This is a genomic window from Acinetobacter sp. CY73, from assembly GCF_059515865.1.
Window position 1 is genome coordinate 57672 of sequence record NZ_JCAKMZ010000006.1, and the last position, 57137, is coordinate 114808.

The window sequence follows — 57137 nt, forward strand, 5'->3', positions numbered from 1 at the left end:
TTGGTGTGTTCAACGATTATTGAAACAGGGATCGATGTACCGAATGCCAACACCATTATCATCGAGCGAGCAGATAAGCTGGGTCTAGCACAATTACATCAACTTCGAGGGCGTGTGGGACGTTCACATCATCAAGCCTATGCTTATTTGATGGTGCCTTCAATTAAAGGATTGAAAGGTGACGCTGAGAAACGTTTGGATGCGATTCAACGTGCTTCAAATCTAGGAGCTGGCTTCATGTTGGCGACAGAGGATTTAGAAATTCGAGGTGCGGGTGAATTGTTGGGTGAGCAACAAAGTGGTTCGATGAATGCGATTGGATATAGTCTGTATATGGAAATGCTTGAAAAAGCCACCAAAGCCATTCAACAAGGTAAAACACCAAATTTTGATGCACCTTTATCATTAACCTCTGAAATCAGCTTGCATATGCCTGCACTGATACCAGATGAATATTTGGGTGATGTACATCAACGCTTAATGTTCTATAAGCGAATCAGTAATACCGATTCACAAGAAAAATTAGATCATATTCGTATGGAGTTGATCGATCGTTTTGGTGTTCCACCTCAGCAAGTTAAATACTTATTTAGTGTGCATCAGCTTCGAATCAAAGCTGAACAATTGGGTATTACGAAGATTGATTTGGGTACACATGGCGGTAGTATTGAATTTTCACCCGATACACCTGTACAAGCGATGAGTATTATTCAGATGATCCAAAAACATCCAACTTTCTTCCGTATGGATGGGGGGCAACGTCTTAAAGTCATGGTCATGCTTGAAGAGTCTGATCAACGTATCCAGTTTGCCAATGATTTACTTGAGCAGTTACTTCAGACTTTGAATGCAACTTAACTTTTTCAAAGCTAAGTATAGTTAGAAAAGAAACGATGTTTTAAATCAGGTTTTAAGATGAGTATTGATCAAACTTTATAAGTACAAATACTGATTAAAGTGGTCTAAATCTTTAATGTTTCAACATTCGATCTAAGGTCATATAGTGAATCAATTATTTTGCAAATGTTTTTATATCAAAAGGGCATACTAATAATATTCAGCTCAAAACTGTTGTGTTAGTATTGGTTTATCAATTTAATTTTGCGTCATTTATAAATATATGTTTAGTTTGCACCCACAACTTGCTCAAGATACTTTTTTTGTTGGCGATTTTCCGCTTTCTACATGTCGTTTAATGAATGATATGCAATTTCCTTGGTTGATCCTTATTCCTCGTGTACCTGGTGTGACTGAGTTGTATGAACTCAGCCAAGCAGATCAAGAACAGTTTTTAAGAGAATCTAGTTGGTTGTCTAGTCAATTGTCACGCGTATTTCGTGCTGATAAAATGAATGTTGCTGCATTGGGCAATGTAGTTCCGCAATTACATTTCCATCATGTCGTTCGCTATCAAAATGATTTGGCTTGGCCAAAGCCAGTTTGGGGTGTTGCACCAGCAATTCCTTATAGCAATGATGTGCTTGCACATATGCGTCAAACATTAATGCTTGCGTTACGTGGTCAAGGTGATATGCCTTTTGATTGGCGTATGGATTAATTTTTAATCAATATTAAATAATATTATAAAAAACAGTGTGATTTGAGGTAATAGCCATTGCCAATGGAAAGAATGCTGGACAAAGAACCACAACAATTTGAAGTACTCCAAAGGATTATGGGGTACTTAATGGTGGCATTACTTGTTATTGTCTATTATTTCACGTCACCCAATACAAATTATCAGATTTTATTTCCTATATTTATTTGTATTCTGCTGTTATTCACGCCTAAGATTTCCCATTTAATTCAATATAAATATGGCAGTCGGGCACATCGTAATGGTTTTTTCCTGATTGATGTTGTGGTTGTCGCTTCTGCATTGGCAGCAGTACATTTGAGTCTATTGGTCACCTTTGTATTGTTATTTGGTCTGATTTATACTGCTTTTAACAATAAAATTGCGATGATGGTGAGCTCTATTTCTATTTTGCTCGGTATCATTGTCTTTTATTTTAATACAATTTTCATTTATGGCTTTGATGACTATTTCCAACAGACATCGATCGAACTTTCGGTTATTTCCTGTTTATGTACGATCATTTTTGTCAATTTTGCAAATTATTATCAAAATCGCCGTGTAAAAAAGCTTGATATGCAACGACAAAGTTATTTCAAGGAAATGAACCGTTATATTGAATTGTCAAATCAGCTAAGTCGTTATGCGCCGATTCAGCTTTGGCAATCGATCATGCGCGGTGAGTCAGAAGCAAAACTAGAATATAAACGTAAAAAAATCACCATCTTCTTTTCAGATATTCAAGGTTTTACGGAACTATCAGAAACCCTTATTCCTGATGATCTAGCATTTGTACTCAATGATTACTTGAGTCATATGACGGAGATCGCGAAGCAATATGGTGGAACGATTGATAAGTTCATGGGTGATGCTATTCTGATTTTCTTTGGTGATCCGGATTCTCAAGGCGTAGAACAGGATGCTAAAAACTGTATAGATATGGCAATGGCAATGCGTCAGCAAATGAAGTTTTTGCGTGAGCGTTGGGTGAAGATGGGTTATCCCGCTTTGCATGTTCGAATGGGTGTGAGTACGGGATATTGTCACGTTGGAAACTACGGTGCAGTACATCGGATGGCATACACCATCGTTGGGCGTGATGCGAACTTAGCCGCACGTTTACAAAGTGCAGCCGATATTGATGAAATATTGATTTCTGATGAAACTTACAAATTAGTGCGTAATCATTATCTGTGTGCGCCTCAAGCACCTGTTGAATTAAAGGGAATTCAAGGTGATGTCAAAAGCTGGCAAGTGATGGAAAAGTATAGTTCACGCGAAGACAATCAGCAGTGGTTTGATTATGAGTATAAAGGTTTTCAGCTTGTGTTGAATTTAGAGGAAATTCAGAATTATGAATATCCTGAGTTAGTTAATGTGCTCGAAAAAATGGTAGAGCGCCTAAAAGTTCAACAGCGTTTGACTACAGTTGCAGGAGTAGTGAAGCTCAATCCTGAAGATGAAGTCAGATAATCTTTAAAACTAGTATGGTTCAAGTTTACTTTTTTGAGTGGAAGATTAAAAAAGGTCGCATAAGCGACCTTTTTATTTGTTTCTGTTTTAGTGATTCTCAGATGCATGATTAATTGTATATTTGGGAATTTCAACTTCTAGGTCTTCATTCTCAATTTTAACTTGACATGATAAACGTGAATCTGGCTCTAAGCCCCAAGCACGATCTAACAAGTCAGCTTCAACGTCATTCATTTCATCTAAACCATCAAAGCCTTTACGAACCACAACGTGACAAGTCGTACATGCCGCAGACATATCACAAGCATGCTCAATTTTGATGCCATTTTTCAATAGGCTTTCACAGAGATTTGCATGAGGCTCAACTTCAAACTCAGCACCTTGTGGGCAAATTTGCGCATGTGGAAGAACTTTTATACGTGGCATAATTTTTACCTATTTAGTTTGAGTTTGACCAATCATCAAGCTTTGTACCTTTGAGGGCTTGATCAATGTGTTGATTCATACGTTTTGCTGCGAAAGCATCACTATGAACTTTGAGTGCTTCAACAGATTGCTCAATTGCTGTAATTTCATCTGATTGAAGCTGAGTTTGTAATTCATTTTTCGCAAGATTTAAAGCATTTAATTCAGCTTCATTTAAAAGCAGTGCATCCACTTTAAGCGCTTGTTCCAAAGCTTCAAGTTCGCGTTGTGCTTCTACTTTAGTTTCTTGCAAATGACGAGACGCTTTGTCTTCAGCAGCAAACTTAAAACCATCGACCAACAAACGCTCCATATCGGTATCAGATAAACCATAAGAGGGTTTGATATCAATCTGGGCTGAAACATTAGAAGTGGTTTCACGTGCTGAAACTGCAAGAAGACCATCAGCATCCACTTGATATGTAACTTCAATACGCGCTTGACCAGCAGTCATGGGTGGAATACCGCGCAGTACAAAACGACCTAAGCTACGACAGTGTTCAACTAAGTCTCGCTCACCTTGCACCACATGGATTAACATCGCAGTTTGACCATCTTGGTAAGTCGTGAATTCTTGGCGACGTGCAACAGGAATTGCAGTATTGCGTGAAATGAGACGCTCGACTAAACCACCCATGGTCTCGATGCCCAATGAAAGTGGGGTAACATCGAGGAGGAGAGAACCATCAGTAGAATTACCAATCAATTGATTTGCAGTGATCGATGCACCAATCGCAACCACTTCATCTGGGTTAATGGTACATAAAGGCTCTTGGTTAAACACGTCACGTACAGCTTTTTGCACCGCATATGAACGTGTAGAGCCGCCGACCAGTACGACATTTTGAATATCGGTCAGTTCAAGCTTTGCATCACGTAACACGCGTTTGCACACGCTAATAGTCTTATCGAGTGCGACTTGAATAATGGATTCAAATGTTAGTCGATCAAGCGTTAAATGTTGGTCGAGTAATTTTAATTCAACAGCTTCAACATCTGAAAGCGCTTCTTTCGCTTTACGTGCGTTGACAATGAAATGTGCATATTCTGTATCGTTTAAAGTCTCGATACTTAATTGTTTCTTTGCCCATTTTACGATTAATCGATCAAGATCATCACCACCCAATGCTGTATGTCCACCTGTGGCTAGAACTTCAAACACACCTTGTGAAAAACGTAAAATTGAAACATCAAAAGTACCACCGCCTAAGTCATAAATGACATAGTTTTGATCTGAGCTTAGATTGGTTTCTTGATCTAAACCATAAGCAACCGCAGCTGCTGTCGGTTCATTCAATAGACGAAGTACATTAAGACCAGCAAGTTCAGCGGCATCTCGAGTCGCTTGACGCTGTGCTTCATCAAAATAAGCGGGGACGGTAATGACTGCACCATTGATTGGATTTTGTAAACTTAATTCAGCACGGTCTTTAAGGTTTTTTAAAATTTCAGCAGAAATCTCAACAGGGGTTTTACGACCTTGATTCGTTTCAAATGCAGGCATTTGATTGTCTTCACCGACGAGTGCATAAGGGTGTTGAAACTTAATATCTGCTTTTGAACGACCCATAAAACGCTTAACAGAACTAATGGTATTGCGTGGATCTGTTGTTACAAAAGGAATTGCTTCATAGCCAAATTGAGTTTGGTCTTTTGCATAATGTACAACTGAAGGAAGAAGTACACGGCCTTGTTCATCATTGAGAACTTTAGCTTTGCCAGAAAGAACAGTTGCTACAAGGGAATGGGTTGTCCCAAGATCGATACCAATTGCGATACGATGTTCGTGTGGCGCACTTGATTGTCCAGGTTCTGCAATTTGCAAGAGTGCCATGTGTTAAATCCCTTGAGAATATGTCAAAAAATTAAAATTAAAATTCATCATCTAAATCAAAATCTTCATCATCTAAAATTCGATCTTCACCTTTTAGGATGTCATTCATGACTTTTTGAAAAAATCTGAGTTTACGAACCGTATCTCTCGACTCTGCCCAATCTGCAGCATCATAATCGATTTTGAATTCACGGACTAAACCATCCATCCATTGTTGGACTTCATTTTTAAGTGATTTAAGTTGATCGCTTTCCGTTGCTTCATCCAGTTGTTCACGGATTTCTAAAGCAGATTGTAGAAATTCGAAGTCACTAATGGATTGATCGAGATGATGATCCTGCTTTTTAAGTGCAAGTAAATATCCTGCACGACTATCGACCTGAGATAATATTTTGTAGGCATGATTAATCTCGCTTGATTTAATCAATGCCTTGTCTTTATCTTCAGCTTTGTCTGGGTGATATTGTTGCTGCAATTTTAAAAAGTGAGCTTTTAAAGTTGCTAAATCAATATCGAGTGCTTCAGGGAGATCGAACAACTCAAAATGATTCATTAGGAGAAAATTCCAAGATGATTATGGGAAAAGCATATCTTTAATAAAATTAAAACAGTGTTGGACACTGTTTTAATTGGAAAGGGTGCACGTGGAAAATTATACAGTGAAAGATTCACCACAACCACATTCGCCTTTCTTATTTGGGTTATTAAATTCGAAACCTTCATTCAAGCCATTTTTAACGTAATCCATCTCCATACCTTCAAGATAGACTAAGCTTTTAGGGTCAACAAAAACTTTAACACCGTGCTGTAAAAATACTTGGTCATGCGTATCAACTTCATCAACGAACTCGAGTACATAAGCCAAACCAGAACAGCCAGAAGTTTTCACACCAACGCGAATACCTTCGCCCTTACCGCGATTTGATAAATAATTGCTGATATGGGTTGCAGCATTTTCAGTTAAATTGATCATGAAAACTCCATTCAATCATCAATAAAGCAAGTCTTAAAGCAAATTAGGCTTTAGTTTTTTTGCTACGGTAATCTTCAACAGCTGCTTTGATTGCATCTTCTGCAAGAACAGAACAGTGAACTTTAACAGGAGGTAATGCCAGTTCAGTTGCGATATCAATATTTTTGATTGCTTGTGCTTGATCGAGAGTTTTACCTTTCAACCATTCTGTCACCAAAGAACTTGATGCAATTGCAGAACCACACCCATAAGTTTTGAAACGTGCTTCTTCAATCACACCGTTATCATCGACTTGAATTTGTAGACGCATAACGTCGCCACAAGCCGGCGCACCGACCATACCTGTACCCACATTTTCAGCATTTTTATCTAAAACGCCAACATTACGAGGGTTTTCGTAATGATCAATTACTTTTTCGCTATAAGCCATGATGCTTCTCCAAAACTCGGGGTCAGCTTGATAAGTTTAAATATGGAGGCATCTTAAAAGTTTTCAAGCTGAAATATGCTTAAGATGCCATGAGACTTGTTCGGTCTTAGTGCTCTGCCCATTCTACTTTAGACAGATCAATCCCTTCTTTGAACATGTCCCAAAGCGGTGAAAGATCGCGTAGCTTTTGAACAGCAGTCTTGGTCACTTCAAGGACATGGTCAATATCTTCTTCAGTGGTGTATTTACCGAAACTGAAACGAATTGAACTGTGTGCAAGTTCATCAGATAAACCTAGAGCACGAAGTACATAAGAAGGCTCTAATGTTGCAGATGTACATGCAGATCCAGAAGATACTGCAGCATCTTTCAATGCCATCATAAGTGATTCACCTTCAACAAAGTTGAAGCTGACGTTTAAATAGTTAGCAACATTTTGAGTAGGGTGACCATTCAGGAAAACTTGTTCAAGATCTTGAACACCATTCCATAATTTGTCACGCAGTACACGAATACGTGCTTGTTCAGATGCTAAGTTTTTACCTGCAAGTTCAAATGCTTCACCCATACCGACGATTTGATGCGTAGCAAGGGTGCCAGAGCGCATACCACGCTCATGACCGCCACCGTGCATTTGAGCTTTCAAACGTACACGTGGGGAACGGCGAACGAATAATGCACCAATACCTTTAGGACCATAAATTTTGTGGGCAGAGAAACTCATCAAATCAACTTTCATCACGCTTAAGTCAATTTCAACTTTACCTGCAGCTTGTGCAGCATCAACGTGGAAATAAGTTTTGTTTGCGCGAGTCAATTCGCCGATTGCAGCAACATCTGTCACAGTACCGATTTCATTATTGACCATCATCAAAGATACAAGGATCGTATCTGGACGAAGTGCAGCAGCAACCATTTCAGGAGTAATTAATCCTGTTTGAGCTTCTGGCTCTAAATAGGTGATTTCGAAACCATCTTCTTCCAGTTCACGACACGTATCTAAAATTGCTTTATGTTCAATTTTACTGGTGATGATATGTTTGCCTTTAGAACCGTAAAACTGAGCAATTCCTTTGAGTGCAAGATTGTCAGATTCAGTTGCACCAGAAGTCCACACGATTTCACGTGGATCAGCTTTAATGAGGTTAGCAACTTGTTCACGTGCATATTCTGCTTTTTCTTCAGCTTGCCAACCGTAGGCATGCGAGCGAGAAGCAGGGTTACCGAAAGTGCCATCGAAAGTTAGGCATTCCATCATACGTTCAGCAACTTGCGGATCAACAGGAGTTGTTGCTGCATAATCAAGATAAATTGGACGTTTCATGTCAAATACCTGTAACCGATAAAAGGGCTGAATCTAAAGGTGCTGTGTTTTGACGAATGGCAACAGTTTGAACGTTGTCACGAGCGACTAAGTCAGCAAGAGTGATTTTAGCTAAATAATCGGCAATATGAAGGGAGAGTTCTTGCCATAAGTCGTGAGTTAAGCACATTGCACCATTTTGACAATTGCCTTTATGGTCACAACGTGTTGCATCAACAGTTTCATTTACAGCTTCAATAATTTCTAACACGGTGATTTCTTCTGCGCGACGAGCCAAATGGTAACCACCATTTGCACCACGGACGCTTGATACCAAACCATGACGTTTTAATTTGGCAAAGAGTTGTTCTAAGTAAGCAACAGAAATTGTTTGGCGGGCAGCAATTTCAGCTAACGTAATCGTTTGCTCAGATGGCTGCAAAGCTAAATCAAGTAATGCAGTCACTGCGTAACGACCGCGAGTGGTAAGGCGCATGATTCGATACACGTGTTTAGAGTAGATGTATGAATTTTATGAATCCTGACTAAATTAGTCAAGTTTTATTTGTAAATTCCTACTAAAATAGTAGGAATTAAATCGAAAGGGGTTTAATTCCTGTTTTTATTGAAATTATTATTTATGTTATTGAAAATAATTCCAAATATTATACACGATTAGAGTACAGAAAAGAACAGCTGTAATAATAAAGGCGACATTAATACGTTTCTGATTCATCTGCATACGGCGTATACGATTTTTGTACTGTTTTACTTCAACTTCTAAGCCATTGATTTTAGAGCGTTGAAGGTCAATTTTTTCAAGCAATGGTGCAATCCGTTTCTTAGAGGCGATACTCAGACCATCGTCATCGTTATTGATCAACCATTGTTTCCAGTCTGAAACTATTTTAGGAATAGAAAGGTGCAAAGATAAATCTTTAAATTCATCTTTTAAGACAATATCACCTTCAATACGCATTTTTTTCAAGCTACGGCGGTTACCAAAGACAAAGATCTGAATCATGTCAATTAAGGAACTATTCACCGTTAAATCAACAGGCTTTTCTGGTGCTTTTAAATCAAACAGTAGGCCTTTGTCTGTAAATTGTATATAAAAGTCAAAAAATGGGATGTAGCTATTCATTTTTATAGTAATTTGTCGTTCAACAAATTTTTTAGCTTGAAGGCGAACAACACGGTCATGTTTGAGGATAAAAGAATAGAATGTCTCTAATATCACCATGGCAATGTTAAGCAACAAACGAGTTTGACCTTGTTGATGTTGCGATTCACTCATAAAAAAAATCCTATTTAAAGTTTTCAATTTCCAAAGAAGTTCAGCTAATATTTATATATGCCAAACTAAATAATAATTTAACCAATGCTTTGTAGAACAGTTTAGCCAAAGGTTCAAGTGCTGAATTTGATAATATTAAGGTAATTTATGCATAAAATGGTTAATGCGTCGATAAAATATACAGGAGTAACACGGTGAAACAAGATTCTGATAACAATAAAGAACATGGATCGTTAGAAAATCAAGTTGAATCTCGTCCCAAACGCCAACGTTTGAATCGCAAGGCTTCTTTAGATTTTAGGAAATATACCAAACAAATTTGGTTGGCTGGTCTAGGTGCTTTTTCACGTGCTGAAGAAGAAGGCAGTAAAATGTTTGATACTTTAGTCCAAGTTGGCGAGGAACTAGAGTCTAAAACAGTTGAGATTACTGACCAAACTGTGAATAAAGTCGCTGAGAAGACCAAAGAATCTGTCACAGATACAAAAGATAAAGTTGAGAAACTACTTGATCATGGTGTCAGTACATCGTTAAATAAGATTGGTCTAGTGACAACTAAGGATGTTCAGCAGTTAGAGGGACTCATTCTTGCTTTACATCAAAAGGTAGATGCGTTGGTTGAAGAAAACAAAAAATTACACGATTTTATACAGAAAAAATGATCTAAATCTTTATAAAACAGCTTTTTTATTAATTTTTGGTCGTTATTTTGCAGAAAACCAGTCGAGTAGTCTTGCGTTCCCCCCCAAAGCATTGCTATAAAGTCGTCATGGCCTTTTTTAACTATAGCCTTAGATTTTAAACAAACGATATAAGAGGACGTAATCTTCATGAATAAATCAGAATTGATCGACGCGATTGCAGAGAAAGGGGGATTGTCTAAGACTGATGCAGGTAAAGCATTGGACGCGACTATTGCTTCAATTGGTGAAGCGTTGAAAAAAGGTGATACAGTAACTTTAGTTGGTTTCGGTACTTTCAGTGTTAAAGACCGCGCAGCGCGTACTGGCCGTAATCCTAAAACTGGTGAAGAGCTTCAAATTAAAGCAAGCAAAGTACCAAGCTTCAAAGCAGGTAAAGGTTTAAAAGATTCTGTTGCATAATAGACTCTGCTCTTAAAACGCGCCTTAGAGGCGCGTTTTTTATTTATTCGAAAAATATCCTACAGTTGTGATTCATTCGGATTTGAATATCAGTTAGAATCGCTTTGAAATAAAATATTGGATTACTCATGGAATCGTTTCGTAAACTCATTAAGGGGTGGCTTGGCAAAGTACTACTTGTTTTATTTTTAGCACCTTTGGCACTTGTTGGTATCGACGGGTACTTTAGTGGTGGAAATAAAGACGGTGTTGCCAAAACTGTTAATGATTTAGAAATTTCAAACAAAGATTTGGAAGCTCAAACTAAAAATTATAAAGAACAATTTTTACAAATGGTTCAGGGTGATGAGTCATTATTAAATCAAGATTATATTAATAATGCAGCGCTCGATAGTTTAGTTGACCGAGCTTTACTGATTCAACAAGCGAAGAAGTTGGGTATTTCGCTCAGTGATGCACAAATTGAACAGATGATTGCGCAACAGCCGAGCTTGCAAATTGATGGTAAGTTTGATCAGAAGGCATATGAAAATTACCTACGTTCGATTGGTATGACCAGTCAGGCCTTAATTGAGAACTTACGTCAAGATCATGGTTTGAAAATGTTGACTTCAACGATCATTAATAATGCATTGGTCAGTGAACTTGATATCCAACAAATTTCAAATTTACAATCTGAACAACGTGAATTGTATTTGTCATCTGTTAAATTGGATGATTACAAAAAATCAGTGAAAGTGACCAATCAAGAAATTGCAGATTATTACGCTAAACATCCCAACAAGTTTAAGCAGATGGCCTCTGTGGATGTAGATTATGTTGTTGTTTCTCCATCTATGGTTGCCCCTGCAAATACAACGGCTACGGATGAAGAACTACAGCAAGCTTATAAGCAATTTGTTGAGCAGCAAAATAAAAATGCAGTAAAACAAGTTAAGCATGTCTTGATTACTACTGACGCTCGTACTGATGCAGAAGCAGCTAAACTTGCAAACGAAGTATATGCAAAAATTCAAGCAGGGACTTCATTTGCAGATGCGGCTAAACAATACTCTGAAGATCCGACTTCTAAGGCCAATGGTGGTTTGATTGAGGGTTATGCTGCAGGTGTATTTGGTAATGCATTTGATCAGGCAGTAGATGCATCTAAAGGCGTCGTTTCTAAACCTGTGAAAACTGATTATGGCTATCACATTGTGTCATCGACATCTGAGGGCAGTCCAGTACCAAGTTTCGAAGCTGAGAAAGAACGCCTTACTGCAGAAGTCATTAAAAATAAGTCAGCAAATGTATTCTCGGATACAGTGAATGGTCTTAATGAGCTTGTAGTAGACAGCGATGCTTTAGATGTGGTCACTCAAGAAGTGAAAACGGCTAAAGTTATTACGTCAAAAGGTGTGACTTTAGGCACTCAAGACCCTGTTCTTGCTGATCCAGCAGTAAAAGTAAAATTGTTTAATGAGGATGTTAAAAATGGTGATCGTAATGCATCATCAAGTCTTCAGTTGGCGAACGGTGATACGGTGTGGATTAAGGTGCGTGAATATAATGCGGCAGGTGTACAACCTTTAGCAAAAGTAACGCCTCGTGTGAAAACATTGCTCATTAACCAGAAGGCATATGAGGCCGCAAAAGCACAAATCGTGAATGTCTTAGCTGACTTTAAAGCATTGCCAGCTGAGCAAGCTTTAGCGAAAAATAAGCAGTCTTTTGAGCGCGCAGGTGTGTTTACTCGTTCTCAAGGTTTAAAACGTGAAATTGAACGTGCTGCGTTTAGTTTAGCTGCGCCTAAGGCGGGTATGTGGTCAGTAACAACGGCTGCTTTAGCTGACGAAATGGTGATTGTTGCTGTCGCGGATATTCAGAAACCTGATCCAAGTAGTTTAAGTGCTGAAGAAAAACAGCAATTGATTAAGTTGTATCAGGGTTACCGTGGCACTCAATTGTTAAAAGATTATACTGAGTATCTAAAATCGGTTGCTAAGATTAAGTAATTTCTATTGAGTTATAAAAAAAGCGCTACGGCGCTTTTTTTATTTGTTGGATTTAGACCCGTCTGCATAATGTTGTTTTTTGTATTGACTTGGACTCATCAAAAAATGTTTTTTAAAGGCTTGACTAAATGCTGTTTCAGAGCTGTAACCGACTTTATGTGCAATTTGCTGAATGGGCATTTGTCCATTTATGAGTTGTTGACAGGCAAGTCGAAGACGATGTTGTTTGAGATAGCTGAGTGGCGGTTCACCGACAATACGATGGAATAAATCTGCAAATTTTGATCGAGACATAAAACATAATTCTGCGAGGCTTTCTACTGTCCAATGATATTCGGGTTGTCCGTGGATTGCATTAAATGCATTTGTTAGCTCAGGATGAGTGAGTGCCATTAACCAATTTGTGTTTAAATTATGCTGATCGTCTATAATGAATGTTTGATTATTATTAGACTGATTTAAGCCGTTTTCAGAATATTCTGTTGAGTTATTCTTTTGTTGCAGAATAAAGCCTCTCACTGACTCGATGAGCATAATACTCACGACATGATCCATAATTTTATGACGCCCAGGATGATTGTTTTGAGTCTCATTGGCAACAAAATATAGACCGATGCGTAGCCATTCAGGTTCTTGAGCATTTAAGGCATTACGCATATGCAGATAGTTGGGGAGAGCATTAATCAGTGGTATTGCCATGACACTATCTAGATGCGAACGGATCGTAAAAATAAGGCTTTGTGACTTTGTAGATTGATCGCCGAGGTGAATGGCATCATCCCGTAGCCCTCGAAACTGCTGGTCAATTAAATAGTTTTCCACGAGCTTTTGATTTGCATGGCTATGTCCGACATGCTTCATCCCTGAAGGGATAATCACCATATCTCCCGTGTTTAAATGCAGTTCAATGCCATTTTCAAATTTTAAAAATAACTCGCCAAACAGTGCGATATGCGTAATGACACTTTCTTGTTGATTGGATTGAAATGACCAGGTTCCTTGCCCTTGTAAATATAAATATTCGGTTTTTTTAAAATGAATATCCTCGAAAACCTGACTTAAAGCATCCATAACGATTTAATTTCCATTATTAAATTTAATATTATTGTTTTATTGCTGAATTTAAATGTGTTTAAAGGACAATTTCCATTCTAAAAGTGTCAAGGACTGAAGCATAGTTAATTTGGACGATTGCAACTGTAATCCTATTCATCAATCTCTAATGATATGAATAACAAAAATAGAATAGGGAATGCAAATGAATGCGCCTCTAAAATTAGAACAGCATCAGATCAATACTACAGCATTAAAAGGTCTTTCACTGGATAAAAAAAGATACCTTTGGCTGATTAGTCCAGCTTTGCCTGTGATTGGTTTAGGAATATTAGCGGGTTATCATTTTGCGCCGAAACCATTGAAGATTGTTTTTGCATTAGGTGGACCATTGGTGCTTCATGTCATCATTCCAACGATTGATACCATCGTGGGTACCGACAATAACAATCCTAGTCCTGAAGATATTAAATTACTTGAAAAAGATCCGTACTACGCGCGCTTAGTGAAATCTTTTATTCCAATTCAGTACGCAGCCAATATTTACGCCTGTTATTTAACATCGCGTAAAGAAACATCATTATTGGATAAAGTGTTACTCGGCATGTCCATGGGTGCGATCAATGGTATTGCGATTAATACAGCACATGAGTTAAGTCATAAGTCAGGACGTTTAGATCATATTTTATCGCATTTGGCTTTAGTGCCATCAGGTTATAACCATTTTCGTATTGAGCATCCTTATGGGCATCATAAGCGCGCAGCAACGCCTGAAGATCCAGCATCATCTCAAATGGGGGAAACTTTCTATGAGTTCTTGCCTAGAACGGTGATTGGATCATTTAAATCTGCGATAGAAATCGAACGTACGCGTTTAAAGCGCAGAGGATTGTCATTTTGGTCTAAGGATAATGAATTGTTACAAGGCTGGTCGATGTCTCTTGCTTTTCATTCGAGCATGATCGGGATATTTGGAAAAAGGGTATTGCCTTATTTAGCTGTTCAATCGACCTATAGCATTACATTATTTGAAATTATTAACTATATTGAACATTATGGATTATTGCGTCAAAAGGATACGAATGGTAAATATGAGCGGGTTTTACCAGAGCATAGTTGGAATAACAATAATATTGTGACCAATTTATTTTTATATCAGTTACAACGTCATTCGGATCACCATGCATTTCCAACTCGACCATTTCAAGCGCTACGTCACTTTGATGAGGCACCAGAGTTACCGAATGGGTATGCCAGTATGCTATTGCCTGCCTTGATTCCAGCTTGGTGGTTTAAGATTATGGATCAGCGAGTATATGATCACTACAAGGGTGATTTAAACAAAGCCAATATTCATCCTAAAAAACGAAAGAAAATATTTGAAAAATTTGGTTTAAACTTTAATTAGAGTGATCCTTACTGCAATACAAGCCGCAATCAAAACAATAAGCCTATCTTTTAAATAAGCTTATTGTTTATTTGATATTTAGTTAAAAAAATCTATATGACATTGTCCAACTTGGATGGTACGACCATTATTTTGAATAATCCAGTGACCTTGTTTACGGAAAGACTTTGCAGATGCGTAAGTATCTTCCGTGAATTGTAGGAAGGTAATTTGACTATTGATGACTTTAGCTTTGATCGCGAAAGGGGATGTAAACGTATTTTCCAGCTCTACCGATGTGTATGTAAACGTCCGGTAAACCGCAACAGTTTCATCTTCAGAGAGGATATCTGTAATTTGAAAATCATCAACATTCCAGTAGGTTCCAATATTTGAGAAAGTATCAATATAAATTTGGCGTCCTTTGCGTGTACCAGCCCAAGGTTCAATCAAGCCAAGTTCAGGATTTTCAAAATTAAGCGAGGTGTAAATCGCATCTTCGTGTATCAGTGCTTCACTGACATTTTTTACGGTTTCTTTTCCTGAATTGGCTAAGAAGGCTAGAACAACATCTTTAGCTGTTTGGGTTTGGAGTGCTTTCGTAATGTGTCACCTACAGGACAATCATTGGATTGATTAGGGTGAATGTATGTAAATATGTCCAAGCTATAGATCTTTTTCCATTCTGATTTCACAGGCATGGCTATGTCCTGTATTTCCTTTGGGATGATCTAGGTGTTGAAAGCCTAATTTTTCATAAAGCTTTACCGCTTGCCATAATTGCTGAGTCGTTTCTAAATAGATTGAACTAAAACCATTCGATTTAGCAAAATCAACACACTGCTCAATGATTTGTTTGGCAAATCCCAACCCACGAATATCTTCTAAAAAATACATTTTTTGTAGCTCGAGTATTCCTCCAGCACCTTGTAGAGGCGATATACCACCACCACCCAAAATTGTACTCACTTCGTTTTCAATGACCCAGTATTGCGCATTGGGTTGTGAATACACTGAGTACAAGTCGTCTACGGCTGCATCTGCAACAGCAAATCCTGATTCGGCTGCAAGACCAAACTCTTTAGAAACTTCTCGGATGATATATGCAAGTTGAGTATTATCAGATGGTTGGATAGGGCGAAGTTGATACATATGAAAATAATGAAATTAAAGAAGAGATGAGTTTTATAATACCTTATGGTTTTAAAATCCATCTCTTTTCATGCTTTATGATTATTGATTGAGTGCTAGACAAACATTCTATTCAACCTCATTTTATTATTTGAGTTCGCTTGAAGATTTCCCTAATTCACGACGAGCAACAATCAATTGCTGAATTTGTTGAGTTCCTTCAAAGATATCCAAAATTTTAGAATCGCGTGCCCATTTTTCTAACAGTTCATCTTCGTTATAGCCCACACTTGCTGCTAACTCGACACATTTCAATGTAATTTCATTGCATATACGTCCAGCTTTTGCTTTAGCGATAGATGCTTCACGAGAGTTTGGTTTTTTGTTATCGGCCATCCAGGCTGCTTTCAACGTGAGTAAGCGTGCAGATTCCCATTCTCCTTCCATGCGGTAAATCTGTGCTGCAATGTTTGAAGTCTGTAAATAAGGTGTTGCATAGTTTGGATCTAGTGAATCTTTAAAAATTTCCTTAATCCGTTCGAGTGAGGCTTTAGAACAACCCACTGCCATTGCGGCAACAAGCGGTCGAGTATTATCGAAAGTCTCCATTACGCCTGCAAAGCCTTTTGCAACATCAATTTCTTCATTGCCGAGTAAGTTGGCTGCTGGAACACGACAATCAATAAAGCTGATCACAGCAGTATCAGATGCTTTAATGCCTAATTTGTGTTCTAGACGCTCGACTTTCATACCTGGTGTGCCTTTAGGAACGACAAAGGATTTGATTGCAGCACGTCCGAGCTTTTTGTCTAGAGTTGCCCACACTACGACGGAATCTGCACGTTCACCCGAGGTCACAAAGATTTTTTCTCCATTGAGAATGTAATCAGATCCATCTTTGGTTGCTGTGGTACGAATGGCAGCAGAATCTGAACCACAACCAGGCTCTGTAATTGCCATGGCTGCCCAAGTGCCTTTGAATCGTTCCAATTGTTCATCATTGGCTACAGCTGCAATGGCTGAATTACCTAAGCCTTGACGTGGCATAGAAAGCAATAGTCCAGTATCGCCGTAACACATTTCAATGACACCGAGTGCCGTTGACATATTCACGCCATTTTTATTACCTTGCTGAGTGTCTCCACGTTTATTGATAGCAGCACCGGCATTCATACCATCGCCACCATCATTCATGCCATCCAATAATGAAGCCAGCATGTTGAGCTCTTTAGGATAAGCGTGTTCAGCTTTATCATATTTACGCGAAATTGGGCGAAGTACGTTTAGTGCCGTCTCGTGAGCTTGATCGATAAGCAATTTAAATTTTTTTGGATTTTCTAAATTCATGATTATTTTCCTTTTTATTTATGAATTAAGCATGTAAGCCAGAATGTAAGATCGCAGTCGCACGTAAATCACGATACCAACGCTCAACAGGATGCTCTTTGGTAAATCCGTGACCACCTAAGAGTTGAACACCATCCGTTCCAATTTTCATCGATTTTTCAGCACATAGAATACGAGCTAAGTAAGCTTCACGATGAAATGGTTGACCTGCTTCAGCCAGACTCGCCGCATTGAGAATGAGCATCCGCATAGCTTCTATCTCTATGGCCATATCTGCAATCATGAAAGCGACACTTTGACGATGTGAAATAGGCTCATCAAATGCCGTACGCTCATTGGCATATTGAATGCAATATTTTTTGACTGCTTCGCATGTTCCAACAGCCATTGCACACCACATCAGATTGCCAAGATCTAGGAATTCGCTATAGTTGAGGTCATCATCACCTAAGCGCTCAGCAGGCGTATTTTCAAAGATTAAATTGACCGTTTCCGTTGCTTTTAATCCCATGGCAGGGCTCTTTTTAAAGCGAATGCTCGAATCACGCTTTACAATAAACAGATCAGGTTTTCCATTTAATTCTGCATTGACTAAAATCAGATCAGCTGTTTCACCAAGTATCACCAATGTTTTTTCACCATATAGCGTGAATTGACCATTTAACTGTGTAGCTTTGGTTTTTAACTGAAACGGGTTAAAAGCTGGAGTCGCTTCTTGAACTGCAAAGGTTGCTTGAATATCGGTGTCTTCTGAGATACTTGAGAGGTATTTATTTTGGATTGATTCAGAACCCCACTGTGTAATGGCATTAATCACGCTAAATGTAGACAATAAACCCGCTGTAAGGCTGAAATCACCTTGAGCAAGATGTTCAGCAATGAGAATATTACTGACAATATTTTTTTCATTGGCAACACCACCAAAGCTTTCAGGTAGCGCATAATAATTCAAACCTAAATCGTTACTATGTTTCCAAAGTTCAGCGGGGAACTTTTCATGATGATCCGCATCATGTGCAAGGGGGTATAGAACTTCTAACGCAAATTGATTCATCGCATCAGCAGTCATTTGTTGTTCTTCAGTCAAACTTAAATCAAATAAAGATTTCTCTTGATGGGGGAGTCGTTGTTTGGCATTGTTGGGATTCGATTTAAATGCTTTTTGTGTTGCTGTTAAAGTTTTGAAGCCAGCCTTCGAGCCTTGATACAGTGATTTTTCAATGAATCCGCGGAGTTTAAATTGATCCAGTAAATCACTACCTGCAAGTTTGGTGATAAAAGCGAGTCCTAAACCCTGTGCTTTATTTGCGATATTTGTCATTTTATTTCCCTTTTGTATCAATATTGCTCGATTCAGATCAATGAATGTAGAGGCTATTACTAGGGGAATTATGCTGACATGGGAGTTGAATTAAGACTATGTCTAATTTGACATGGAATTGACAATAGATACATATTTCGATAAGTGGTATTTAAAATAATAAGTATTTGAAAATAAAAGATTATGTATTTTTAATTATTTTATAATAAATATTTTTATTGACCAAGATGACAAATATATAATTATCATCTTGGTGGTGAATGGTTGCTTTAATTCAATCTTAGATAAAAGGTTGAATCATTTTACGGACATTGGTTTTGGCTTCAATCACAGTCATAAATGTATAAGCACCAATAAACTTACGGCTAATAAACATAAACTCTTTCGGTGGAACTGAGAAATAACGTGAAGCCATTGATTTTGAAGCGCGTTGCATCACACGACTATGCAACTGGCTTTTTTTCCAATCGTAGCGTTGCTGATCATCCATGACACCTTCAGGTAGATCTGGATTGTTGTCTTTAGAACTAAAAGCTTCAGTTGCGAGTAAAAATACTTTTGCCATATCAGGTTTGACACTGTAAGGCATGCCATCGAAGAACTCATAGCCTGTCATTGAATTCACCATGGCTTCGGCATCATGGTCATAGCCAGCTTTAATTAAATTACGTGCAACCTTGAGTAGCTGAGTATCAAACTGGCGAATTGCACCAAAATCTAATAATACAATTTTATCTTGAATATTTTCGCCATCACCGAGACGTACAAGATAATTACCGAAATTAGGATCGGTCTGCATTTCGCCCCATTCGAATATCTCGCGAACAGCAATTTCTAAGGAAGCTTCGCCGAGTTTATTGCGACGCTCTTGAGGAAGAGACAACATCACTGGACTATTAATTGGTACGCCACGTTCAAAAGTCATGCACAAAACTTGATCGGTACAGTAGTCATCAATGATTTGAGGCACACTATAGCGAGGATCTTCTTTTAAGCGTGATGCGAAGCGACGAGTCGTTTCTGCCTCAATTCGATAGTTAACTTCACGATGCATCATTTCACGAACTTCATCAAACCATTGATCAAATTCACGAGTTTGAGGAACAATACGGGTCAATTTGAGCATATTTTTAAATAAGCTCATATCTGAATCTATCGCACTTGCAACGCCAGGATATTGGATTTTGAGAACCAACTCTAAACCATCGGACTTACGTGTGGCACGATGTACTTGCGCTAAAGAGGCTGTTCCTAATGGCTCATGATCAATATTTAAATCATCAAGTTTAGAGCCGAGCTGTCGGACTAATTGGGTTTTTATAGCAGGCCAGTCTAAAGCGACAGTTTGATTGTTCAATGTATTTAGAGCTTGAGTGATCTCTTCTGGTAGGAAATGTTCACCATACAGCGCCATCATTTGACCAATCTTTACGATTGAGCCTTTAAGCTTGCCAATTTCAGCAACAAGATAGTCCGCTTGTTCCTTCATGGTTTGCTTACGTTTTTTTTCTTTATCTTCTTCACTTGAAAAGATAGAAGTCGCACTAGAGGCTGCCCAACGCGTACCAGCTAAAAAAGATGCCTTTGCAATCGAAAGACGTCGATCCATAGAGGATGTTTTTAACTGTTTGAGCTTTTCATTCTGATCTGACATGAAGATAAAATCCTGTAAGCGAATCGAGCTGATATCCTATTTTAATGAATATTACAGCCAAAGACCGTATTAAAATAGTTCAACTGGTTGAATATCTGATGTAAATAATGTCAATTCAGTCTTAAATTTAAAATAGCCTAAGCAATTTAGAGGTGTTTCTATAGTTTATACGTAATTTTTAATTCAGCACGAGAACTTAATAGTGATTTATTTGAAATCACAAATTGATCGATCAAGATTTTAATATTTTCATCGGAAAAACCTGAAGCATAGCCTTTAACAATGATGATGCTTGGAAGTGAAAAAAATAAATACTTTGCATCATCTAAAGTGGCAGATTGAAAGACTTGATGTTCATTCAAAATTTGCTGAAAAAAGCTTTTTTCCTTTTTGACAATATGAGAATCAGCGTCATTCCAGTAATTAACACGCATTGCCATTAAATTATTGTGTTTATAGCTCATCGGGTTATGCGTCTTAAAGTTGAATTATGATCTATATATAGTCAAAGCAACAGCAATTCAAGTTGTACTTAGATCTGTAATGATTGTTTTTTGAGATATTGCTGGAAGAGATAGTTTTGATAGAGGGAAGTGAGGGGGTGAATGTTAAGCTAAGCGCTAATAAATATTTTAATATTATATAGAGTTAATCATTTAAGCAGCTTGTTGAAAAGGATAGACACAAAAAAGCGAGGTAAAACCTCGCTTTTTAATCTATTGCTGAGACTTTAAGTCTTAAACAGCAACGATATCAACAGCATTAGGACCTTTAGGACCTTGAGTTACGCTGAATTCAACTTGTTGGCCTTCAGCCAAAGTTTTGAAACCAGAACCTTTGATTTCGCTGAAATGAGCAAAAACGTCAGGACCGTTTTCTTGTTGAATGAAACCAAAACCTTTAGTTTCGTTGAACCACTTTACAGTACCTTTAACAGTATTAGACATAATAAAACCCTATTGAAATTTGATGTTTTGAGTAATGAAACTCATTTGTAACTTTGAAAAAAAATGAAACTTAAAATCTGAAACCAAACGTAGGATTATGACTAACACTGCGAAATAAAAGATTTACCGAAACAACATAAATTTTCTAGTTAGCCAGAATTATACACGATAAAAAAATAAAGACGACTGTTAAATAACAAAGTTTGGTTATTTTTTCGTATATCGATATCAAAAAATGTAAAAAACAACCTTTTTGAGCATAAAACCTTTCGAAAGTGAAAGATTCTGTCTACAGAGTTTTATCATTATCACTAAAACGCGCTATTATAAGCCGCTTTAAAAATTTACCTATTGGAGATACCTTAAGTGGATCAACTGACGATTAGCCCTGAACACTTGCAGGAAGCTGCTGATAATTTAACAACAATTCGTGATTTCATTCGTTTTGGTGTAACAGCACTACGTCAATATGATGCACATTTAGGTCAAGGTACTGAAGATTTCTTTGCTGAAAGCTCTGCATTGGTTCTTCAAACGCTTGCTTTAGATTGGAATGCTAACCCAGAAATTTTGGATTCAAAATTATTACCAAGCGAAAAAGCTGAATTTATCAGTTTACTTGAACGCCGTATTAATGAAAAAGTGCCAACGTCTTATTTATTAAACTTGGCCTATTTCTGTGACAAACCATATTATGTCGATGAGCGTGTATTGATTCCGCGTTCTCCCATTGCTGAATTGATTAACAATCGTTTTGCACCTTACTGTTTAGATGAAAATCACCAACCACGTGAAGCTGCTAATAATTTACCTGAAAATCCAAATCCAAAAATGCCACGTCGTATTTTAGATATGTGTACAGGTTCAGGTTGTATCGCAATTGCATTGGCTTATGCATTCCCAGAAGCCGAAGTCGATGCTACAGATATTTCAAAAGAAGCATTAGAAGTGGCTGCAATCAATGCAGAACATCATAACAAACAGTTCGAAGTGGCTTTGCTTGAGTCTGATTTGTTCTCGAAAATTCCTGCTGAAAATCAGTATGATTTGATCGTTTCAAATCCTCCGTATGTAGATGCTGAAGATATGGCAGATTTACCTGCTGAATTCTTACATGAGCCTGAGCTTGCACTTGCGGCAGGGCAAGATGGTTTGGATTTGGTTCGTAAAATGTTGGCTCAAGCGGCAGATTATTTAACTGAAGATGGTTTGATTGTGATTGAAGTAGGTAATTCTGAGTGGGCAATGCGTCAGAACTTTAATACTGTCGATTTCTACTGGTTACAATTCCAAAAAGGTGGTTCAGGTATTTTTGCGCTTACAGCAGCACAGTGCCGTGAATACCGTGATTTATTTATTCAATCTGTTCAAGCATAAGGAGTCATGATCGTGGCAGGTAATAGTATTGGACAACTTTTCCGTGTAACGACGTGTGGTGAATCTCATGGTGTTGGGCTCATGGCGATTGTCGATGGTGTACCGCCGGGGATTGAACTTACTGAAGCTGATCTACAACATGATTTAGATCGCCGTAAACCTGGAACTTCTAAGTTTGCTACACAACGGAAAGAACCAGATCAGGTTGAAATTATTTCAGGTGTCTTTGAAGGTAAAACAACAGGGACTTCGATTGGTTTATTGATTCGTAATACGGATCAAAAATCAAAAGACTATGGAAATATTGCACAGACTTTCCGTCCTGGTCATGCGGACTATACTTACACACACAAATACGGTTTCCGTGATTATCGTGGTGGTGGTCGTTCAAGTGCGCGTGAAACAGCAATGCGTGTTGCAGCTGGTGCAATTGCAAAAAAATATCTCGCTGAAAAATTTGGTATCGTTATTCGTGGTCATGTGACTCAAATAGGTACTGAAAAAGCAGAAGTGTTGGATTGGAATGAAGTTCCAAATAATCCATTCTTCTGTGGGGATATAAATGCAGTGCCTCGTTTTGAAGCTTTAGTCACATCATTGCGTGAACAAGGCACCAGTTGTGGCGCAAAGCTTGAAATTATTGCTGAAAAAGTTCCTGTCGGTTGGGGTGAACCTGTCTTTGATCGTTTGGATGCTGATATTGCTCATGCCATGATGTCGATTAATGCTGTGAAAGGCGTTGAAATTGGTGATGGTTTTGCAGTGGCTGAACAGTTTGGTCATGAATCACGTGATGAGTTGACGACAGATGGCTTTCTTGCAAACCATGCGGGCGGAATTTTAGGTGGTATTTCATCAGGTCAAAATATTCGTGTCGCTATCGCATTGAAACCTACAGCATCGATTACGACTCCTGGTAAAACCATCAATCTTGATCGTGAAGATACTGATGTATTGACCAAAGGTCGTCATGATCCATGCGTGGGGGTTCGTGCAACACCTATCGCTGAAGCGATGTTAGCGATTGTATTGATGGATCACTTCATGCGCCATCGAGCACAAAATGCAGATGTTATTTCTCCGTTTGAACCGATTGAACCAAAATAATTTATGATCCATATAAAAAAACCAGACTTTAAGTCTGGTTTTTTTATTTATAAATTTTACTGCTTTATTTGACCAGTGTAACCCTTAAGAAAAGTAAGATAAGCAGAAGATTTTTCACCATTGTCTTTTAGAATAGGACGTGAAATCTCTTGTTTATCTGTGACTAGTTTCAAGTCAATTTTTTTAGCATCTTTGAACGAGTTTAAGAAACTCACTGGAACGCGGATAGCATTACTTGAAGTGATTACACCTGCGTTGGTAACATTTTTGGTTGAATCAATTGTAGAGTAAATATAGGGTTGATCATCGACTAAGAAAACCATCTGTTTGATGTTATAAGCTGAAGAGTCGTTGATTTCAGCTGTGATCTTAAATCCATCACGCGTTTCATCGTTCCAACGTAATGCTAACTCAGGGCAAATCTCATCTGCTGCACAGATAAGTGGCCCTTTAGTGACAATTCGATCGGCAGGATTATTGACGCATCCACCTAAAATAAGCAATGAAGTAATAAGTGCTAACTGAATTTTCATGAATTGACCTTATAATCGAGTTTTTATAACCAAGAGACATTTTTTAAACATTACTCATTAAATGTTCTTCTATGGCATTAAGTATTACTTTTGAAAATTGTACCAAATAAGTATAAAAAAAACTCTCACAATATGCATTGGAGAGTTTTTTATTTAAACTTTAAAATTACTCAGAGTGACCATAGCCATTTTTAAAAGTTTTGTAAGCGAAAGACTCTTTACCATCTTTAAGCACAGCGTGGGTAATGTCACCTTTATCTGTACCAACTGTCACAATAATTTCTTTTGCTTTGTTAAAGCGATTGATAAAACTCAAAGGTACTTCAATAAAGTTTGATGAATTCGTTAAAGTGCTATTTAGAACGGAACGTGTAGACGGTGTAGCAGAAGCTGTAAAGGGAAAAGAGTTACCATCGATTTGGAAATCTACACGCTGGATATTAAATTGTTGCTGATCGTACAAATCTGCAGTCACTTTATAAAGTGTATTATTTTGTCTTTTCCAATCGAAAGTAAGCTCTGTACATGGTTTGCTTGCTTCACAGATCACCTGACCTTTAGTTTCGACACGCGTAACAACATCGCTAGGTTTGAAGTCGATGACATTTGAGCTTAAAGATTTTACCGTTTCTGCTTCTTCTACTGGCTTGTTCTTAGAGATAACTAAACATCCTGAAAGCGAAAACGCTGTAATTAAAGCAACAACTTGTAATTTCATTATTATCAACCATTATATCATTTAGTTCTTGTTAATGATTAATTTAACATAAATAAAGAATAAGTGTGATGTAGTTATCATAATTAATTATGAAAAATTGTAAAGATCTTCTAACAAACTAGATGGGTATCAAGCAAAAACTTATTTTTTTCAAGATTACATATTAGGTTGATATAGAGCTAATTCGGCAGTGAATTTATTTTTTGACTACTTTGAAGGTATGCAAAAGTACGCGTACTGTCCAATTGAGTCTTAATCTTATTTGATCTGGTTAAAAAAGCTGATATAACTAAAAATAAAGGGTGATGTAGAAGGCTAAATTTTATGAAAACTACAGTGAAGTATGTTGTGCTTAAAAGCAAAGATTATCAGTTGGGAACGCCACTTTTTGAGGAAGATCTTGATGTAAGTCAAAGCTACTTTGATGAGATTCCTTCAATTATCAAATTTCAGAACCATGACTTTAAAGTAAAATCTAAAGAGTTAGTTCGCAAGCAAATTTTTGATGAGTTTGAAGAGTCTCAAACAATACTGGTTAAAGTGATTGCTTTGCATGATTAATCCACAGGTTTGATTACTGAATGATTAAAACAGAAGAAGGTTGAATTTGATTCAACCTTTTTTATTGAGTATCGAGTTTACACCATCGCTAAAATTCTAACTTATATTTCTAAGCACTAAATTTAACTGCAGCTAAGAGTGATCTAATGTTTAACTTTTCTATACAACACAGGCTTGCAGGCTTTTACTTTTTCTACTATTCAATCGTAGGCACATTTATGCCTTATTGGAGTCTTTATCTCCAAGATCAAGGTTTTAGTTATTTTGAAATAGGTATATTAAGTTCAATCGCCGTATTAACTCGATTTGTTGCACCCTTTATATGGGGCTGGATCGCAGATAAGACGGGTAAGCGCATGCTACTTGTACGTATCGCGACATGGATGGAGGCTTCAGTTTGGTTCGCTATTTTTGTGATACCTAATGATTTTCAGTCTATCGCTTTATTAATGTTGATTTTTAGTTTTTTTCAGAATGCAATCTTGGCTCAATTTGAGGGTGTGACGCTATTTTGGCTAGGAGATCAGCGCGAAGCCCTATACGGTAAAGTGCGTAAATGGGGATCCATTGGTTTTATTGCAGGTGTATTTTCGATAGGGGCACTTCTTGACATTATTCATATTTCATTCTTACCTATTTTGTTGTTGAGTATCGCATTTTTAACTTTCATTTGGTCGTTCAGTATTAAAGAGCCATGTAATGCTCCTCAGGCACAAAAGAATTTGGAGTCAATATTTTCAGTCCTCAAACAACCAATTGTCTATTCCTTATTCTTAATTGAATTTATCATGCTTTTTGCTCAAGCTCCGTTTTATAGTTTTTATAGTAATTATTTACAGATGGCGGGTTTCAGCACGACAATGATTGGCTTTTTATGGGCAAGTGGTGTGATTGCAGAAATTATTATGTTTGCCTATGCCAATACATTGTTGATGCGGTACAGCTGGCGTACTTTAATCATGACGTGCTTAGTGATGACTGGACTGCGATTCATTTTTGTTGGATTATTCGCGAGTTCATTTTGGATGCAATTGTTTTCTCAAAGCCTACATGCATTTAGTTTTGGCTTATTTCATTTGATCGCGATGCGTATGATTTTTAATCACTTTAGTATTGGACAGCAAGGTAGAGCACAAGCGTTGTACAGCACCATGTGGGGGCTTGGGGTCGCGAGTGGAAGCATCTTAGCTGGCTATTATTGGGATAGGTTTACACCTGAATTGGTATTTATCATTGCGGGGAGCTCAACCTTTTTTGGATTCCTGTTTGTAAAGGGAATTCCTTCAACAAAACAATAGTCGTAATTTGATGCTAAATTTTGATGTTCAATATAAGGAACTCATCTTTAATTAAACATAGTCCAATTTATTTTTTAAATCAGGCTCAATACATAAACGATTTCTACCTTTTTGTTTTGCTTCATAAAGTGCATGATCTGCACGATTAATTAATTGCTGGAAAGGGACACAGAAAGGCAAACTTTGATGACTTAAACCAATGCTGACACTGACATTCAGCTTTGTGCCATCATTTAAAAGAATCGGTGTTTGAGCAACCACATCACAGATTCTTCGTGCGATTTCAATACTGTGTTGCAAGCTGACATCTTTAAGTAAGATTGCAAATTCCTCGCCACCAATACGACCAAATAAATCAGAAGATCGGATTTGAGATCGAACCATACGAGTGAAATCTTGTAAAACTTTATCACCCGCAGCATGTCCGTAGTTATCATTAATTTTTTTGAAATAATCTAAATCAAGCAAAAGAATTGAAACTCTTTTTTCTGTATTTTTTGAAAATTGATGTTGAACTGTACGCTCACTTTCTTCATAAAAGTAACGACGATTCATCGCTGTCGTGAGTCCATCATGATTGGCAAGATAAAGAATCTGATGGTAGAGTTTTTGACGATTTAAACTGATAATTGCCAATGTTAAGGGGCCTAGTGCCAACATAAACAAACCAATACGCACCGATAATGTTGTCGCAATATAAGCATCCGGTGACTCGGCTAAATAATAAACGCTGATACTGTTGTACATAAACATAGCGACAAAACAATTGATGATCGCTACAAAAAATAAATTGTAGGTTAATGCTGCCCAAATCAAAGCGCCGATTGGGAACATAATTGCGCCTGGACCGATAAAAAAGTGCGTCAACGTCACAGACATGATGACCGCGAGAAGGGGAAAGCTATTTTGAAGATTAAGGCTCTGATTTTTTTTCTCAACCAGATAGCCTTGAATATCCCGCTTACGTGGAATTGCTAAAATAATAGGAAGGAACGCGACAAAATTTAAAATTTCACCTGTCCACCACATGCCAAAGTCGATCCAAATACGATCCATCTCCATAAATGTATTTGGAATATGTGGAATGGTGAGCACGGCAAAAATTGAGCTAATTAAACAGCCACCAAATGAGCTAATGAGGAATAAAAACAAGAAGGTTAAACCCTTATTGTATTCTTTGTAATTTAATTTGAATAAGCGAATAAATAGTAGGGTAACTAATGGGTTGATTAAATTTGCGATGGTTAAAAATAGCGTTAATATAAAATAATTGCCTGTTAATAAATCGGCAAGCATAAATCCAGAAAATGCACCAAACCAACCACCCATATTATTTAGATGAGGAAATCTTAACAACATTCCCAATAAAATGGCATTTGCTGGCCAAAAAATGGAAAGAAATGCGAGAGGGCGTCCAAAAATTCCTGCAAGACAGCACAGCATGACAATTGTGCATATAATTAAAAAGGCTTTAGTGTTTTGCTGTACGAATTGATGTGAGGAATCAGTAAATATGGTCAATGCATTTACCTGTTATTTTTCTATCGAGATTGATCATAAGAAATGGTTAGATCATAGCTGTAGCATAGCTTGATAATTTTTATAATCAATAGTTTAGCTAATACAGTAAATATATTATTTCATCAGCTTTGTGTCGTGTCTCATCCTTTCAATCTAAAAGTTGAATGGCGTCAAAGCTAATTCTTTAAGTTCAACTATTAGCCGGTTATTCAGTAGAGAGTATTTATGTATGAACCGTAGTAAAGCGCAATGAATTTTTGTTTATATCGCGTTAAATGCTTAATAAAAATATAGTTAATTATGTTACTTTTAACAAAAGAATTTTTTAACAGATGTCGTATGAAAAAGTCAGGTATTCTGATTACATTATTTTTAGGTTTTGTCGCTGTTACACATGCAGATTTACCTGTTCCAACACCGCAAAAAAATGTTGAAGCTCAAAAGGAAAATTTAATTGGCGTATATACACGTCCTGAAATCTTAGGATTATGGGGAATGAATATTCCTCAGAATAAGAAGTGCGTTGAATATTATAACTTTAGGAAAGGGAATGAAGTTGTAGTTAATAGCGCTCAAGAGTGGTCGATCGGTCAGTTCGATTATCAACCTTCTCCAGATAATACGCTCACTAAACTTCCAACGTTATTGATCCAAGTGAATTATGAAAATAATGCGATAGATTGTTCTGGGAATAGAGTGGATCAGGCTGGTGAGCTGTCACAGTACTTTGTTAAATGGAATACGCCTAATCAGATTGATTTTTGTGCAACAGAACAAGGTAAGGATTGTTTTGCGACATTAAAGCGAGTTTTGCCTTAATATTGACTTGGACGATAGTGTGTAAAAATATCTTTTCAAAGTTTGAAATAAAAAAAGCCTCTAATTTATAGAGGCTTTTTTATAGATTATGTAATGAGTCTAAGCTTCATTTTGTCCTTGAAGTTTCTTCAGTAGATGATTTTCAAGATAGTGAATATCCATTGCTTGTTTAGCAAAGTTTTTATCTTCAAGAATTAAATCTTTATGAAGCGGAATATTGGTTTTAATTCCGGTCAAAATGATTTCATCTAATGCTTGCTTCATTCGCGCTAAGGCTGTTTCACGATCTTTGCCATGTGAGATAAGCTTGGCAATCATGGAATCGTAATACGGCGGAATGCTATAACCTGGATAAATGTGAGAATCTAAACGAATACCCGCACCACCTGGTGTATAAAACTGTTCAATTTTACCCGGTGATGGTAAGAATGTGGTTGGATCTTCAGCATTGATACGGCACTCGATCGCATGACCTTGAATTCGAATATCTTCTTGTTGGAGATTTAAGCCAAGTCCACCTGCAACACGAAGCTGTTGTTCAATAATATCAACACCAGTGACCATTTCAGTGACAGGATGTTCTACTTGAACACGTGTATTCATCTCAATAAAGAAAAATTCACCATCTTCAAATAAGAACTCAAATGTTCCCGCCCCACGGTATTGCATCAATTCACAAGCTTTAACACAGGCTTGTAAAATTTCAGCACGTGCATCTTCAGGTAGGTTAGGTGCTGGAGCTTCTTCCAATACTTTTTGATGACGGCGTTGAAGTGAACAATCACGGTCATATAAATGTATCGCATGTCCATTACCATCACCAATCACTTGTACTTCTACATGGCGTGGCTTTTGTAAAAAGCGTTCCATATAAACTGTGTCATCGCCAAACCACATTTCAGCATCACGCTGTGCAGCTTGAACCGATTCGAGTAGCGTATCTACGCGTTCAACAATACGCATACCACGACCACCACCACCAGCAGCAGCCTTAACGATCAGTGGAAAACCAATTTCTTTCGCTTCAGCCAATGCATTATTTGGTGTGACCGCATGAGCAGATCCAGGTACAGTTGGTACACCTGCTTTACGCATAGCGTTAATCGCTGAAACTTTATTACCCATGAGGCGAATATGTTCAGGACGTGGCCCGATAAAAATGAAACCTGAATTTTCTACAATTTCTGCAAATTCAGCATTTTCGGACAGAAAGCCATAACCTGGATGGATTGCATCAGCGCCTGTAATTTCTGCAGCAGTAATAATCGCAGGAATATTGAGGTAACTTTCGCTACTTGCGCCAGGGCCAATACACACAGCTTCATCTACGAAACGTAAATGCATCAAATCTTTGTCAGCATCTGAATAGATACCAACGGTTTTAATACCGAGGGTTTTACAAGCGCGAGTGATGCGCAGGGCAATCTCACCGCGGTTTGCAATTAATACTTTTTGCAACATGTCGTCCCCCAAGTATTACGCGCGGTAGCGGAATAGCGGTTGACCGAATTGGATTACATCACCATTTTTCACTAAAATTTCTTCAACCACACCGCTTTGAGTTGCCTCAATTGGGTTCATGATTTTCATTGCTTCAATGATACCCAGCGTTTCACCCGCTGAAATCGTTTGACCAACATTTACAAATGGTGCTTCGCCTGGGCTTGGCGCTGCATAGAACACACCCACCATTGGAGAGGTTTCAACAGCACCGCGAGAAGCAGCTTTAATCACTGGAGCTTCAGGTGCAGCAGTTTGAAGAGGAGCTACGCCAGCTGCAACAATTGGATTACGACGGGCTAAAGCAATAGATTGATCACCTTCTTTAACTTCGATTGACTGTAAATCAGATTCAATCATTAAGTCGATGAGCTTTTTGATTTTGCGAATATCCATGGATTCGTATTCCTAAGATTTTGTAGAAGTTGAAGATTGAATTTTTTGAGTGGCATGACTCAGCGCAAAAGAATAGCCTTGTGCACCTAAGCCACAGATTACGCCAACCGCTTTATCTGATAAATATGAGTGATGTCTAAATGCTTCACGTGCATGTACATTGGACAGGTGTACTTCTATAAAAGGAATAGCAACACCTAAAAGTGCATCTCGAACCGCCACAGAGGTATGTGTCAATGCAGCAGGATTGATAATGATGAACTGAACGCCGTCAGTCTGTGCCTGATGGATACGATCTACAATTGCACCTTCCCAATTGCTTTGGAAAGTTTCAAGCTGAATTGATAGTTCTTGCGCTTGTACGCTTAACTGTTGATTGATATCTTCAAGAGTCAAATAGCCATAAACTTCTGGCTCACGCTTTCCTAGCAAGTTTAAATTCGGTCCATGTATGACCAAAATGGTCGAGCTCATGAAGACTGCTCCAAAATGTATGTTATGCAAATATTTTGCAAGATGCTTGCAAAGTTTGCCTATTATGGCATGTTTTTTCGCTTAAATTTGCTAAAACATTCAAAGCAGGCAAAAAGACATATCAAATTTTCGTAGGGTATTTTGCAAACTTTGTAAGGATTGCTCAATGCTAAAATATGACATTTTTATTATTTTTTCGTATGAGTGCTATGCCAGTGAGACTGACAAAATCTATTGTTTCTATCCTTTTATTTATAGCTGATTACTCAAAATTTTTATTTGATTCATATTTATATGAGTATGGAGAACCAAGGTGAGGGGAAGCTCTATCCGTATTTCCCAATTAGAGTCACTATCAATTGCACATAAAAGATGAATTAGGATGAAAGCTTTAATCCAGACTTTTAAATACCTAGAGAATGTATTTAGGTAGAAACAGAACAGCATTGGACGTGATTAATGCTGGTTAATGAAAGCTGTATTGTTAGGAATTTAAATTATTTTAATAAATATAAATCAATAACTTGAGTTATTTATATTCTATTTATTCATTTTTAAGATTAGATCTAAAGCTTGAAATTTAAAGTTACTCTGATCGTATAAAAGATAAGGATTAAAAAATCATCTTGATTCAAATTTACTATGTTTAAGGCTTCTATTGGGTTTGAAAGGTTTGCTTTAGATTTCATCAATGAAATTAATCTTAGTACGCAAGCCGATTAAAAATATTGAGACTTACTAGTAGAATCATTTGACGAATCTATTCGACTGGCTGATTCTTTCATATTTCTGTATAGAAATTGCAAATGGAGTAAATACTCATTGAAAAGGTGATTGGCAAAAATGCAGTTTATATTTGATTTGGAGTTGCTCAGACAACGAAATTTCTAGATTTAAAAGGAGATTCTCGCTTTTAGTTTGTTTTGATCTTGGAAAAGTAAATCTTACTCATCCTAAGAATTCAACAATCGTCTTTGATTCAGTTGTACGCTATCCGGCAACAGCATAGAATGAGCAGAAATTTATGATGAAAACGGGATCATCTATGTTGCAAGGTTTTATTGAAGAGCAGAAATTGGTTTGTGAAGAATTTGATTCTGCATATATTAAAGTCAAAGAAGATGATGTCGTGGCGGTCGCCAAACATACATTGGACAAAGAGCCGATAGTTGGTTTACGTAAAAAGCCTGAAACGGATGAAAATGTATGTTGGTTTATATATGGTGGAGAGTTAGAAGAGGGTGAAGACTTCTTTGAAACCATGACTGTCAAAGCTTTAGAAGAAATACTGCCTGAAGCTATTCCATATTTGGCCTTAGAGACAGGTTTCCGTTTCATGATCGATCGTGATGATTATGAAGATGTATGGAAAGCAGAACCTGATTTGTCTTAATTTCCAATGAAATATTATGATCTAAAAAAATTGTGCAATATTGTAGATATTCTTCGATATTGCCTAACGGTCAGTGGATTGTCTTTAGCAACCACTTTGTACGCCGTTGAGTATTCTTCTGAAAAATATTCCTTAGAGGAATATACTCGACACATTGATCAGCAGATCGCAATCGTGAATCAGACCAAGTTAGTATTGGATGATCCTGAAGCAAAGCCCTCTGTACTAGATCAAAAGAATGCTTTATGCCAAAGAATCGAAGCATATAAGAACATCCAAGAACTGAGTCAAAAGCATTTGGATTATGAAAATGCTTTTGGCTTGAAAATGGTTGCAGAGCTATTTCTTGATCAGCAGCAACAAAGCTTTGCACGAGCTGGTATGAATGAAACCGCATTTTGTGGCAATACTAAAAAGTGATTTGTCTGAAATTGACATAAAAATGGCTGAAATTGATAAATCTAATGTATCTATACTGCTTGGATTAAAGTGAAGCACATCTATTTATTTCCCTGATCCGATGTGCTTCATTTTAATTTTCTCTCTTTATTTCTTATTATTCTCGTTTTCATCTTTATGTCTTATTTGCCTTGCCTATAGGCAATTCGCAGGCTTTGGCACACCCGCTAATCGACTTAAATGACGCGCGACTAAGCCTGTATTAAACTTTTCTTGTAACACAGCATTATTAATTTCAGGACTCAGCACTTTCATTAAAAATTTAATCAGTGGGCGGGTTGCTGGCGAATGTCCAAATTGTGCATAAAACTGGCGAACAGCTTCGAGTACTTCAAAATGCCATTCGGTCAATTCTAAATCTAAAGTTTGAGCTAAAGTCTGAGCGACCTCATGGTTCCAAATCGTGTAATCAATCAAATGACCATCTTGATCTAAGGCTAAATTGATATTTTCACTCATTTAAAGCATCCATAATGATAAAAGCTAAATCAAATTATTTTAAGGTGACACATCGCTTAAAATTTAAAACTAAATCAGAAAACTGATCATAATCAATGATTTTAATAACAGATGAATCTAGGTTTGGAAGATTTTCAGCGTCATTTTCAAGGACATACAGATTTGAATACAATTCAATATCTTTAGATTGACTCAAAAATACGGCATCACCCATCAATACAATAGAATCATCGCTTTGAATCATTTGATTGAGTTTATTCAAAACTGTTTGAGTATTGGCATAATTGGCTTGAATTAAATACAGCGTATGATTAGACATATCCATTACCAATATAAAACGTGATCAAAAGACTGAATGAATTGAGCATCAAGTCGGATAAACGCTATGTCTTGTTCAGAATGGACAACAAAAGCATGATTCTGATTTTTATACTCGATTAAAATTGGGGTTAAATCATAAAACTCAAAGCTATCCACCATATTTGATGCGAGTTTAAAGGCATGCTTAAACTGATCAAAACTCAGATCAGATTTGAGTAAACTGAGTGCGCCATCTTGTAACAATACTTTAACTTCACAACCGAAAGTGGCTAAAACCATGGTCGCTGATAAGCTTTCATGTATTTGTAATGTATTAAGATTTGATTGAGTTAATATAACCAATACAGTTTTCAAACAATTTACCTTTCAATTGCAACAGTCAAATAAAAATAACAACTTAGAATTGGATTAAGCGTTCAGTAGATTGAACGGCATCTGCCAGTTCACCTAATCCGACCAGCTCAAATTGCGACGCGAGATTATGGGTAGAAATTTGATGGCGCTGTGCATTTTCTTCGTCTGTAATGCCTCGTGCTAATGCAGCGCTGACACATACAGGTAGTTTAATATCTAATTTTTGCCATTCCTTCATCAAATTACGTTGATCATCAGGAACCCATTGTAAGTTATTCGCAACAGCAACGCCGTCTTGATAGAAGAACACTCGAAAGGGTTGATGTTTGGATTTTAAGGCTTGTGCAAGTCCCAAAGCATGCCATGCATGAATTGAACTCGGCGCAGAGGTAATTAGCAATAATGTACTCATTGGAACTTCACATTGAGGAATGTACACAAATGAAATGCAACATTCTGACTTCATAACAAAAGGGTAGTATACAATGATTTTAGTGACTGGTGGTTTAGGCTTTATAGGCTCTCATGTCGTTTTAAGCTTGTTGGCTCAAGGTCAAGAGGTTGTCATTGTTGATAATTTAGCCAACTCAAGTTTACAAGTATTAGAAAGACTCGAATATATTTCAGGAATGTATGTACCTTTTGTGAAATTAGATGTTCGTAATACACCTGCGTTAAACAAAGTATTTGAACAATATTCAATTGATGCAGTCATTCATACTGCGGCCTTTAAATCTATAGAAGAATCTCGTCTCAAGCCGCTTGAATATTATAATGACAATATTAGTTGCATCATGAGCTTATTAAGATCGATGCAAAGAACAGGTGTACGAAATTTGGTGCATTTGTCGAGTCTCGCTGTGTATGGTCAATCCAGTTTAGAACTCAATGAAACGACACCATTTAATTTTAATAATTCAAATCCCTATATTAAATCTCAACAAATGATTGAGGAAATTATTCGAGATACAGTGAAAACTGACAACGAGTGGAAGGTCGCTATTTTTCGTATAGGAAATGTCGTAGGTGCATTTGAACAATCGATATTGGGTGAATACGTGCAACCTTTACCTAAAAATATTGTTTCATTAGCTTTACAAGTGGCGACTTTACAAAGAGATTATATCGAGCTTCAACAAAGTGCTCTGACTCATGATCAAACTGCAGAGCGAAGTTTTGTACATGTACTGGATGTCTGTGATGCGATATTTGCGAGTTTATTTTGGTTTAATCATCAACAAAATGTCTGTGAATCTTTCGATATCGGTGCACATCACCTATCAATACAACAGATTTTGGCGGAAATTGAAAAAGTAACAGGACAGCAGATCAAAACCATCGAGGCGCGTTATTCATTTGATGAACTCGATCAGATTGGCTCGAATAGTACCAAAGCGATGCAAGTTTTAGGTTGGAAAGCCAAAAGATCCGTAGAGCAAATGATTCAAGATCAGTGGAGATTCTACCAAAGTATTTTAAATCCGAGTTTATAAAGAATTGATGGTGCTTGTGCTTCGACAGACGAATGATCGATTTAATGCACAGATATTAAAATACTGATCACGTACAGATCATTAAACATTCATAGCGAATCTCGATATAAAATAAGAATAGTAAATGAGAATTATTTGCAATAATGTAAATTAGGACTATGATCAAGACAAGACTCGAAACAATATCGTTTAAAGCGAAAATTAAGCTCAAATTGAAAAACGAGTTAATAAACCATTAAAAGACACGTTAATTGATAACAGAAATAGAGGTGAATCATGCAAACACGTATTGAACATGACACGATGGGCGAAGTAGAAGTACCAAGTGAAGCGATGTGGGGTGCTCAGACTCAGCGTAGTTTGCAAAACTTTAAAATTGGTGGTGAGCGTCTACCTCGTGCAATGATTCGAGGTATGGGCTTAGTCAAAAAAGCGGCTGCAATCACCAATGCAGAATTGAATCAGATTCCTCAAGAGCTCTCGCATTATATTGTTGGGGCTGCAGAAGAAGTCATTGATGGGAAATGGGACAGCCAATTTCCATTGGTGGTTTGGCAGACAGGTTCAGGTACGCAAAGTAATATGAACTGTAATGAAGTGATCGCCAATGTTGCCAATCAAAAGTTAGGGAATCCTTTAGGCGCGCAAAAGCCTGTTCATCCCAACGATCATGTCAATCGAGCACAATCAACCAATGATTCGTTTCCAACTGCGATTCATGTGGCATCGAGTCTATTGATCAATGAATTATTGATTCCTGCCGTTAAAGCTTTACGTGAAACACTGAATCAAAAATCTGAAGCATTTTCAGGGATTGTAAAGATTGGTCGTACACATCTTCAAGATGCAACGCCGTTAACATTAGGGCAAGAGTTTAGCGCTTATGTATCGCAGTTGGATCATGGTTTAAAACGTTTAAATCAAGCCTTAGAGGGATTATATGAATTACCCCTCGGTGGAACGGCTGTGGGTACAGGTTTAAATGCACATCCTGATTATGCTATAAAAGCTGCTGAACAATTGGCGACATTAACTGGATTACCTTTTGTGACTGCGCCGAATAAGTTCGAGGCACTGGCAGGGCGCGATGCTGCTGTATTTGCTTCAGGGGCATTAAAAACTTTGGCTGTAAGCTTAAATAAAATTGCCAATGATGTACGTTGGTTAGCCAGTGGTCCGCGCTGTGGTTTAGGTGAGTTACGTATTCCTGAAAATGAACCTGGTTCTAGTATTATGCCGGGCAAAGTAAATCCGACGCAGAGTGAAGCAATGACCATGGTCGTGGCTCAAGTATTGGGTAATGACACGACCATTAACGTTGCCGGGGCATCAGGAAACTTTGAGTTAAACGTGTTCATGCCAGTGATTGCATATAACTTAATTCAATCGATTCAGCTCTTGGGCGATGCTTGTAATAGTTTTAATGAGCATTGCGCCGTGGGGATTGAACCAAACCTAGAGAAAATAGATCACTTCTTAAATGATTCTCTTATGTTAGTGACTGCGCTGAATCCCGTGATTGGTTATGAAAATGCCGCTAAAGTGGCTAAGACGGCTTATAAGGAAGGCAAGACTTTAAAACAAGTCGCTGTAGAGCTTGGTTTAGTAACACCTGAACAGTTTGATGAAGTTGTTGTTCCTGCAAATATGGTTTCACCTAATGCAAAATAAGATCAGTTTCAGAATAGATTTAATTTGAATCAAAATGCAATAAACCCTCTATTTGGAGGGTTTATTATTTAGAAACAATAAATTTTTTGCAAAATTGCTTTCTGCCAGATTCACTGTCGATGAGTTTGTAGATAAAGCGATCATAAATATTTCGATGTTTAAGATCGTTAAAATTCTGTTTGAAATCAGCTTCTAGAACAATTCGCTTGAAATACAAATTTCGTTTAACTTCAAAATCATTTAATTCATTTTTCATCTCAGCCTCTATAGGGGTTGTGTAAATGATCTCTAAGAACCCAAACCTCATTGTTTAAAATAATCTTATTCCCTTCATGGAGAGTTAAAATTTCACCATAGAATCCTGTCATGTGGGTAAAAATACCTTTTTCATTATAGTTCGCCCAAGCGCATCTGCACTCACTATGATTCGATTCTTTAAAGAACGTTAAGAGGATCTGAGGGTATTGTGAATTCATATAATTATTGAATTTTGTGAAAAAACTCATAATCATTTTCTACAAAATATACATCACCTGTGGATGCAAGTTTCCATTGTAATGTGCCTCTGATTCGAGTGAGTTCTTGATTTAGATTATTAAATAACTTAATCATTAAATTACTGTCATTAAATTGTCCAGAATACTGGATGATGGGAAGTGTATGAAAATCCTCATACATTTTATGAACGATTACTTTTTTAGTTTTCATATTGATTCCTAACCATTTAAGAGGCCTTCACCTCTTAAATGGATTGAGTAAAAATCTAGAGAAAATTATTATTTTTTCACTGGATTTTCAGTATGTTCTTTAGGGTTGTTTATATTAGATCTATCCTCAGCATTTTTTTGCTGTTCCTGATTCTTTTGCTGCTGAGCCTTGTCGTCATTAGGAGTAGATTGTTGCTGCTGCTGGCTATTAGAATCATTTTGATTGTTGATATTTGACATGATCATTTATCCTTGGGTTGCCGATAATATTAACGGCGAATTCAGCATGTACCTTAAATTGATTAATAGATATCTGTAATATGTATCAAGGTTTATGATTAAAGAAATATTGATTATGAGTTACTGATATTAATAAAATTAAATTAAAAATTTATGATAGTAAATAATTTTATTTATCTGCACCCAATATTTTCATATCGTTTGTTAAAACATACAATAAACATTACGATGATCTAAAAATTATTGAATCTTCTCAATATTATAGCTGGATTTAAATTTTAAGCTACATTTCTTTCAGGCCTAAATCGAGTGCTTCTTCTATTGTTTTGTCTAACCGGACAGCGATACTTTTAACTTTGGATTTGAGCACTGACCATGCTTTTTCAATTGGATTTAAGTCTGGACTGTAAGCAGGCAAGTACATGATTCTACAGTTAAAGTCTGCGGCTAGTTTTTTGATATCTCCGTTCTTATGAATCGAAGCATTATCTAGAATCAGCAAATGCCTTTTGCTCTTATCCTGATTATTTTTAGTCAAGTTTTCAAGTAGATATCTCAGCCATCCTGTGAACATCGCTCGATCGCATGTACCTTGAAAAACCAAATGGCAAAGGAACTGATACGCTGAATTAGACCTCACGGCACTAATGATACTTAATCTTTTTCCATGACCACCTGATTTCACTGCAAGACAACGACTGCCTAGTCTAGACCAACCATATTGAGCTGTATCTATAGTATTTATTCCAGATTCATCAATATAGATCATCTGATCTTCCCCAAACTCTTCTTTCCATTGCGGAAGAAACCACTTAAATACCGCCCTTGTTATTTTGTCGGCTTGCTTGTAGAGAAAACTCTTTTTTTACGTGTCCAACCAAGCTTATGAATGGCTTTTAATAGGGTTGAATAAAGGATTGGATAACCAAATTTTTGTTCAAACAAAGGAATAAGATCTTTCACTTGAGAAAATTCGGTCGTTTCAACAAAGTGTTTGAAAGCATCCATATCCTTGATTTTAGTGGGTCGGCCTGCATTGATTTTAGGCTGTTTCAATTCTCCAGTGGAGTTTTGAAGAAGAATCCAATCATCCAAAGTAGTCCTAGATATTTTAAAAGTTTTACATGTATATGATTTGTGATTGTTTTCTTTATAAAACTGCATGACTTTTTCACGTAAATCTACTGAATATATTTTAGGCATAATCTTGATCAAATGAATTTTTAACCATTGTATCCTAAAATAAGATTGCAGCTATATCTTTAAATATTACCACTTAAGTTTGAGTATCTATATGCGAGAAATAATCATAAGATGATTTATCAGTATTTAGATAAGTATTTGCCATTTTTCTTTAAATATTTTACAGAACTGAACCTTCAAAACGTGATTAGCATTGATTAAAGTGTCATAATTGCAAAAATCTAAAACTTTTATAAATGTTGTTTTGCATGATTTTTGCAAGTCAATTTTTATTATTGTAATTCAATTGTTTATGTTCGGGAATTTTCAATGTTCTATATTTATTTAACAGATGTTCAGAAAAATGTTCAATTTAAAGATTACCCTGGTGAACATCCTGTTAAATTTATTCTCAATTTCAAAAAAATATTTCCAAGCGTCATGGAATTGTTGCTTCCCGTGTTGCCTTCAGATGAAAACTTAGAAGAAATGACATGGGAATCTACCGCGCAAGATTTTGAAATGTTTAAACTGCTGTTAAGTGGTTGGGGAGTGATTGAATTACGTTTAAACGTCATTGCCCAATACAAAACTCGAAGCTTTGCCGACCAATTGGTGAAACAAGCACAGCAAAAACGTAAAACCTATTCGAAAGATCAGCCTAAACTCAGTATGGTTGAACTAGACTACTTATTCGTTCATGAAGTACATGCATTGATTGATGCTGAATTGGTCGATCTAGGCGAGAAGTTCTATTTACCAACGTTACGTGATTTCTGGACAAACCACATGAAAGCCAATGTACTCGAAGCGAAGTTCTAATTCGCCTTTCCGTAATAAAGTTCAGTAATACAAACCATCCTCCAAATCATTAGGGGATTTTTTATTGAGTTTTTTGCTGGCTTCTTCTGAACAACGGATCAAAGCAAGTGAGATTGAAAAACGAACATTTAGGTCATGGTTATTTCGTAGATCGAGATTAAAGCCAATTGGGGATAGAGCATGCTTGATATTTCAAAATAGAATAATGTCCTTCGTTTGATATTCAATCACTTTAAATACTTATTAAGTAAATCTAATTAATAAAAAGCAAAGTATCAAAATTCCCCGGGGATATATCCAAGGATTTAGCCAAATTTTGAATCATTTTTTAGATTTAATTCATAAACGCCGTGCCATTTATGCAATCGGCAAAGATGTAAAGCACATAGTACTTAACTGATTTGATTCAAAATGCAATAAAGCAGAGCCTGTCATCTTTTAACTGACAGTCATCAGGTGCGGTGATTTTGTTTAATCAGAAACGTGAAAAGTTTTGGGGGCTTTGTGAATGAGAAATGAAAGTCTTATGCAAAGGATGAAGCAGCAGTGAAAATCTCAGCAAAATGGATAGCTTGGCTGCGGGCTTCAGCTACAGTTTTATTTTTTGAAGTACTGGATAGAGTTGCTGAACTTGGACAGAAGTTTCCACCTTATGCTGAAAACTTCCTGATCTGGGCTGAACATTCTATAGCTTAGGGTATCAGTTTGCTGTTTGGAGGATATTACATAGATGGTATTGGGGCTTCATTACAATATTACAATATTACAATATTACAATCCAATCGTAGATACAGAAGTTCACCAAGAGTGGAATACCTGATAAAGATCAATATCAGACTTATATGTAGTTAAGATTTTAACAGGAGTGCTGAACACACCTTTTCCCTGATAGAAGGTGTGTTTACTGCAAATTAAGCTCTAGTTTCAACTTTGTTGGCCATACGACCGTGGAGTACGTAATAAATCAATAAACACACACATGCAGCAACTGCACTATATAAATAGAGTGACGTATAAGAAATATAATCTAAAGCGATGCCGATGAAATAAGGACCAAAGCCAAGTCCTGCATCAAGGAAAATAAAATAGGTTGATGTAGCAAAGCCCATGCGTTCTAAGGTTGCGCTTTTTACAGCAAGTGTTTGGCAGACCGATTGGATATTGCCATAGCCTAAACCCAATAATCCCGCACTGAATAAAAGCATCCATGAAGTATTGGCTTGGCTTAAAAGAAATAAACCAAACGCCATAATGATAAATGCAGGATACATGATGATGTTTTCACCTTTACGGTCTAATAAAGGACCTGTAAATGGACGTGAAAACAAGATTGCGATGGCGTACATGAGAAAGAAAACAGTAGTAGCTTCAACTAAGTTAATTTCTTTGGCGTAGAAATTAATAAAAGATAAAACACCTGAATAACAGATTGAAGCGATTAAGATCACAATAGAGATAGGAACGGCTTTGGGCTCAATAAAATTTGAAATCCAGGAAGGTTTAGCCTTTGGTACATCTTGTTCAAATGCTAATGTCGAGGTAGATGCCTTCGAAACGATATTTTTCGGCATGTTGATCATGAGTCCAATACATACACAACTCAGCGCAATAACACTGGAAACAATAAAGATTACATCATAATCAAATCGAAGCATCATCCAAATGGCAAGGAAAGGTCCAATCGCCGTACCTAATGTACTACTTAAACTGTAATAACCAATGCCTTCGCCTCGACGTTGCGCAGGAATGATTTGAGCAATTGCGGTTCCTAAGACCGTTGAAGCCACACCCATCATGAAACCATGCATAAAGCGTACAATGAGCAATATGCCGATATCCAAATGGATAAAGTAAAAAGCAGAGAAAATCAGAAAACCGACTAAACCGACAATCAACGTGATTTTTTGACCAAATTTCTCTAAAAATTTACCCACTAAAAACCGACCAACAAGCGTACCAATGATAAATAATCCTGAGATTAAACCTGCTTGAGCGGTCGTTGCACCCAGTTCAGCTACAGAAAATCCAACAATTACGATCACTAAAAGATAAAAAGTCAGCACCAGTTGAAAATTGATCGAGCTAATCAGAATGAAGTTACGCGTCCATAGCGCAGAGAAATGATCTTGCTTCGCACTCATTTGTCTGCTCCACGCTTATTACTTTCCAACTTGTGCAATATTTTTTCTAAAGTTTCAAAAGTCTTTTGCAACTCCTCTGTTTCAAAATTAGTCAAAAATTCTTGTTCCACAACATCGATCATTGTTGAGCAGAGGCTATAAACGCGATATCCATGAGCCGTTAAAACTAACTTTTTTTCACGTTTATCAGAAGATACAAGTTGTTGAATGATATTCAGTTGAAGTAAAACCTGAATTCTTTTTGCAATAGACGGTTTTGAAACTTTAAGTATTTTTGAAATATCAATGGAAGTCATACATTCATTTTCGTGAATGAGGTAGATGACTTGCCAAAGCGAATAATTTAATTGGTCAGCTTCTAAAACCTCATTGATCATTTCACTCATCAGTCGTGCACTACGCAATAACACCGTCCTGATTTTAGGAGAGTTTTGAGAATGATTAGGAGAGAGAATCATAGTAGTTAACCAGGGTAACTAAATTAATGGCAATTTACGCCGTTCGAGGCGAAGAATCAAGTGGTTAATCATTCACCATAAAAAAAGACCAATATAAAATTGACCTTTAATCCTAAAAAATTTTGTTGTACTGCGTTATTTTTTATTTTTTCGATAATCACTAGGGCGAATAGGACGAGTGGTGCGCCAGAGGCCTTTTTTATTTTTACGCGCATTGGCTTGTAAAGCAAGCATATGTTTGCGTTGTTTTGGGTCCTTAATATATTCCTCATACACCCATGCAGCACCACGCTTGACCATTTCTTCATTCATATTTTTGCGGTAACGATGAATCACACCGACACATCGACCATAACGGTCAATATCGGTAATGGTGACACGTACAATTTTTTTATAAACCATTTTTTTGATGAGCCGATGGGATTCTGCACCATAAGTTTGAGAGGACTCCGGGGCATCGACATAGGCAAATCTTAACTTGGTTTCAGAGCGTCTTAAATTGAGTCGATAGCAGGTGAGGGTATCACCATCACTAATTGCTGAAACACGGCACCAGTATGTTTTTCCCTTTTTATAAGGCTTAAACAGCGCTGTGAGAAATATACGTACACGACGAATAAGGAAAATTAATAATAGGCAAAAAATCATGCCTATAGCAATGAGCCAGCTTGCAGGAAGATCAGACAACATAGGAAAGTGGCTTTAAAGCCAAAACAGCAAAATATCGATCTCATTTTACGGTTAATTTTAATCAATAGACGTTTAAATACCAACCAAATAGCGCTGTAATGCTTGAATACTAAGCATTTGAAGGATATGAATCCCTATAATCAAAATAGCCTAAGCAAAATGAATCTCTATAAATAGCCTAAGTAAAATTTATAATAATTTCTTCTTTCAAAAATTGATAGCACTTATTTTTATTTAGATTTGAATACCAAAAAGGCCTATATTCATTTTCGGCAGCGAAATCGGTAACTCCAAAATATGAATCGATTTGGGTACCGCTAGATTCCTCAAAATACTCTGTGGAATCGTCAATAATGTATCTGGCTGATGCGCTAATATCTATATTGCTGTTGAATAATGCTGACATCGCAAGCTGATATTTCTCGTCAAATTCAACCTTTTTAGATAAACATCCTCAATCAATGTCCCCGTTTTTCGTGATGAAACTCCAATATGAGGCGAGGACATATATTTGTCCTGATCAATCGTATTGTGCTGAGTACAGAGTACAAACCGATCTTGAACTAAATATTGAAACTCAATGTAATCGCCATAGTGTTGTTCAATATCTATCACAAAATCGATTTGCTGAGCGGCTAAGTGATCTTTCATTTTAAGACGATCTAACTTGATACTGAACAGTTGAATATCGAGTTTAAGTGCATGAAAATGTTGAATCAGTCGAGGAAAAATCAGGGGTTCAATTTCATCATGGATCGCAATTTTAAGATTTTGAATACTACTCTGATCAAATGTATGATTTTGGACTGTAATCGATTGAATCGAAATCAAAGCATGCTTGATGTTCGGGTAAATTTGCTCTGCAAAAGGTGTAGGCAACATTTGATTTCCATTGCGTACAAAAAGTTCACCCTTAAGTTGAACTCTGAGACGTTGCAAGGCATGACTTACCGTGGATTGGCTCAGATATAGACTTTGTGCTGACTTAGTGATGTTTTTTAGTTCAAAAATAGCAATAAAAAGTGGGTAAAGGTTGATATCAATCCGATTAAATATTGAAACATCCAAAACAAACTGATGATGAATAGGATTTATATCTTATTATTTAGTTAAATCATTTCATTCATAATAGTTTTCAAGTTAATGTGTTGTAAAGCAAGTGTCATATAAATAATTCAAAGGACGAAAAATGTTTGAACTGTCACCTAAAGCACAAGATTTTTTAAACCGAACCAAAAGCTTTATTGAGCAGGAAATTGAGCCGATTGAAGCACAATTTTGGCACCAAGTTCATGCACTAAATTTGGGTGGTGATTGGACAAGATGGCAATGGCCAGCACAACTTGAAACCTTAAAACAAAAAGCCAAAGCAGCGGGTCTTTGGAATATGTTTCTACCTGACGAAACCTTAGGTCAAGGTTTATCTGTTCAAGAATATGCTCGCATTGCAGAGCTGACAGGTCGAAGCTTACTCGCACCGACCATTTTTAACTGTAATGCACCTGACAGTGGCAACATGGAATTGCTTTGGCGTTATGGCACAGAACAACAAAAACAAGATTGGTTGATGCCATTATTAGATGGAAAAATTCGCTCGGTATTTTGTATGACTGAACCTGAAGTCGCTTCAAGTGATGCAACCAATATGCAGGCAACCGCTATCATAAAGGATGATGAAATTGTACTCAATGGACGTAAGTGGTGGTCTTCAGGTTTAGGCGATCCAAATGCAAAAATAATTATTTTTATGGCGCATACACCAGATGTAAATAAAGATCGTCATCATCAACACTCAATGGTACTCGTACCAATTGATACTGTAGGTGTAAAAATTGAGCGTATGTTACCTGTATTTGGCGATTATGATGCGCCTCATGGGCACGGCGAAGTCAGCTTTAAAAATGTGAGAGTTCCATTATCTAATTTCATCGGTGGAGCAGGTCAAGGCTTTGAAATTGCGCAGGGTCGTTTAGGACCAGGTCGAATTCATCACTGTATGCGTTGTATTGGTGCTGCTGAAAAATCATTGGAATTGATGATTGATCGTGGAATGAGTCGAACTGCTTTTGGTAAAGAAATTTTAAAGTTGGGTGGTAACTTAGAACGTGTGGCTGAAGCGCGTGTGGCGATTGATCAAGCTCGTCTTTTAACCTTGTATGCCGCTTATAAAATGGATACTTTAGGTAATATGGCTGCGCTTACAGAGATTTCAGCCATTAAAGTTGTTGCTCCAAGTGTTTTAGAAAAAGTGGTGGATATGTCGATACAAATTCACGGCGGTGCAGGTGTATCGAGAGATACGCCACTCACTGGTTTTTTTGCACAAGCACGAGCACTACGTTTAGCGGATGGCCCTGATGAAGTTCACAAAGGCATGATCGCCAAATTAGAACTAGCGAAAAGAGGCTATGGCTCTAAACGAAAAGCATAGATTTTTATAGCTTTTAATTAAGATGCATCGCAGGTAATTGTGATGTAATACATTATTAAGCATTTGATTTAAGATGAAATTAGGGAAGTATAATGTCAATAATTGATGTGGGTGGACAGGTTCGAAAGGGTGAAGAACTTGATATTCAAGCGGTCACACAATGGCTACTTGAAAATGGCGTTAATGTTCAAGGTTCAGTAGACGTTACTCAATACTCTGGCGGAGTTTCAAATTGGACGTACCGTTTAAAATATGACAATGCAGACCTGATTCTACGTCGTCCTCCTAAAGGTACCAAAGCTAAATCTGCACATGATATGGCACGTGAATTTAAGGTTCAAAAAGCGCTAGCGCCTTACTATCCAGTTTTACCTGAAATGCTGGCGCTGTGTCAGGATGAAAGTGTTATTGGCAGCGATTTTTATGTGATGCGTCGCATAGAAGGTATTATCCCGCGAGCGAAATTACCGCCTGAGTTAAAGTTTGGTGAAACTGAAGTTCGAGAATTATGTACCAATGTGATTAATAAACTGATTGAACTTCATCAAGTCCCGTATCAAGGTACAGATCTTGAACAACTGGGTAAGGGGGATGGTTATTGTCGTCGCCAAGTCGAAGGTTGGGATAGTCGTTTTGATAAAGCACATACCATCAATGTTCCATCTTTTAAATACGTTCGTAAATGGTTGCTTGAACATATTCCTGAAGACTCGAAAACCTGTGTAATCCATAATGATTGGCGTTTTGATAACGTGATTTTAGATCCAAAAAATCCAACGCAAGTGATTGGTGTATTAGACTGGGAAATGGCGACACTGGGTGATCCCTTAATGGATTTAGGTTCGGCTTTGGCCTATTGGGTTGAAGATACAGACAACCAAATATTTAAATCTACACGTCGCCAGCCTACACATTTAAAAGGCATGTTTACTCGTAAAGAAGTGGTTGAATATTATTTGGCTAAAACAGGTCTGGAAACTTCGAATTGGACGTTTTATGAAGTGTTTGGAATATTTCGTCTAGCAGTCATCGCACAGCAAATTTATTACCGTTACTACCATAAACAAACCAATAATCCTGCCTTTAAAGATTTTTGGATCGTGATTCATGCGCTACACATTCGTGCGCTTAAATTGATTGGTCTACAAAAAATTGAAGCCAATGATTTAGCACAAAAATATATCAATAAATTTAAAGAGTTAATGCCTAAATAATGACGACGATCTATTTTGTCCGTCACGGACAAGCCTCCTTTGGTGCAGCAAGTTACGATAAACTTTCACCCAATGGTGAATTACAATCAGCATTACTTGGGCGGTATTTATCAAAAATACTCAAAGAAGCACCTTATGTGGTTGCTGGATCTATGCAGAGACATCAACAAACTGCTCACTTTGCTTTGGAAGAAAGTTTCTCTGAAGTTAATGTAGAGACAAATAGCCAATGGAACGAGTTTAATCATCAACAAGTGTTTGCATTGCATGATCCTCTTTTTAATCAGCCTGAAGCGTTGAAAACAGAAGTAGCAAAAGCAGAAAGTCCAAGAGCCTATCTATCACAAATTTTTGAAGGTGCGATTCAGCGTTGGACAGGTGGTGATTTTCATCATGAATACGACGAATCATGGCCTGATTTTCAAAAACGTGTTGAAACAGCCTTAGCAACTTTGTGCAATCAACTGGCTGAATCAAAACCACGATATGCAGTAGTATTTACATCAGGTGGCGTGATTTCGGTGATTGCGGGAAAATTACTTGAGCTCAGTGTCGATAAAACATTTGCCTTAAATTGGGCAATCACCAATACCAGCTTAACCACAGTGAGACTCGTCGGTCATCAGCCTCAGCTTTTAAGTTTAAATGAGCATCATTTTATTAAAGCTGATCATCCAGAATTATTGACTTGGATCTAGCTACACTTGTTGAGGGATTTAATTTAAAAATGTAATTTAAAATTTAAAAAACTGTTCGTCTTTCTATTCAGGCGCACAACTCAAATAAAAATGCAAAAAAAAGGATTTGAATATGGCAAAAACAATTTTAATTACAGGTGCAAGCTCTGGGATCGGTGCGGGTATGGCGCGTGAATTTGCCAAAAAAGGCTATAACTTAGCCATCTGTGCCAGACGTATGGAACGCTTAGAAGAATTGAAAAAAGAATTGACCTCCCAATATGCAATTGAGGTCAGTGCAAGACTATTAGATGTGACCCACTATGATCAGGTGTTTGAAGTATTTAAAGCTTTTAAAGAAGATTTTGGAACCATTGATCGTGTTATCGTCAATGCGGGTGTTGGACAAGGACGACGTATAGGCAAGGGGAATTTTGAAATCAACCGTGCAACTGTTGAAACCAATTTTATATCCGCACTTGCACAATGCGAAGCTGCCGTAGAAATTTTTAGGGCACAAAATTCAGGGCATTTGGTGATGATTTCTTCCATGAGTGCAATGCGTGGTATGCCAAAACATTTAACGGCTTATGGCGCAAGTAAGGCTGGCGTGGCTTTTTTAGCAGAAGGCATTCGAGCAGAATTAATCGATACACCCATTAAAGTCACCACGATTTTCCCGGGTTATATACGAACTGAAATTAATGAAAGTGCTGCGAAGTTACCTTTTGAAATCGATGAAAAAACAGGTTCTCGACTTTTAGCCGAAGAAATTGAAAAAGCACCGATCAAAGCTTATGTACCCAAATGGCCTTGGTTACCACTCGGATTTGCGATGAAAGTTCTTCCTTTAAAATGGGTTAATAAATTGGGTTAAGCAACAATCTAATTTCTATTTAGCCATTGCTAATAAATATAAAAGAGAATTTCATTTCGCTTAAAAACTATATTCTTTCTAAGAGACTGTAGTTTTTAAATTTGATTAACGATTAAGCTGATCGAAAAATTCATAAGTTGTAAATATTAAAATCTGATATATTAGTACTTTAGCAGAATAAAATTTCAGCATTTAGGTTTTTCAGCATGAATCCAGAATTAATAGAATTGCTCACCCAGCAGTGGAAAGACATTTGCGCAAAATATTCGACTTCAGAGCTGAATGATACTTTTGAATTTGTTAAGGCTAATTCCTCGGATCTCGTCAGTGAGTTTTATACTCAAATGATGAAAGAGGAACATGCGCTTGAGTTTTTATCAGTGGGGATTGTCCATTCAAAATTACAGCAGACGCTTGATCAATGGATTTTAGATAGTTTTGAAGTGCCACTCAAAGATACCTTTGAGCTCATGGTGAAAAAGCACAATACCGTTGGTAATGTGCATGCACGCGTGGGAATTCCATCATGGCTGATCATGCGTGGTATTCGTGAAATTATTAAGAAAATTTTTCAACTCGTTGAAAATGAAGCGCCAAATCGTGCCTATGTGATCTTAACGTATATGGTTCAGGTTTTAAGTTTCTCATCTGAAATCATGTGTCGTTCTTACGAGGAAAATCTCGAAGTGAAGAACGACATGAAGCATACTTACCGTTTATTTTCTGCGATGCAAGATGTTTCAACCCAGAAGGAAAAACAGCGCGGTTCATTATTGGATTGGGAAAATGAACTGATGTTCAAAGTGTTTTCTCAAAATCCAGCATTCAATCACTCAGCATTATCGAAATCTGAATTCGGATTGTGGTTTATTCACAAAGCTGCTTACGCATTTTCAAGCTCTAATCAAGTTGAAGTCATTATTAGAGCCATTCATCATGTCGATGCGTTAAATGATGAGATCATGAAGAGTGGTGATACCGAGCATTCACTGCATTTGATTCAACAACTTCGTGAAAAAAATCGTGAAATTTTGCATTTGATTGAACAGTTATTCCAAGTCTCTGAATATATTGGTTCAGGAAATGATTCACTCACTCAACTTCTGAATCGTCGTTATTTAAACACCATTCTTGGGCGTGAAATCAATTTTTCACGTAAGAACAATACTTCACTAACGCTACTTGCCATTGATGCAGATTATTTCAAAAAAATTAACGATCAATACGGACACAGTACAGGGGATTTAGCCCTACAATTTTTAGCCGAAGTTCTTTTAGATTTGGCGCGTGGCAGTGACTATGCATTCCGTGTCGGTGGAGAAGAATTCTTACTTTTACAAGTCGACAATAGCCTTGAAAATGCTTTGGATACTGCAGAGCAAATTCGTAAGCGTGTAGCAGGTACAATGATACACGCCAATGACGGTAGAAGTTTTAATTTCACAGTCAGTATTGGTGTCGTAAAATACAATGGTCACCCAGACTATCAACGTTTCTTAGATGCTGCTGATGCGGCATTATATCAAGCAAAAAATAGTGGTCGAAATACTGTCGTTGTTGGTGAAATCTAACTCAATCTCTTGAAAGACTCAACCTGCTATGCGTTTTAAAATGAATAGCAGGTTTTTTATATCTGTTTATCTATGTTGTTTTATTTATGGTTCTGTTTATTGATGGTTTTGAGCAAAAAAGTGTAATAACGCATCTTGTAAAATAATCTGCCACACCGCGTACGAATGTCCACCGACATAGTTTTGATAATGAATTTGATGCCCTTGTTTTTTTAAATCATTTACCACAATTTCAGATGTTTCCAAAATACTCATATCATTGTTATTTCTTGAAGTTTCGTAAGTATTGGCAGAAACAAACCATTGTTGTTTAGGTTGATTTGAACGCTCTCGAATCATTTTACTCATCGAATTCGGTACATCTTGCGAGTCTTTTTGCCACCAAAATGAACCTGAAAGCGGTACAACGTGACTGATCTGTTGTGGAAATTGTATTGCCATATAGGCTGAACTCAAACCACCCAAGCTTGAACCTAAAATGACCGTTTTAGAGCGATCACGATTTGGTAATTTTTGATCAATAAATGGAATAAGTTCATCGATGAAAAATTGGGTATAAGTCTTATTGGGTGTCAACTCTTGAGGTCGAAGCGCATCTGATGGATGTGAAACAAAAATAGCTTGAATCGGTGGCAACTCACCTGACTCCACTAAAATGTCCAAAGCTTTGGGAACATTAAGTAATTCTGAATATTGTTTCCCATCAAAAAATATAGCCGTGATATATGAATCATTTGGATTCTTCTTTTTAGATTGATAGGTTTGAATCATTCGTTCATTGCCCATTATTTTACTTTTTAAAATAAAGTGCTTCAGCTTTGGATTTGGGTGATGTGGATATTGTGATGGATCAATAAATTGAGGTGATTGACTTAAAGAGACAATATTTTCACTTCTTAATTTTATTTTTTGTGATAATTCATTAATCCTTTTTTGAACAAGATCGTTTGAGATGATTGTATTCTTAGGTTGAAACCATACATTTGTATTTAATGGATCGATTTTTTGCACTTGAAGAATTGCACGGCGCTGTATCCGTGATTCTTTTAAATTAGAATTTAATTGAGGGCAGTAGTGAGATAAATAGCCATCTAAATTGGGTGAGTCCACAGCAAAACTATAACTTCCTATAAATCGGTTATCGACTATGGCTTCTTTAAACCAAATATCGGTACTGGGTAGCCGTGTGAGCCATTCATGATCATTACTCGGCCCACCAATTAAGCGGACGTTGTGTTCAGCACCACGCCATAGAAAAATAATTCTACTGTTTTGCTCATCTATTGGCTCAATTAAAGGTGTTCCAGTACGTTTAATATGATTCCAAAACTGGTCTAAATACTTCTCTCGATGCTGAGGAGATTTTACAATTTTACTTTGAATGGCTTTGAGTTGTTCACTCTGAGGCAATATCTCCTCACATGGCTGAGCATATTGATTCATCTTTGTTTGATTTGAATGTTCTAATTTAAGGTTTTCGAATATAGTTTTTTCATTAGCGAAAACAGCAGATTGAATTGAGATTAAGCTAATACAAAGAGCTGTGAAATAGACAGATTTCAAAATAAGTCCAGAAAATAAACGATAATCATTATCATAAATGAATTTAGGATAGATTGCTGTTCATTATACAAAATCATCTATACGTCTGTGAAAGGACTTATCATTTGATTCAAAATCACTATGTGATTTAAAAGATACTGATTTACAATCAAGTTGAATTTCTCTGGCCAAACTGTTTATGCGACTCAAACTAGCAACACTTGCACTTCTACCTGCATTGGTCATTCAAGGCTACAAAGTCAAAAAAAATACGCTACGTCTGTCCGAGCCTTTGGGAGATCGTCGAGGTGTACAAGGTCAAGGTAAGCCTCTATCATTATTGATCATTGGAGATTCTGCGGCGGCTGGCGTTGGAGTCGATCATCAAGAGGATGCACTCATCGGTTCGATTTTAAAAGAACTCAATTCTGATTTCCAAATGACTTGGCAACTTGAGGCAAAAACAGGGCATACCACGGATCAAGTGATTCAAGCCATTGAGAAATTAGATCATCAACACTTCGATGTAGTCATCAGCTCAGTGGGCGTCAATGATGTGACTAAATTGACCAGTGCAAATCAGTGGATCAAAAAACAGCAAACTTTATATTCATTAATAGAAGAAAAATTTTCACCGCAGTTGATTATCGCAACGGGTGTACCTCCTATGAATATGTTTCCTGCTTTACCCAATCCCTTGGGCTGGCTATTTGGACAATATGCACAAGCCATGAATCAAAAATTGGCGATCTTGGTCGATCAACACCCAAAAATGGATTGGATTGAATATGACATTCAACAATACCGTGATTTAAAATTGGATATGGCTATAGACGGCTTTCATCCAAGCAAAGACGTGTACCAACTCTGGGCAAAACAAGTTGCCGATAAAGTTCGATTATATTTTCAAGATTAAAATCAAAACGAAATCACCAACTCATTTTGTACCAAATGATAGTGGTGATGGTTATGGAAAATAAGGGATTGGTCTAATCCAAGTACATGAAGATTTTAAAAATACTTATACAGGTTAAATAAAACTAATGATTGAAACACATCCTTTAGCGCCATTTTTACCCAAAAATGGAAAATTATTGATGCTCGGAAGTTTTCCACCACCTCAAACACGTTGGAAGATGAAATTTTATTATCCGAATTATCAAAATGATATGTGGCGGATATTTGGATTATGCTTTTTTAAAGATAAAGATTATTTTTTAGATTTACCGGATAAAACTTTTCATTTAGACAAAATTATAGATTTTTTAAATGAAACAGGAATCGGTATTTATGACACAGCCTATCAAGTGACTCGTTTAACAGGAAATGCTTCAGACAAATTCTTAAAAATCGAGAAAGCCACAGATATCATGATGTTGCTTACTGAAATGCCCGAGTGTCGCAACATTGTGACAACAGGTGATAAAGCGACAGATACACTGATGCTTTCTATGCCAAACGATGCGATAAAACCGACCATTGGAGAATCTTCAACAGTAAATTTTGCACATCGAAAGCTCAATTTATATCGTATGCCATCTTCATCACGAGCTTATCCTTTATCTTTAGAGAAAAAGGCAGAAGCCTATATGACATTATTTAAGAACGTTTCACTGCTTTAATCTGAAAATTGGACATAGTCCCAAAGATTGAGGCGTGACTTGATTTCACGTCGAATATTGGGTAACAAAGGTAACAATGTACCTTCAATCCATAAGCTTAAGGCATGGGTAGAAATAAGGTCTTTTTGACCATCAATAATTTTCGCACCTTTTATACACAATAGCGTCTGTTGATTGACTTCAGTTTCAATGCCTTTGAATAACACCTGTAAATCATGGCCAGAATCAAAAATCGTCCATTCCAATTCAATTTGCACACTTTGATCGGACTGAATAATTGCTTGTCCTTCAATACTGTCGTTGTCATAGATGCAGTCATGATCTACACGAATTTTAGCTAAAAACCAATTTTGTCGAGACAAATCATTTAAATTGAATGAAGGAATTAGTAAGTCATTCAAATTAAATTGACGACTTAAATCAAAAAATTGCATGAGAAATCACAGTGGGAGTAGATGAAAGCAAAATGCTCAAAACAGAATGTTAAGACAGTTTTCTTTCAGAGTGAAATAGCATATGCAAATCAAGTGAGATGAAAATTCTATGAGGAAAAACTTTTAAAATATAGATGGATTCTGGAGTTAAAATACCTACAGTTTTAAAAATAGTTTATCTATTGGATGTCATTACATCATCCATTCAATAGGTAGATATGACACAGCGTACATTACGAATCGTTGAAATTTTGTCGTTTCAGGATCTACCTTATATTCTTGAACGGTTCCATCTTTTTTGTGATCTAACCAAATAATTTCGTTATTTTCATTCAACTTGAGTTGATAAGCCATATGTGGAAGATATTGATCTAAGGATTTGGAAATTTCATTTTGTAAAGCATCAGACTCAACCACTAAACCAACTTCGGTATTCAGGTGCGCAGAACGCGGATCAAAGTTAAATGAACCAATGAACACCATACCATCTATATCAAAGTATTTTGCATGTAAACGTGATGTGTTTTTTCCTTTAGCTGGAATGACATTTCCAGTGACAACTTCATACCAGGTTCTTCGGTCACGCTCAATATAAGGTTTAAATTCATACAGTCTTACGCCATTTTCTAATAGCGCTTTTCGATATTTTTGATAAAAAGCATGAACCAAAGGAACATCATTGGCTAAAAATGAATTGGTGAGCACCCGAACTTTAATATCCTGCTGAGCCAGTCCGACCAAATAATCTTCACCAGCTTTTGTTGGAACAAAATAGGCTGATACCAATTCCATATGGTTTTTGGGTCGCCCCATGATATTCATGATTTGATTAAATAAAAGTTCTTGATCGTCTATGGTGCCACGAACTTTGTCGGGCGAATCTGCAATAAAATGAGCCTTTGCCCATTTTACAGGGCGGTCTTTTAAATTTTGCTTAATCTTATCTTGAGCTTGAATCATACGAGACCCACTGCCCATGTTTTGAAAACTAGGGAGTTCTGTATATTTTTTTCTGATTATTTTAAGCGGATCATCTGAATTTATTTTAACTTTTGGCTGAACGAGATCTTTGATTGAATAACTGAGGTCATCATTCCAATATTTGAGAAAGGAATTATTTGCGTCATGAACGGTTTGCCCCCCAAAGAAAATATCCATGTCAGCAAATTGGAAATTGTTACTCGCATCAAAGTATTCACTACTGATATTACGCCCACCGGTCACGGCGACAGCTCCATCAGCAATAATTAATTTATTGTGCATGCGATGATTGATCTGATTAAACCTAAAAATATAATCAAAAATCCTAAAATTACGGTATTTATACGGGTTAAATAATTTTACTTGAAAGTTAGGATGTTGTGCGAGTTGGAGGAGTGTTTCATCCAGCTTTGTCCCATTTTGATCATCAATGAGCAGTCTAACTTTGACCCCTCGATCTGCTGCTTTTAATAATTCAGAAAGTAGATGATGACCAATCACATCATCTTGCCAAATGTAATATTGTAAATCTAAATTTTGCTTCGCTTCTTTGATGAGATATAGGCGGGTTGCCATACTCATAAAAGGATCTTGTAAGGGTAAATATGCACTAAGACCAGCATCAATGTTTTTTTGAGTTTCGTCGCTATTGCTAATCCAACTCCCAATACGGGTTTCAATAGGTTTTTCATCTATACTTTTATTCATGGGTAGCGAACATCCAGATAGATTGAGAAGAAAAGTCGTGATCAATAAAATAGAGAATCTTTTCTGAGATATCGTTATTTTCATAAAATTTTGATGCTTTGATCGGACATTTTATTGTCATCCTTGATATTGAATCTTCTTATAAAAAGCGGTTACTGTAAAGCATCTGTTTAAGAGCCTATTTTAAAGGAAGATCTTTATATGAAATCACGTGCAGCCGTCGCATTTGGTCCGGGACAACCCTTACAAATTGTTGAATTAGATGTAGCACCACCTAAGGCTGGTGAGGTTCTCGTTAAGATCACACATACAGGTGTTTGTCATACCGATGCCTTTACGCTTTCTGGCGATGATCCTGAAGGTGTTTTCCCTGCAGTATTGGGGCATGAAGGAGCAGGTATTGTTGTAGAAGTTGGTGAAGGTGTAACCAGTGTTGTACCAGGTGATCACGTTATTCCATTATATACGGCAGAATGTGGAGAGTGTTTATTCTGTAAATCTGGAAAAACTAACCTGTGTGTTTCTGTACGTGCAACACAAGGTAAAGGCGTAATGCCTGATGGCACAACACGTTTCTCTTATCATGGTGAACCTGTGTATCATTACATGGGGTGTTCAACGTTCAGCGAATATACAGTTGTTGCTGAAGTGTCATTGGCTAAAGTGAACCCAAATGCCAATCCAGAGCATGTTTGCCTATTGGGCTGTGGAGTGACTACAGGGCTTGGCGCAGTTAAAAATACAGCCAAAGTTCAAGAGGGCGATACGGTTGCTGTCTTTGGTCTGGGTGGAATTGGCTTAGCTGTCGTTCAAGGTGCAAAACGTGCCAAAGCGAGTCGTATTATCGCTGTAGACACTAATCCAGATAAATTCAAATTGGCTGAACAGTTTGGTGCAACAGAGTTTTTAAATCCAAAAGATTATGATCGTCCAATTCAAGAAGTGATTGTTGAAAAAACTGGATGGGGTGTAGATCATTCATTTGAATGTATTGGCAATACTAACGTTATGCGTTCTGCGCTTGAATGTGCACACCGTGGTTGGGGACAATCGATCATTATTGGTGTGGCGGGTGCTGGTCAGGAAATTTCAACACGT

Annotated in this window: 61 protein-coding genes and 2 pseudogenes (2 of these 63 cut by a window edge); 26 read left to right on the forward strand and 37 right to left on the reverse strand. The window is 37.1% G+C overall.

The features are described 5' to 3' along the window. The 3 genes from mfd to AC5YD2_RS04950 form a co-directional block, all read left to right on the forward strand. A protein-coding gene (gene mfd, locus AC5YD2_RS04940) for a transcription-repair coupling factor (RefSeq protein WP_496125251.1) crosses the window boundary here: on the forward strand, positions 1-858 show its 3' portion. The gene continues 2607 nt to the left of window position 1, outside the view; only the last 858 of its 3465 coding nucleotides appear in the window; its start codon lies off the left edge, out of view; its stop codon occupies positions 856-858. A gap of 262 nt (positions 859-1120) precedes the next feature. Beyond that, positions 1121-1558: an HIT domain-containing protein gene (locus AC5YD2_RS04945; RefSeq protein WP_496125252.1), complete on the forward strand. Its 438-nt coding sequence runs from the start codon at positions 1121-1123 to the stop codon at positions 1556-1558. A 57-nt stretch (positions 1559-1615) separates the two neighbouring features. Then, complete coding sequence (locus tag AC5YD2_RS04950; RefSeq protein WP_496125253.1) at positions 1616-3049, forward strand: adenylate/guanylate cyclase domain-containing protein; 1434 nt, start codon at positions 1616-1618, stop codon at positions 3047-3049. Positions 3050-3136: 87 nt separating this feature from the next. Here the strand turns inward: AC5YD2_RS04950 and fdx are convergent, their stop codons facing one another. The 8 genes from fdx to AC5YD2_RS04990 form a co-directional block, all read right to left on the reverse strand. Further along, positions 3137-3475 carry an ISC system 2Fe-2S type ferredoxin gene (gene fdx / locus AC5YD2_RS04955; RefSeq protein ID WP_496125254.1) on the reverse strand — a complete coding sequence of 113 codons (339 nt, stop codon included), beginning with the start codon at positions 3473-3475 and terminating at the stop codon, positions 3137-3139. A gap of 13 nt (positions 3476-3488) precedes the next feature. Then, positions 3489-5348: a Fe-S protein assembly chaperone HscA gene (hscA, locus tag AC5YD2_RS04960; RefSeq protein WP_496125255.1), complete on the reverse strand. Its 1860-nt coding sequence runs from the start codon at positions 5346-5348 to the stop codon at positions 3489-3491. Positions 5349-5385: 37 nt separating this feature from the next. After that, on the reverse strand, positions 5386-5901 hold the full coding sequence (gene hscB / locus AC5YD2_RS04965) for a Fe-S protein assembly co-chaperone HscB (RefSeq protein WP_496125256.1): 516 nt from the start codon (positions 5899-5901) through the stop codon (positions 5386-5388). Positions 5902-6000: 99 nt separating this feature from the next. After that, complete coding sequence (iscA, locus tag AC5YD2_RS04970) at positions 6001-6321, reverse strand: iron-sulfur cluster assembly protein IscA (RefSeq protein WP_496125257.1); 321 nt, start codon at positions 6319-6321, stop codon at positions 6001-6003. Positions 6322-6364: 43 nt separating this feature from the next. Then, positions 6365-6751: a Fe-S cluster assembly scaffold IscU gene (gene iscU, locus AC5YD2_RS04975; protein ID WP_067667749.1), complete on the reverse strand. Its 387-nt coding sequence runs from the start codon at positions 6749-6751 to the stop codon at positions 6365-6367. A gap of 106 nt (positions 6752-6857) precedes the next feature. Continuing rightward, positions 6858-8075, reverse strand: a complete 1218-nt coding sequence (locus tag AC5YD2_RS04980; RefSeq protein WP_496125258.1) for an IscS subfamily cysteine desulfurase — start codon at positions 8073-8075, stop codon at positions 6858-6860. 1 nt (position 8076) lies between these two features. Further along, positions 8077-8550 (reverse strand): Rrf2 family transcriptional regulator, encoded by a 474-nt coding sequence (locus AC5YD2_RS04985; protein ID WP_496125259.1) that lies wholly within the window; start codon positions 8548-8550, stop codon positions 8077-8079. A gap of 147 nt (positions 8551-8697) precedes the next feature. After that, a complete protein-coding gene (locus AC5YD2_RS04990) occupies positions 8698-9351 on the reverse strand; it encodes a hypothetical protein (RefSeq protein WP_496125260.1) in 654 nt (217 codons plus the stop codon). A gap of 194 nt (positions 9352-9545) precedes the next feature. Between AC5YD2_RS04990 and AC5YD2_RS04995 the strand changes: the two genes are divergently transcribed. From AC5YD2_RS04995 to AC5YD2_RS05005, 3 genes are all read left to right on the forward strand, one after another. Continuing rightward, positions 9546-10013: a phasin family protein gene (locus AC5YD2_RS04995; protein WP_496125261.1), complete on the forward strand. Its 468-nt coding sequence runs from the start codon at positions 9546-9548 to the stop codon at positions 10011-10013. Positions 10014-10181: 168 nt separating this feature from the next. Further along, positions 10182-10454: an HU family DNA-binding protein gene (locus AC5YD2_RS05000; RefSeq protein ID WP_067659107.1), complete on the forward strand. Its 273-nt coding sequence runs from the start codon at positions 10182-10184 to the stop codon at positions 10452-10454. A gap of 128 nt (positions 10455-10582) precedes the next feature. Further along, a complete protein-coding gene (locus tag AC5YD2_RS05005) occupies positions 10583-12448 on the forward strand; it encodes a SurA N-terminal domain-containing protein (RefSeq protein WP_496125262.1) in 1866 nt (621 codons plus the stop codon). A 39-nt stretch (positions 12449-12487) separates the two neighbouring features. Here AC5YD2_RS05005 and AC5YD2_RS05010 read toward each other — a convergent pair whose 3' ends face one another. Next, positions 12488-13519, reverse strand: a complete 1032-nt coding sequence (locus tag AC5YD2_RS05010; protein WP_496125263.1) for an AraC family transcriptional regulator — start codon at positions 13517-13519, stop codon at positions 12488-12490. A 187-nt stretch (positions 13520-13706) separates the two neighbouring features. On the opposite strand from AC5YD2_RS05010, the gene AC5YD2_RS05015 reads away from it, so the two are divergent. After that, positions 13707-14909, forward strand: coding sequence for an alkane 1-monooxygenase (locus tag AC5YD2_RS05015; protein ID WP_496125264.1), 1203 nt, complete (start codon positions 13707-13709; stop codon positions 14907-14909). A 78-nt stretch (positions 14910-14987) separates the two neighbouring features. On the opposite strand, the gene AC5YD2_RS05020 is transcribed toward AC5YD2_RS05015, so the two are convergent. The 7 genes from AC5YD2_RS05020 to AC5YD2_RS05050 all read right to left on the reverse strand — a co-directional run bounded on the left by AC5YD2_RS05020 (position 14988) and on the right by AC5YD2_RS05050 (position 21288). Continuing rightward, complete coding sequence (locus tag AC5YD2_RS05020) at positions 14988-15341, reverse strand: nuclear transport factor 2-like protein (RefSeq protein WP_496125265.1); 354 nt, start codon at positions 15339-15341, stop codon at positions 14988-14990. 213 nt (positions 15342-15554) lie between these two features. Further along, a complete protein-coding gene (locus AC5YD2_RS05025) occupies positions 15555-16040 on the reverse strand; it encodes a GNAT family N-acetyltransferase (RefSeq protein WP_496125266.1) in 486 nt (161 codons plus the stop codon). A 126-nt stretch (positions 16041-16166) separates the two neighbouring features. Next, the gene (locus tag AC5YD2_RS05030; protein WP_496125267.1) at positions 16167-17366 is read right to left on the reverse strand and encodes an acyl-CoA dehydrogenase family protein; all 1200 of its coding nucleotides are present in this window, start codon (positions 17364-17366) and stop codon (positions 16167-16169) included. A 25-nt stretch (positions 17367-17391) separates the two neighbouring features. Continuing rightward, complete coding sequence (locus AC5YD2_RS05035; protein WP_496125268.1) at positions 17392-18687, reverse strand: acyl-CoA dehydrogenase family protein; 1296 nt, start codon at positions 18685-18687, stop codon at positions 17392-17394. A 280-nt stretch (positions 18688-18967) separates the two neighbouring features. Then, positions 18968-20341 (reverse strand): ABC1 kinase family protein, encoded by a 1374-nt coding sequence (locus tag AC5YD2_RS05040; RefSeq protein ID WP_496125269.1) that lies wholly within the window; start codon positions 20339-20341, stop codon positions 18968-18970. Between the two features lie 158 nt (positions 20342-20499). Then, on the reverse strand, positions 20500-20805 hold the full coding sequence (locus AC5YD2_RS05045) for a hypothetical protein (protein ID WP_496125270.1): 306 nt from the start codon (positions 20803-20805) through the stop codon (positions 20500-20502). A gap of 273 nt (positions 20806-21078) precedes the next feature. After that, positions 21079-21288 (reverse strand): cold-shock protein, encoded by a 210-nt coding sequence (locus AC5YD2_RS05050; protein ID WP_035263597.1) that lies wholly within the window; start codon positions 21286-21288, stop codon positions 21079-21081. 366 nt (positions 21289-21654) lie between these two features. Here AC5YD2_RS05050 and prmB point away from each other — a divergent pair, with 366 nt between their 5' ends. Then, positions 21655-22665, forward strand: coding sequence for a 50S ribosomal protein L3 N(5)-glutamine methyltransferase (prmB, locus tag AC5YD2_RS05055; RefSeq protein WP_496125271.1), 1011 nt, complete (start codon positions 21655-21657; stop codon positions 22663-22665). 12 nt (positions 22666-22677) lie between these two features. Next, entirely contained in the window at positions 22678-23772 is a 1095-nt protein-coding gene (gene aroC / locus AC5YD2_RS05060; protein ID WP_496125272.1) for a chorismate synthase, read from the forward strand. 56 nt (positions 23773-23828) lie between these two features. Here aroC and AC5YD2_RS05065 read toward each other — a convergent pair whose 3' ends face one another. Beyond that, complete coding sequence (locus AC5YD2_RS05065) at positions 23829-24305, reverse strand: hypothetical protein (RefSeq protein WP_496125273.1); 477 nt, start codon at positions 24303-24305, stop codon at positions 23829-23831. 166 nt (positions 24306-24471) lie between these two features. After that, on the reverse strand, positions 24472-25023 hold the full coding sequence (locus AC5YD2_RS05070) for a hypothetical protein (protein ID WP_496125274.1): 552 nt from the start codon (positions 25021-25023) through the stop codon (positions 24472-24474). 324 nt (positions 25024-25347) lie between these two features. Between AC5YD2_RS05070 and AC5YD2_RS05075 the strand changes: the two genes are divergently transcribed. Further along, positions 25348-25584, forward strand: coding sequence for a hypothetical protein (locus AC5YD2_RS05075; RefSeq protein ID WP_496125275.1), 237 nt, complete (start codon positions 25348-25350; stop codon positions 25582-25584). A 146-nt stretch (positions 25585-25730) separates the two neighbouring features. Continuing rightward, the gene (locus AC5YD2_RS05080; protein WP_496125276.1) at positions 25731-26882 is read left to right on the forward strand and encodes an MFS transporter; all 1152 of its coding nucleotides are present in this window, start codon (positions 25731-25733) and stop codon (positions 26880-26882) included. 51 nt (positions 26883-26933) lie between these two features. Here AC5YD2_RS05080 and AC5YD2_RS05085 read toward each other — a convergent pair whose 3' ends face one another. Further along, positions 26934-28325 carry a GGDEF domain-containing protein gene (locus AC5YD2_RS05085; protein WP_496125277.1) on the reverse strand — a complete coding sequence of 464 codons (1392 nt, stop codon included), beginning with the start codon at positions 28323-28325 and terminating at the stop codon, positions 26934-26936. Positions 28326-28742: 417 nt separating this feature from the next. Between AC5YD2_RS05085 and AC5YD2_RS05090 the strand changes: the two genes are divergently transcribed. Beyond that, positions 28743-29222: a hypothetical protein gene (locus AC5YD2_RS05090; RefSeq protein ID WP_496125278.1), complete on the forward strand. Its 480-nt coding sequence runs from the start codon at positions 28743-28745 to the stop codon at positions 29220-29222. Between the two features lie 99 nt (positions 29223-29321). On the opposite strand, the gene accC is transcribed toward AC5YD2_RS05090, so the two are convergent. Genes accC through aroQ form a run of 3 tightly spaced genes read right to left on the reverse strand, consistent with a single transcriptional unit; the run spans position 29322 to position 31592 of the window. Beyond that, entirely contained in the window at positions 29322-30683 is a 1362-nt protein-coding gene (gene accC, locus AC5YD2_RS05095; protein ID WP_496125279.1) for an acetyl-CoA carboxylase biotin carboxylase subunit, read from the reverse strand. Positions 30684-30698: 15 nt separating this feature from the next. Further along, positions 30699-31118, reverse strand: a complete 420-nt coding sequence (accB, locus tag AC5YD2_RS05100) for an acetyl-CoA carboxylase biotin carboxyl carrier protein (protein ID WP_496125280.1) — start codon at positions 31116-31118, stop codon at positions 30699-30701. 12 nt (positions 31119-31130) lie between these two features. Next, entirely contained in the window at positions 31131-31592 is a 462-nt protein-coding gene (gene aroQ / locus AC5YD2_RS05105) for a type II 3-dehydroquinate dehydratase (protein ID WP_496125281.1), read from the reverse strand. A 1045-nt stretch (positions 31593-32637) separates the two neighbouring features. Between aroQ and AC5YD2_RS05110 the strand changes: the two genes are divergently transcribed. Then, the gene (locus AC5YD2_RS05110) at positions 32638-32985 is read left to right on the forward strand and encodes an immunity protein Imm33 domain-containing protein (RefSeq protein WP_496125309.1); all 348 of its coding nucleotides are present in this window, start codon (positions 32638-32640) and stop codon (positions 32983-32985) included. Positions 32986-33015: 30 nt separating this feature from the next. Beyond that, entirely contained in the window at positions 33016-33405 is a 390-nt protein-coding gene (locus AC5YD2_RS05115) for a hypothetical protein (RefSeq protein WP_496125282.1), read from the forward strand. Between the two features lie 174 nt (positions 33406-33579). Here the strand turns inward: AC5YD2_RS05115 and AC5YD2_RS05120 are convergent, their stop codons facing one another. From AC5YD2_RS05120 to tusD, 4 genes are read right to left on the reverse strand one after another with little or no spacing between them, the layout of a single operon-like run. Continuing rightward, positions 33580-33891 (reverse strand): TusE/DsrC/DsvC family sulfur relay protein, encoded by a 312-nt coding sequence (locus AC5YD2_RS05120; RefSeq protein ID WP_496125310.1) that lies wholly within the window; start codon positions 33889-33891, stop codon positions 33580-33582. Positions 33892-33937: 46 nt separating this feature from the next. Then, positions 33938-34222 (reverse strand): DsrH/TusB family sulfur metabolism protein, encoded by a 285-nt coding sequence (locus AC5YD2_RS05125; protein ID WP_496125283.1) that lies wholly within the window; start codon positions 34220-34222, stop codon positions 33938-33940. A 5-nt stretch (positions 34223-34227) separates the two neighbouring features. Beyond that, positions 34228-34578 carry a hypothetical protein gene (locus tag AC5YD2_RS05130; protein ID WP_496125284.1) on the reverse strand — a complete coding sequence of 117 codons (351 nt, stop codon included), beginning with the start codon at positions 34576-34578 and terminating at the stop codon, positions 34228-34230. A 43-nt stretch (positions 34579-34621) separates the two neighbouring features. Beyond that, positions 34622-34990 carry a sulfurtransferase complex subunit TusD gene (gene tusD, locus AC5YD2_RS05135; protein ID WP_496125285.1) on the reverse strand — a complete coding sequence of 123 codons (369 nt, stop codon included), beginning with the start codon at positions 34988-34990 and terminating at the stop codon, positions 34622-34624. 73 nt (positions 34991-35063) lie between these two features. Between tusD and AC5YD2_RS05140 the strand changes: the two genes are divergently transcribed. Beyond that, entirely contained in the window at positions 35064-36071 is a 1008-nt protein-coding gene (locus AC5YD2_RS05140) for an SDR family NAD(P)-dependent oxidoreductase (protein ID WP_496125286.1), read from the forward strand. 276 nt (positions 36072-36347) lie between these two features. After that, a complete protein-coding gene (gene fumC, locus AC5YD2_RS05145) occupies positions 36348-37742 on the forward strand; it encodes a class II fumarate hydratase (protein ID WP_496125287.1) in 1395 nt (464 codons plus the stop codon). A 480-nt stretch (positions 37743-38222) separates the two neighbouring features. On the opposite strand, the gene AC5YD2_RS05150 is transcribed toward fumC, so the two are convergent. The 4 genes from AC5YD2_RS05150 to AC5YD2_RS05165 form a co-directional block, all read right to left on the reverse strand. Beyond that, complete coding sequence (locus AC5YD2_RS05150; protein ID WP_496125288.1) at positions 38223-38450, reverse strand: hypothetical protein; 228 nt, start codon at positions 38448-38450, stop codon at positions 38223-38225. 68 nt (positions 38451-38518) lie between these two features. Further along, a complete protein-coding gene (locus tag AC5YD2_RS05155) occupies positions 38519-38689 on the reverse strand; it encodes a hypothetical protein (RefSeq protein ID WP_496125289.1) in 171 nt (56 codons plus the stop codon). A 283-nt stretch (positions 38690-38972) separates the two neighbouring features. After that, a complete protein-coding gene (locus AC5YD2_RS05160) occupies positions 38973-39521 on the reverse strand; it encodes an IS630 family transposase (RefSeq protein ID WP_496125311.1) in 549 nt (182 codons plus the stop codon). Continuing rightward, positions 39518-39892 (reverse strand): IS630 transposase-related protein, encoded by a 375-nt coding sequence (locus tag AC5YD2_RS05165; RefSeq protein ID WP_496125290.1) that lies wholly within the window; start codon positions 39890-39892, stop codon positions 39518-39520. The genes AC5YD2_RS05160 and AC5YD2_RS05165 overlap by 4 nt, the downstream gene beginning before the upstream one ends. 309 nt (positions 39893-40201) lie before the next feature. Here AC5YD2_RS05165 and AC5YD2_RS05170 point away from each other — a divergent pair, with 309 nt between their 5' ends. Together AC5YD2_RS05170 and AC5YD2_RS05175 are read left to right on the forward strand one after the other, a co-directional pair. Beyond that, positions 40202-40693: a hypothetical protein gene (locus AC5YD2_RS05170; protein WP_496125291.1), complete on the forward strand. Its 492-nt coding sequence runs from the start codon at positions 40202-40204 to the stop codon at positions 40691-40693. Positions 40694-41006: 313 nt separating this feature from the next. Then, positions 41007-41507 (forward strand): annotated as a pseudogene (locus AC5YD2_RS05175) (nitroreductase family protein); the annotation flags it as partial. A gap of 97 nt (positions 41508-41604) precedes the next feature. Here AC5YD2_RS05175 and AC5YD2_RS05180 read toward each other — a convergent pair. From AC5YD2_RS05180 to AC5YD2_RS05195, 4 genes and pseudogenes are all read right to left on the reverse strand, one after another. After that, the gene (locus AC5YD2_RS05180) at positions 41605-42834 is read right to left on the reverse strand and encodes an MFS transporter (RefSeq protein ID WP_496125292.1); all 1230 of its coding nucleotides are present in this window, start codon (positions 42832-42834) and stop codon (positions 41605-41607) included. Next, entirely contained in the window at positions 42831-43220 is a 390-nt protein-coding gene (locus AC5YD2_RS05185; RefSeq protein WP_496125293.1) for a MarR family winged helix-turn-helix transcriptional regulator, read from the reverse strand. The genes AC5YD2_RS05180 and AC5YD2_RS05185 overlap by 4 nt, the downstream gene beginning before the upstream one ends. 207 nt (positions 43221-43427) lie before the next feature. Continuing rightward, positions 43428-43982, reverse strand: coding sequence for a thermonuclease family protein (locus tag AC5YD2_RS05190; protein ID WP_496125294.1), 555 nt, complete (start codon positions 43980-43982; stop codon positions 43428-43430). Positions 43983-44160: 178 nt separating this feature from the next. Then, a pseudogene (locus AC5YD2_RS05195) lies at positions 44161-45077 on the reverse strand (LysR family transcriptional regulator). 94 nt (positions 45078-45171) lie between these two features. Here AC5YD2_RS05195 and AC5YD2_RS05200 point away from each other — a divergent pair. From AC5YD2_RS05200 to AC5YD2_RS05220, 5 genes are all read left to right on the forward strand, one after another. Beyond that, positions 45172-46413: an acyl-CoA dehydrogenase family protein gene (locus tag AC5YD2_RS05200; protein ID WP_496125295.1), complete on the forward strand. Its 1242-nt coding sequence runs from the start codon at positions 45172-45174 to the stop codon at positions 46411-46413. A gap of 92 nt (positions 46414-46505) precedes the next feature. Beyond that, positions 46506-47627: a phosphotransferase family protein gene (locus AC5YD2_RS05205; RefSeq protein ID WP_496125296.1), complete on the forward strand. Its 1122-nt coding sequence runs from the start codon at positions 46506-46508 to the stop codon at positions 47625-47627. After that, a complete protein-coding gene (locus tag AC5YD2_RS05210) occupies positions 47627-48325 on the forward strand; it encodes a histidine phosphatase family protein (protein ID WP_496125297.1) in 699 nt (232 codons plus the stop codon). The genes AC5YD2_RS05205 and AC5YD2_RS05210 overlap by 1 nt, the downstream gene beginning before the upstream one ends. Before the next feature lie 112 nt (positions 48326-48437). Further along, positions 48438-49181, forward strand: coding sequence for an SDR family oxidoreductase (locus AC5YD2_RS05215; protein WP_496125298.1), 744 nt, complete (start codon positions 48438-48440; stop codon positions 49179-49181). A gap of 206 nt (positions 49182-49387) precedes the next feature. Beyond that, positions 49388-50752, forward strand: a complete 1365-nt coding sequence (locus tag AC5YD2_RS05220; RefSeq protein WP_496125299.1) for a GGDEF domain-containing protein — start codon at positions 49388-49390, stop codon at positions 50750-50752. Positions 50753-50848: 96 nt separating this feature from the next. On the opposite strand, the gene AC5YD2_RS05225 is transcribed toward AC5YD2_RS05220, so the two are convergent. Beyond that, positions 50849-52195, reverse strand: a complete 1347-nt coding sequence (locus tag AC5YD2_RS05225) for an alpha/beta hydrolase-fold protein (protein ID WP_496125300.1) — start codon at positions 52193-52195, stop codon at positions 50849-50851. Positions 52196-52493: 298 nt separating this feature from the next. Between AC5YD2_RS05225 and AC5YD2_RS05230 the strand changes: the two genes are divergently transcribed. Then, positions 52494-53210 (forward strand): SGNH/GDSL hydrolase family protein, encoded by a 717-nt coding sequence (locus AC5YD2_RS05230; RefSeq protein WP_496125301.1) that lies wholly within the window; start codon positions 52494-52496, stop codon positions 53208-53210. A gap of 127 nt (positions 53211-53337) precedes the next feature. Further along, positions 53338-53916 carry a uracil-DNA glycosylase family protein gene (locus AC5YD2_RS05235; protein WP_496125302.1) on the forward strand — a complete coding sequence of 193 codons (579 nt, stop codon included), beginning with the start codon at positions 53338-53340 and terminating at the stop codon, positions 53914-53916. Here the strand turns inward: AC5YD2_RS05235 and AC5YD2_RS05240 are convergent. Together AC5YD2_RS05240 and AC5YD2_RS05245 are read right to left on the reverse strand one after the other, a co-directional pair. Next, on the reverse strand, positions 53913-54350 hold the full coding sequence (locus AC5YD2_RS05240; RefSeq protein WP_496125303.1) for a hypothetical protein: 438 nt from the start codon (positions 54348-54350) through the stop codon (positions 53913-53915). The genes AC5YD2_RS05235 and AC5YD2_RS05240 overlap by 4 nt on opposite strands. Before the next feature lie 192 nt (positions 54351-54542). Continuing rightward, a complete protein-coding gene (locus AC5YD2_RS05245; RefSeq protein WP_496125304.1) occupies positions 54543-56039 on the reverse strand; it encodes a phospholipase D family protein in 1497 nt (498 codons plus the stop codon). Between the two features lie 201 nt (positions 56040-56240). On the opposite strand from AC5YD2_RS05245, the gene AC5YD2_RS05250 reads away from it, so the two are divergent. After that, positions 56241-57137 carry the 5' portion of an S-(hydroxymethyl)glutathione dehydrogenase/class III alcohol dehydrogenase gene (locus AC5YD2_RS05250; RefSeq protein WP_496125305.1) on the forward strand. Its footprint extends 219 nt past the window's final position, so only the first 897 of its 1116 coding nucleotides appear in the window; its start codon is at positions 56241-56243; its stop codon lies off the right edge, out of view.

Excerpts from the sequence above, each read along its gene's own strand:
- AC5YD2_RS05185 (WP_496125293.1), bottom strand. The coding sequence starts at position 43,220 with ATGAGTGAAATGATCAATGAGGTTTTAGAAGCTGACCAATTAAATTAT.
- AC5YD2_RS05225 (WP_496125300.1), bottom strand. The coding sequence starts at position 52,195 with ATGAATCAATATGCTCAGCCATGTGAGGAGATATTGCCTCAGAGTGAA.
- AC5YD2_RS05070 (WP_496125274.1), bottom strand. The coding sequence starts at position 25,023 with ATGAAATTACAAGTTGTTGCTTTAATTACAGCGTTTTCGCTTTCAGGA.
- AC5YD2_RS05045 (WP_496125270.1), bottom strand. The coding sequence starts at position 20,805 with ATGAGCTATAAACACAATAATTTAATGGCAATGCGTGTTAATTACTGG.
- AC5YD2_RS05085 (WP_496125277.1), bottom strand. The coding sequence starts at position 28,325 with ATGCTGTGCTGTCTTGCAGGAATTTTTGGACGCCCTCTCGCATTTCTT.
- AC5YD2_RS05110 (WP_496125309.1), top strand. The coding sequence starts at position 32,638 with ATGTTGCAAGGTTTTATTGAAGAGCAGAAATTGGTTTGTGAAGAATTT.
- AC5YD2_RS05170 (WP_496125291.1), top strand. The coding sequence starts at position 40,202 with ATGTTCTATATTTATTTAACAGATGTTCAGAAAAATGTTCAATTTAAA.
- AC5YD2_RS05240 (WP_496125303.1), bottom strand. The coding sequence starts at position 54,350 with ATGCAATTTTTTGATTTAAGTCGTCAATTTAATTTGAATGACTTACTA.
- hscB (WP_496125256.1), bottom strand. The coding sequence starts at position 5,901 with ATGAATCATTTTGAGTTGTTCGATCTCCCTGAAGCACTCGATATTGAT.
- AC5YD2_RS05080 (WP_496125276.1), top strand. The coding sequence starts at position 25,731 with ATGTTTAACTTTTCTATACAACACAGGCTTGCAGGCTTTTACTTTTTC.
- AC5YD2_RS05140 (WP_496125286.1), top strand. The coding sequence starts at position 35,064 with ATGATTTTAGTGACTGGTGGTTTAGGCTTTATAGGCTCTCATGTCGTT.
- AC5YD2_RS05035 (WP_496125268.1), bottom strand. The coding sequence starts at position 18,687 with ATGACAAATATCGCAAATAAAGCACAGGGTTTAGGACTCGCTTTTATC.
- AC5YD2_RS05235 (WP_496125302.1), top strand. The coding sequence starts at position 53,338 with ATGATTGAAACACATCCTTTAGCGCCATTTTTACCCAAAAATGGAAAA.
- iscA (WP_496125257.1), bottom strand. The coding sequence starts at position 6,321 with ATGATCAATTTAACTGAAAATGCTGCAACCCATATCAGCAATTATTTA.
- AC5YD2_RS05005 (WP_496125262.1), top strand. The coding sequence starts at position 10,583 with ATGGAATCGTTTCGTAAACTCATTAAGGGGTGGCTTGGCAAAGTACTA.
- AC5YD2_RS05155 (WP_496125289.1), bottom strand. The coding sequence starts at position 38,689 with ATGTCAAATATCAACAATCAAAATGATTCTAATAGCCAGCAGCAGCAA.
- fumC (WP_496125287.1), top strand. The coding sequence starts at position 36,348 with ATGCAAACACGTATTGAACATGACACGATGGGCGAAGTAGAAGTACCA.
- AC5YD2_RS05065 (WP_496125273.1), bottom strand. The coding sequence starts at position 24,305 with ATGAAAATTCAGTTAGCACTTATTACTTCATTGCTTATTTTAGGTGGA.
- AC5YD2_RS05025 (WP_496125266.1), bottom strand. The coding sequence starts at position 16,040 with ATGTATCAACTTCGCCCTATCCAACCATCTGATAATACTCAACTTGCA.
- AC5YD2_RS04945 (WP_496125252.1), top strand. The coding sequence starts at position 1,121 with ATGTTTAGTTTGCACCCACAACTTGCTCAAGATACTTTTTTTGTTGGC.
- AC5YD2_RS05030 (WP_496125267.1), bottom strand. The coding sequence starts at position 17,366 with ATGAATTTAGAAAATCCAAAAAAATTTAAATTGCTTATCGATCAAGCT.
- AC5YD2_RS05180 (WP_496125292.1), bottom strand. The coding sequence starts at position 42,834 with ATGAGTGCGAAGCAAGATCATTTCTCTGCGCTATGGACGCGTAACTTC.
- AC5YD2_RS05200 (WP_496125295.1), top strand. The coding sequence starts at position 45,172 with ATGTTTGAACTGTCACCTAAAGCACAAGATTTTTTAAACCGAACCAAA.
- tusD (WP_496125285.1), bottom strand. The coding sequence starts at position 34,990 with ATGAGTACATTATTGCTAATTACCTCTGCGCCGAGTTCAATTCATGCA.
- AC5YD2_RS05090 (WP_496125278.1), top strand. The coding sequence starts at position 28,743 with ATGAAAAAGTCAGGTATTCTGATTACATTATTTTTAGGTTTTGTCGCT.
- aroQ (WP_496125281.1), bottom strand. The coding sequence starts at position 31,592 with ATGAGCTCGACCATTTTGGTCATACATGGACCGAATTTAAACTTGCTA.
- AC5YD2_RS05210 (WP_496125297.1), top strand. The coding sequence starts at position 47,627 with ATGACGACGATCTATTTTGTCCGTCACGGACAAGCCTCCTTTGGTGCA.
- AC5YD2_RS05075 (WP_496125275.1), top strand. The coding sequence starts at position 25,348 with ATGAAAACTACAGTGAAGTATGTTGTGCTTAAAAGCAAAGATTATCAG.
- AC5YD2_RS05230 (WP_496125301.1), top strand. The coding sequence starts at position 52,494 with ATGCGACTCAAACTAGCAACACTTGCACTTCTACCTGCATTGGTCATT.
- accB (WP_496125280.1), bottom strand. The coding sequence starts at position 31,118 with ATGGATATTCGCAAAATCAAAAAGCTCATCGACTTAATGATTGAATCT.
- AC5YD2_RS05220 (WP_496125299.1), top strand. The coding sequence starts at position 49,388 with ATGAATCCAGAATTAATAGAATTGCTCACCCAGCAGTGGAAAGACATT.
- AC5YD2_RS05125 (WP_496125283.1), bottom strand. The coding sequence starts at position 34,222 with ATGTCTAATCATACGCTGTATTTAATTCAAGCCAATTATGCCAATACT.
- AC5YD2_RS05040 (WP_496125269.1), bottom strand. The coding sequence starts at position 20,341 with ATGTCAGATCAGAATGAAAAGCTCAAACAGTTAAAAACATCCTCTATG.
- AC5YD2_RS05215 (WP_496125298.1), top strand. The coding sequence starts at position 48,438 with ATGGCAAAAACAATTTTAATTACAGGTGCAAGCTCTGGGATCGGTGCG.
- fdx (WP_496125254.1), bottom strand. The coding sequence starts at position 3,475 with ATGCCACGTATAAAAGTTCTTCCACATGCGCAAATTTGCCCACAAGGT.
- hscA (WP_496125255.1), bottom strand. The coding sequence starts at position 5,348 with ATGGCACTCTTGCAAATTGCAGAACCTGGACAATCAAGTGCGCCACAC.
- AC5YD2_RS04985 (WP_496125259.1), bottom strand. The coding sequence starts at position 8,550 with ATGCGCCTTACCACTCGCGGTCGTTACGCAGTGACTGCATTACTTGAT.
- AC5YD2_RS04980 (WP_496125258.1), bottom strand. The coding sequence starts at position 8,075 with ATGAAACGTCCAATTTATCTTGATTATGCAGCAACAACTCCTGTTGAT.
- AC5YD2_RS05165 (WP_496125290.1), bottom strand. The coding sequence starts at position 39,892 with ATGCCTAAAATATATTCAGTAGATTTACGTGAAAAAGTCATGCAGTTT.
- AC5YD2_RS05190 (WP_496125294.1), bottom strand. The coding sequence starts at position 43,982 with ATGTTGTCTGATCTTCCTGCAAGCTGGCTCATTGCTATAGGCATGATT.
- AC5YD2_RS05050 (WP_035263597.1), bottom strand. The coding sequence starts at position 21,288 with ATGTCTAATACTGTTAAAGGTACTGTAAAGTGGTTCAACGAAACTAAA.
- AC5YD2_RS05245 (WP_496125304.1), bottom strand. The coding sequence starts at position 56,039 with ATGAATAAAAGTATAGATGAAAAACCTATTGAAACCCGTATTGGGAGT.
- AC5YD2_RS05010 (WP_496125263.1), bottom strand. The coding sequence starts at position 13,519 with ATGGATGCTTTAAGTCAGGTTTTCGAGGATATTCATTTTAAAAAAACC.
- AC5YD2_RS05015 (WP_496125264.1), top strand. The coding sequence starts at position 13,707 with ATGAATGCGCCTCTAAAATTAGAACAGCATCAGATCAATACTACAGCA.
- AC5YD2_RS05000 (WP_067659107.1), top strand. The coding sequence starts at position 10,182 with ATGAATAAATCAGAATTGATCGACGCGATTGCAGAGAAAGGGGGATTG.
- accC (WP_496125279.1), bottom strand. The coding sequence starts at position 30,683 with ATGTTGCAAAAAGTATTAATTGCAAACCGCGGTGAGATTGCCCTGCGC.
- AC5YD2_RS05150 (WP_496125288.1), bottom strand. The coding sequence starts at position 38,450 with ATGAAAACTAAAAAAGTAATCGTTCATAAAATGTATGAGGATTTTCAT.
- AC5YD2_RS04990 (WP_496125260.1), bottom strand. The coding sequence starts at position 9,351 with ATGAGTGAATCGCAACATCAACAAGGTCAAACTCGTTTGTTGCTTAAC.
- iscU (WP_067667749.1), bottom strand. The coding sequence starts at position 6,751 with ATGGCTTATAGCGAAAAAGTAATTGATCATTACGAAAACCCTCGTAAT.
- AC5YD2_RS05205 (WP_496125296.1), top strand. The coding sequence starts at position 46,506 with ATGTCAATAATTGATGTGGGTGGACAGGTTCGAAAGGGTGAAGAACTT.